We start from the raw sequence: 57,671 nt of genomic DNA on the forward strand, positions 1-57,671 counted from the left end.
AAAGCCCATTGACTGAATGTGTTTTGTATTTGAGAACAGCTTAACACAAAGCCCATAACAAAATCCATCGGAGAAATCTTCTTTGCACTGCGCTGAAGAAAACCACTGCTTCGAGCTATAGTATCAATGGTTGATCCATTAAAAAAAATATCAAATCTTTTCTTTATTTTAGAGTTGAAAAAGCGGCTTGTAGACATTGTCAAATGTGTTTAGAACTACAAGTTGCTTTTTCCCTTTTAAATAATAATCACAGACTTTTCAACCTTTGTCAATATCATTAACTTGACGCTAATGCGAACCTTCCGGGAGAGAAATCTTTGAGCTATGTTTATTGGGATAGTAAAGATTTCTCCTCCGAAGGAGTTCCTTTGGAACACTACGATCAAAATGATGATTTATCATCAGATGTTGTTTGGTAAACCTTTTTGCTCTTTAATGGAAACGGGCCTAACGCGAAAGACACTTTAACATTAATTTGAAACCAGCTTTTTAGCCTCACTTTCGCTGCTGATAAAGACTTTGTATACCTGAGTAATTTTCCATTCGCCTTCTTTATCTTTTTCCATGATGACAAAGTTTTGTTGTGCGCCATCAAATAATTCGTAATCAATATCTACACGTGTAATTACCAGGGCATCGGTTTCGGAAACAATACTAGAACTGATATTGCAATTGCGCTGAATTACGCCTTCATTTTTCTTCATTTGGCTTAATACATCACTTGCTTTATGTTTAATTACCCTTACATCTCTATTCGAAGTAAAAACAGCATCCTCACTTAAAACAGCTTTTAACTTTTTATAGTCAGAATTCATGTAGCTGTCCATATAATAATTGATAACCGATTTATGACTTGCAGTTGGTTTTTCAGCTGCAAAAACATTATTTGTGATTGTAATACCTAGTAATAAAATCACTAAAGCTTTTAGTCTCATAACTATCTGTGTTTTTTTATCAAATGTCGGCTGGAATAAAGAAAAATAATATGCAGATAACACCATAATGATGAGGTAACTAAAATGTGATAAAATGAAAAGGTTATGTTTTCGTTTGATTAATTAACTCAAGTTGTTAGTTATGGTATTATTTTATTTAGCGTAAAAGCGAAGATGAATAATGTGGTTTTCAGGAGCCATCCCTTGAAAGTCACAGCATGAAGCTTTCTGAGGAATAATCCTTTGATCTCACTAATGGTTGTTTCTACCCTTTTACACATATATTCTTTGATAAAGGCAGCGCTTGGGCTGTCTTTTCTTTTGCATTGGATTTCCGGTGTACCTTTAAAGCGATCTGTTCAGTTTCCATTAACTGATCCTCGATCTCATAGTTGGTATACGCTGAATCAGCAAATATTTCACTTTCAGCAGGCAGCTCCATGGGTAGTTTCTTTAAAGCTAAAGCACCATGCTCGCTACCTGGTACAAAACCAAACTCAACCGGAATCCCATCTTTAGTGACCAATAGCTGTACTTTTACACCATAAAAGTACCTTCGCATACTGGTTTGTTTGCCATTCCACTGTTTATCCTTTAATATTTTAGCATTTGCTATTCGGATATTGTCGCATACAACAACAGGAAACGAATCCAATACATAACCCATTTCACAGCTGATATACTTAAAATAATAACCAACTTGCATAAACAGGCTGTATATCAATTCAGAGACAGCATGTAATCTGCGGTTAAATCGGCTTTTATCCAGCATTCCTGGTATCATTCCTGTCATCTTCATAAACTGTCTTGCTTATCCTGATGGCCACCGAAATATAATGAGGATACAACCGGGGAAGTAATTAATTCGCTGTCGCTAACCTGTCTGCGACTGTCTTCATAATGGCTACTTGTTTTCAACAAATCATCTATAAAAAATATTCCTATAATTTTATCCTTTGTAAGCATCAGACTGAGTTTTTAGTTGTCGTAAACCAAAGTTCTCTTTTCTGATGCTTAATTCTTTATCTTTTTATCTCGCAACTTGAGTTAATTAATTAGTTCAGTAGGTTCTTACCAGATGTGCACGAAACCAAATCAATAAGCAATTTAGGCGGTATGAAAATCCAAAAATGTGCGAAAATCATCATTATGAATAGAAAGAGGCTTTAAACGTAAAAAAGCAAACCCCAATCCTGGCAGTTTGCTTTTTTAATCATTATTAACCTAAACAGGAAAAAACTTCTACAAATTTCGTCCTGCAAGAGCTTCAAAAATAGTTTCATCCTAACATTCAAAATATGCAGAAATCACTATTTATACTTTAGTTCAACCTACTCTTTCTGTATTTTAGAGGGGTAATATTGAACGTGTGTTTAAATAACCTGATGAATGAGCTTGGGCATTCAAACCCTACTAAACCTACTATCTCGTTTAACGAATAAGTGGTAGTTTGCAATAATTTCTTAGCTCTGTTTAATCTTAAATGCACTAAAAACTGGTATGGGCTAATTTCATATGCTTCCTTAAATGTTCTTAACAAGTGGTTAACCGATAAACATGCCTGTTCGGCAATATTTTCTAATGTTATATTTTCATTATAATTACTGCTAATGTATTCTTTAGCGAGTGTTAATCTTTTTAGAACCTCTTCTCTGGTTTTTGTTTTGATAAAGCTGAGCTTATCCAGTTTCTGAAGCACTTCCTTATCGTAAATTTTATAATAGTTTAAAAGGCAGTGGTACATATATTCATTAATCAGCATTTCATCTTTCAAACCTTTATCGAGCTGGTTTTTTAAATGCAGCACATTAAAACGCATATCGCCATTAAATGGATACAATGATTCGATAAATGCTGGTGTTCCTTTGGCCTCTTTTCCATCAAGTAAACTTTCATTGCTACTAGAGAAAGTATGATAAAAATCTTTAATGAAATTCTCTCCGAAAGAGACCGAAAACGTATTTACCGGGCTTATAGAATCTATTTTGCTACAAAAATTTGTTCCTGCATTTACTACGGCAAATGTATCCGGGTAAATGCTAAACTTGCGCTTATTAATTTCGCAGTTTTCGGTTCCGCTGAAAACAAATTTAATGGTGTAGGCATCATTCTGTTGCTCGTAAAGTGCCTCACAGGTACTTTCGCTTATAATTTTGTTTCGATTGCTCAATTCCTTTACGTATCTCATGGCATTAATCCTCGTTATAGTTACGTTGTTCCAAAATGATAAAATCGTTACCATAAGGATCAGAAAACTCGATACTTAAACCATCACTTAAGTAAGCTGGTCTATTTTTAAAAATAACCCCTCTCGATTTTAGCCTGCAATAATCTTTTAAACAATCATCGCTGGTTAATACAATTTTATTGGTCTGGTTTTGATGCTTTTGTTCTGACAGCAAAATATTAGTTTCGTGATCTACCTTAACCATGATTCCTTTTTCCTTTTCAGAAATCATTGTCGATTCTGTAGGCATCCCTAAACAGTTGGCATAAAATGCATCTGCATCATTTAGTTGCTTTACTTGCACATAAAAGAATTTTGCAGATTGGTTCATTGCCTTGTTTAATTGTATGATGTAAAATTAAACTGAAATTGAACCCAAAGCATCACCCAAAAAGGGTGATTTTCGCATTTATTTTTTAGCAGAATATAGGTATAGATTAAATAAAGCGCTTTTCTTTGGCTGTTTTAATCGCTTCTGATTTAGAATTTACATCAAGTTTGATGTAAATATTTTTTACATGGCTTCTTACGGTTTCCTGATCAATAAACAGATCGTTTGCGATTTGAGATTTTGTCTGTCCGTTTGCAATCCGATCTAATATTTCGGTTTCACGTTTAGTTAAGGGAGAATTCAGGTTTTTTTGAAAAGAATGCATCACAATGCGCGCTACATTTGTACTCATGGCCCCTCCCCCGGTACTCACTTCTCTTACGGCATCTATAATTTTTGAAGCACTCGAATTTTTGGTGAGGTAACCACCTGCGCCCATGGTTAGGGCTTCGAAAACCAGTTCGGGCGAATCGAAAACGGTGAGGATAATAATATTCGCGTTGGGTAAGGCTTTTTTGATAAAAGGTAAGGCTTGCAGCCCGTTGGTGCCGGGCATCTGGATATCGAGCAAAATCACATCCGGATGATCAGCCTCTAAGTGTTTCTTGGCCAAATCGTAAGATGCATAAGCGTTTACGACTACAAATTCTTCAACATCACTTAATAACGATTCATAACCCATTCTTAAAATATCGTCATCTTCGATTAGAACAATTCGTAAATTCTGGCTCATTGTTGTGGTTGGTTTTAATTAAGACGCTTTTAGTGCTATTTTGTAACAGGAATTCTGGTAGAAATTGTTGTAGTGGTGCCTTTCCCCTTAATAGAAGAAATCTGAAAGGTCGATTTTATACGCTTGCAGCGCGTTTGAATATTGTTTAGCCCTCTTCCTTTCTGTACCGTTTCAAGATCAAAACCTTCGCCATCGTCTGTTGTCAAGATGTTTACTGTATCATGATCGGTTTCAATAACCATAATCAACACTTGAGTAGCTTTGGCATGTTTTAACACATTATTTAACATCTCCTTAAAAATTAATGTTAGGTTTCGGTTAAACTCCATCGATAGGTGCAGTTTTTGGTATTTGCTTAACACGCCCTCCATTTTAAATGTAACGCCTGTATTTTGGAAAAGATCGATTCCAAAATTTTTAATGTGCATCAATATCTCAAAAAGATTATCGCTATGCGGGTCTAGCGCCCAAAGGATATCTTTAGTTCCGGTATACAACAGACTGGCATTCTCTCTGATTAACCTGATGAGTTCTTTTTGCTCTTTTTCTGTTCCAGCTACCTTTTTATCCAAAATTTCGGACAAAACATTAATCCGCGTTAGTTTATTGCCAATATCATCATGAAAATCTTCTGCAGTTTGCTCCCTTATTTTTTCCTGTTCTTTTAATTTTAACTTTTCGAGCTGATATTTTTTGCGTTCTCTGGTTTTAAAAATCAGGTAAAAAATAAGCCAGATCAGAAATATAAGCGCCAAAAACGCAATGATCTTAAATATAATGGTATCGTAATATGGTGGTACAATGGTAAAGCTGAATTGCTCTACATTCGATTGCTGACCATTTGCAATCGCATACACCTGGAAGGTATAACTACCTGGCCTTATGGCCGAGTATTCGATCTCCGTGTTGGGTACCGGCTTACTGAAATCGTTATCTACCCCAACCAGTTTGTAGCGGTAAAGAACGCTTTCTGGATTGGTGAGGTAAACGCCTTTAAAACTTATCGAAACGTGGTTTTGACTATAATTAAGTTTATAAAATTTATCGCCTTTTCCGTTCAGATCAATTGAAATATCTTTGGCCCGATCATTTTTATGAAAAACACTTACCTGTTGAATACGGATAAAAGGGTTCTTTTTATTCTCTGTAAGCACATTGGTTTTACACTGGATGAGTCCATTTATGGTACCCACCAATATGCTGTTTTTATAATTGATAATTGCGTTTTGGTTACACTCAACAATTAGCGGATGATCTCTAAAAACTTCATAATTTTGTTGCCGCTTATTAAAAGTTAATTTGTTAATCCCCCGCCCTGTTCCGGCCCATAAATTATTTTCATTATCGGTTGCAAGACTATAAATATCATTTGAGTTTAACCCGTTGGCAATAACATAACGTTTAATGGTTTTTGTTTTTAAATTCCATGTGATGATTCCGTCGCCAAGCGTAGCAAAAATTAAATTATCACCCTGTTTAATAATACTCAGTACGTAAACATTGGTGAGCGATTTGATGCGAAATGTTTTATCTATCTTTTTGTTTTTGATCAGCGTAACGCCATTTGAAGTACCAAGAAACACGCTATCCTTCCGCAAGGGATAAATACACGATAAATAACCATCAAATCCGCTTATTCTTTCGGTTTTCCCATCCTTTAAATAAGTAGATGACATGAGTCCGTTTATCCAGATCCCCCCTTCTTCATCTTCAGCTATCGAACTGTTATCAAACCTATCTGGTTTTAATACCTGGCTAAATTTCTGTCCGTCGTATTTCCAAATACCATTGCCATAGGTAGAAAACCAAATATTTTTTGATTTATCGGCATAAACGAAGTAGATTTTTTTATCCTTAAAAGCGGGGATGTCAACATTTTGTACATCTTTACCATCATACCTAAAAACACCTTTGTTAAAAGTGCCAAACCAGAGGTTATCATTTTTATCTGCCGCTATTCCGCTTATTGGATAAGCCAGATTCTTGCCCTTAAACCTATTGTAACGAATAAAAGCATCGCCTTCATATTTGTAAATACCATCACTAAAACAAGATATCCAGATATTATTTTCAGCATCGCTAAATATTTCGTTAACCTGGTTATCGCTTAATCCATTTTCTCCGTTAAAATTGATGATTGAGCCATTTTCATTGATAAAGTAAGCCCCTTTTTCCGAACCCACCCACATATTTCCACGATGATCCTGCGCTATGGAATAATAGGTATCGATACCCGTTTTTTTAAAAAACGGTTTAACTGTTCCATTCTCCATCACATAAATTCCACGGTGGGTTAAGAGATAGACCTTATTCTTTACGGTTTTATCAAATAATAGCTTCCGGATTGATAAAGTATTGATGGCCGGTGGTAACTCTTGATAGATTACCCAGTTGTTATTCTTTAGCTGATAAATGCCTTTTCCTGATGCAACAGCATATAGGTTTCCAGCGCTATCGCTGTTTATGGTATGGATACTTTTACCGGCGATGGAATAAAAAACAATTTTATCCTTTTCAATTTTGAAAAGCTTATATTCACTTATTCCCCAAATAATACCCAGCTTATCTTTAAGCAAATGGCTTACCCCTTTCCCAGAAAATAAGGTGTTTATTTTTCCGCGCTTAAGTATGCTAATGCCTGTTTCGGTGCCAAAAAGCACTTGTCTTTGGTTATCCTCTACAATGCAGTTTACCGAGTTCGATCCTAATCCATCAGCCTTGCTGTATGAGGTAAATTGCCTGCCATCGAAATTACTTACCCCGCCAAAAGTGCCAAGCCAAAGCGTCCTGTCTTTTGCCTGAAAAATTACCATTACCTGCGATTGAGGCAAACCATCCTTTAGACTGTAATTGGTAAAATTATAGCTTTGAGCTGATAGCTTAAGGCTAAAAAGCAAAATGAAAGAAACTATGAAATTTACTTTGATTATAGACAGTTTACTGCACATGTAATACAAAATAAGCATAATTTCTTTCAAAAGCCATCCCCCTTTTTGGGGGATATTTATGATGCGTTACCCATGTATGGGTCTGTTTGGGTAATTTCTCCGGTTTCTATTTTACCTGCATAACGGTGTTTAAACACGGTGTTGCCAGTCTGCACAATGCTGAAATCGTACCAATTCGCATTTTTAGCCAGATTAAAAGAGATATTTGCCGTCGATTTTGGCTTGATTGTTACTGTTTTGCTTCCCGATTTGTATTTGTTATCTACAATTTGGAGTGTGATTAAACTAGCGCCTTTGTTCTCAATAGCGAAAACCAGGGTACCAGTAAGCTTTTTGGCTACCAAACCACCTTGCTCTGGATATGCTTTTACCACAATTGAAGGATTTTTTTTGCTGCCTACGAAATGCCTGTAAAAACCATTCGGACCGCTAACTGTAAGATCATAAACTTCGTTATCAAAATCATCCAGTTTAATGCTGTCTTTTAACACATCGCCAGCTTTTACCGCATAGGCCCATGTTTTGCCAGCAACACCTTTAAATTTGGCAATGGTATTCATGTTGAAAGGCGCACCAACGGTTTCTATTTCACTACCGAACAATGTTTTTGCCGATTGAAAAGTTAGTTCGATCTCATTGTTTACCTGATTTGCATCAACCATTAAATGATAAGGAAGCGCACAGGCGTGTTTGGTGCCATTCTCCTGCTTTGGTGCATGGATTGATGTTTCACGTGAAAAGGCCTCGAACTTATTAATTTTGGCTACCTCGGTTTTATTCAAAGCGGTTGGACCTACCTGGGCAGGTTTATTTTTTGCATTACCGATATTGGTTACCACAACAGCGCGTTTTAATGGTTCCGGAGATTTGATTTCTTCTCCATTGTATGGCCTAAACACGGAGGTTAAATCGCCACAAATATTCCTTCTCCAATCGCTAATGTTATTACTTTTAATGGTTTTGCCGGTTTTTTTAGCCAACCATTTTTCCATAAACATTAATGATGAAGTATGGTCGAAAACCTGCGAGTTTACAAAACCACCCTTGCTCCAAGGTGAGGCAATAACCAATGGTACACGATACCCCAAGCCAATCGGGCTTCCTTTTCTTGCTTCGAAATCAGTGGCATAGTTTATTCCTTCAGACACCTTTCCGCTGGTCGAATCATCAGGGTTTGGTACCACAAAAGGTGGCTGATGATCGAAATACCCATCATTTTCATCGTAGGTTAAAACAAAAATTGTTTTTTTCCAAACCTCTGGGTTTTTGGTTAAAATATCTAAAGCTTCGCTTACATACCAGGTTCCATACAATGGCGAGCTGGTATGATCAGAAAAACGTTGAGGCGCAACCAACCACGAAACCGTAGGTAATTTCCCGCTGTCTACATCTTTTCTAAACTGATGAAAAATATCGCCTTTAGGCAAATTAATAGTTTCATCCTTCCCTTGGTCATTTTTGAAAGTAAATGGTTCAAGATCGAGATAATCTTTTTGAGAAATGTTTGTGGTAAACGCTTTATCCACTAAGTTTTTTTCCTTCTTAGATAATTTATCGTATTTCTCCTGAACCTCTTTTGCAGTTAAAGCTGGTTTAACGGTACTATCGCCATTTTTTCTAAAGTAAGCCGATAATTTAACGTTGTGCCTACTGATGTACTCTACAGGATTATCGCCGTAATTACCCAACCAATCATCTATTTCACCTTCCGGGAGTTTCGAGGTCCACAGTTCGTTTTGATAAATGCGCCAATCGATACCATTATCTTCTAATGTTTCCTGAAAAGTTGGCCAATCTACAAACACATTATTTTGTGATTCGGCCTGATCGTTATTTACCACCGCAACCCGGTTTGCACTTTTTTCTCCGCGAACGGTTCCTGTAAAAAAGAACAGTCTATTTGGTGTAGTTCCAGTTAGTGATGAGCAAAAATGCTGATCGCAAATGGTAAATGCATCGGCCATAGCATAATAAAAAGGGATATCATTCCGATCGTAGTAAGCCAATGTCATTGGTGTTTTAACAGGCAGCCATTTATCGTAGCGTCCTCCGTTTCGTGCAGCAACCTGATCATTCCACGAATGTGGCAACCCGCCTTGCCAGGTGATTTTCGTTTTGTTAATATCCACATGAAAAGGGGCATAGGTATAACCCTGGCCATCTTTTTGCAACCAAACTTTATTTCCATCGGGTTGAATGTGTGGGTGCGGATCATTAAATCCGCGAACACCTTTCATTTTACCAAACATATGGTCGAACGATCTGTTTTCCTGCATCAGGAAAACGATATGTTCGGCATCGTAAAATGTACTACCCGGTTCAGGGTTAATCGACATGGCTTTTAGCACCGAACTGGGCAAGGTATTGGCCATACCAGTGGCTCCGGCAAACAAAGCCGCTTTTTTTAAAAATTCTCTACGTGAGTCCATAAATTATACAATATAGCTTAGATATCGCAAGTTATAATTTCAGCTGTCAATTAACAATTTTCAGTCGACAGTTAATTTATAGCACTAGTCAGTCCTCAGTCTGGAGTTCAAAGCCGATTAAGCAATCAATCCCAACAATAGAACAATCCACAATGAAACATTCCTGTTTTCAATTGGCAACATGCGGTTTCCAGTTAACCAATTTCAACAATTAACCAGTTAACCTTTTCAACAAACAAAGTTACTTCTGAAACACCCTCACATAATCCACTTTCATACTTGCGGGGAAAATAGATTCGTCTACCCCTTTTTTTCCGCCCCAACCGCCGCCTACGGCTACATTTAAAATAAGGTGGAAGTTTTGATCGAATGGCCAATCGCCAGACCCTTTTTTGGTATTTTTAAACGTGAGGTATTTTTGGTTATCAATAAAGAAATCTATTCTATCTGCAAACCATTCTACTGCATAAATATGATATTCGGTATAGGGATTATCAACCTTTAAGGCCTTCCCAACCTGCGTTTTAATTACGTGGTTAAATTTTTCGGTATGTACCGTTCCATGAACGCTATCCGGATCATAACCGACATGTTCCATAATATCAATTTCGCCGCTCTTCGGCCAGCCACCGTATTTCCCATCGGTTGGTAAAGCCCATATTGCAGGCCATAAGCCCCTGCCCTTTGGCAACATGGCGCGAACTTCTACCCTTCCGTATTTAAAATCGAATTTATTTTTCGTTACCAATCTGGCCGAAGTATAATGGTTGTTTTCCTTGTCTGCTTTTACCGCAGTAATATTCAGACTCCCTTTTTTTACAATTGCATTTGTACTATCTGCATCGGTATAATATTGAAGTTCGTTATTGCCCCAACCCTTTCCACCTACATCGTAACTCCAATTTTTTGCTAAAGGTAATCCGGCATCGTTAAATTCATCAGCCCATTTCAGTTTCCAACCCGCTGCAACAGGTGTTTTTTTAAGCTCTTCGAAAGTTAATTCTGGTTCGTTAGTGGTGATATAATCAACCTGGTGTGCCAAAAGCCATTGAATTTCGGGAGCAGTATTTACGGTCCAGGCATTTACCGTTAATCCTAATTTGTGGGCATTTTCAATCCATCCATCCTTTTGGTAAACGCTAAAATGATAATCTACCCCGGTTAATTTTTCTGCTTTCATTTGCTCAGCACTGATTTCGCCTTTTAAGTAGGCCACTTTTGCTTTTGGTAAGAGCGCTAAAATCCTTTTACAGTAATCGTAATCAAAACTGATATACTCCGTCCACTCCACTACCCCAACTTTCTGAACCATTTCAACACATTTATTGGTCACCTCAATTCCACGTTCTTTACTAACTAATGAAGGTTTGATCTCTAAAATCAGTTTGGTTGTTCTTTGCTTTTTACCTTCCAATAAATAAGCCTCAAGCGTTGGAATTTTTTCGCCATTGCTCATCGTTTTGGTCAATAAATCAGCATAGTTTACTTTCTCGATAACCAAACCCTGAAATTCAGGATCGTGATTAATGACCAAAACATTGTCTGCAGTCATCCACACATCGAATTCCGATCCATAACAACCCAGCTTTACGGCTTCATTTAAAGAAGCGATAGAATTTTGAGGAAAATTATTTTTCTTCCATGCTCCGCGATGGGCAATTACCTGGTTTTTGTTCCAGTTAAATTTTTGAGCAAAAGAGGCAGTAAAAATGAATAACATTATTGCAGAAATAAATACTCGTTTCATATTTGGCATGATTATACAAAAAATCAAAAGTAGATTTTTATCAGAATACTAGTTTAAAATCTATGTAACCTTTGTATTAATAAAAACAAGATAAAGATTTTTTAAATTAATGTGCTGTCTTCTAATTGTTGGTGATGATGATTAACCAAAGCTCCGCTCCTTGTTAAATAATCCCAATTGAAGCGAAAATTATAAGCCATTTGAAATAAACACGTTACCTTATTGCTGGTTTCTTTTAATTGATTAGAACTATTTTTACATTTACGGTGATATGGTGAGCAATAACTACAGCGATTTATTACGGAAGATAGATGAGTTTATCCGCAAATTTTACCTGAATAAAATTTTGCGTGGAAGTATTTATGCCGCTGCCATACTTTTAGGCCTGTATCTCGTTGTTTTTTTGAGTCTTTATTACCTCAACCCAACCGCAGGTTTTAAAACCTTTGTATTTTTTGCTTATCTAATCATTGGTGTTCTACTTGTTGGCTTTTTAATCATCAAACCTTTGCTTTCGATGCTAAAACTGGGCAAACACCTCACTTTCGACGAAGCATCGGTTATCATTGGAAATCACTTTTCCGATATTAAGGATAAATTGCTTAACACCTTACAACTTCACCGCCTTTCTGAAAATCATCCAAATAACAATCATCTCATTATTGCCAGTATCGACCAAAAAATATTGGAGCTTAAACCTGTTCCCTTTTACACCGCCGTTAGCATTAACGATAACCGAAAATATTTAAAATATCTTTTTGTTCCCCTTTCTATTATTCTGTTAATTGCCATTATCGCTCCAGCTATTTTACGTGAAGGCACAAATAGTTTCTTTAAGTACAATGAATACATTGCACCAAAAGCCCCGTTCAGCTTTACTGTTTTAAATAAAAGTTTAACGGTTACACAAGGTGATGATGTAACCCTAAACCTAAAACTAGCTGGTGATGAACTTCCTGCCGAAATTTATGTAGAGGACGGAAAGAACACCTATAAACTCGAAAAAGAGAATATCAGTAAGTTTAATTACAGCATCAAAAATATACAGAGCGATAAAAAACTGGTTTTTAAAGGTGGTGGCTTTAGTTCGGCTGTGTTTACGGTTTCGGTTAAACCACGCCCTGAACTACTAAATGCAACCGCAACTTTAAATTACCCTGCTTACCTGGGCAAAAAACAAGAGTTAATTGCCAATGTTGGCGATATGCTCCTACCCGAAGGCACAAAAGTTACCTGGAACTTTAAAACCGGCCAGAGCAGTTCACTGCTGTTTATTTTAAATGGGGCCGAAAATGTTTTAAAAGTTGAAGATAACGAATCGGCTTTCAACGCCATCATCAGGAGCAATTCAAAATACAGCATCACTCCTAAAAATGAATACGTTACACTCAGAGATTCTTTATCGCATCAAATCACGGTTGTTAAAGATCAATCCCCTAGCATTTCTGTTGAAGAAAAACCAGACTCCGTAAGTAACAAAGCCTTGTATTTTAGCGGTCAGGTTAGTGATGATTATGGCTTTAGCCGCTTAAGTTTTAAATACAACATCAAAGAAAATAACCGCTTTGTGGGTACGGTTACCAAAAATATCGCAATTAAAAGCAACGCGACAGAAAATAGCTTTTTCTATTTCTGGGATTTAAAAACTGCTGCTGTCAAACCTGGTCAGGAAATTGAATATTATTTTGAAGTAGCTGATAACGACGGCGTAAATGGCGCAAAAGTTACCCGATCGGAAATCAAGACCTTTAAGCAGCCTACTAAAAAAGAAACTGCCGAACAGGTAAATGCAAGCAACCAGGCTTTAAAACAGAAAATGCAATCCGCCATACGCCTGGCCAATACCATCGAAAAAGAAAGTAAAAAGATGGCCGAAAGCCTCATCGATAAAAAACAGATTTCTTTTGAAGATAAAAAACAGATTGAAGCCCTTTTAGACAAACAAAAACAGCTTGATGAGGCCGTTAAAGAAATTAAAGAGCAGAACGATAAAAATATTCAGCAACAGGAAGACCAAAAGCAAACTGAAGAACTTCTGGAAAAACAGAAACAGATTAAAGACCTGTTTGATAATGTACTGGATGAGAAAACAAAAGAACTTTTGCAAAAGCTGCAAAACCTGATGAATGAGAAAAATAAAGACCAAACGCAGAATGAGCTCTCGAAAATGCAACTGGATAATAAAACCCTCAAAAACGAACTTGACAGGATATTAGAACTCTACAAACAATTAGAATTTGAACAAAACCTTCAAACCGATATCGATCGTTTAAATGAACTGGCTAAAGAACAAAAGGAACTCGCTGAGCAAACCAAAGATAAAAAACAGGACAATGAATCGTTAAAGCAAAAACAGGATGCACTTAACAAGGAGATGAAAGACCTGAAAGATGATCTAAAAAAGCTGGAAGAAAAAAATCAGTCGCTTGAAAGGCCCAATCCTTTCGAAAATCCTGAAAAAGATGTGCAGGATATACAAAAAGAACAGCAGGACAGTAAAGATGCTTTAGATAAAAAGGATTCGAAAAATGCAAGCCAGAAACAGCAAAAAGCTGGCGAGCAGATGGAAAAACTATCTAAAAAAATGAGCGATATGCAGCAACAGGGTGAAGAAATGGAAAACACCCTGAACGCCAAAGAGTTGCGCCAGCTACTAGAAAACTTATTGACCACCTCTTTTGATCAGGAAAAAGTAATGCTTGCTTTAAAGAAAATGACTGCAGCTGATCCTTCTTATACCAACAACGTTCAGAAACAGCGCAGCATTAAAGACAACCTTAAAACTATCGCCGATAGCTTATACAGCTTAAGCAAACGTGTTCCACAGATAGAATCGACAGTTAATGAGGAAATGAACAAGATTAATTTTAACCTGGATAAAAGTTTGGAAAGTTTGGGTGATAGAAGAACGCCTGAGGCTAACCGTTTTCAGCAGTTTACCATGACTTCTATCAATAATTTAACCTTGATGTTAAGCGAAGCGCTAAGTCAGCTGCAGAATATGCAGAAAAACGGTAAAGGCGGCAGTGGAAAGAAACAAAAGCAAGGGATGAAGCAGCTTTCGCAGATGCAGGAACAGCTGAACAAAAGCATGCAAAAGGCTCGCGAGCAAATGCAAAAGTCGGGAGATAATCAAGGTAAAGTTGGCAAAGGACAAATGAGCCAGGAGTTTGGTAAAATGGCCCAGCAGCAACAAATGATCCGTCAGGCTTTAGAAAAAATCAACCGCGAAGAAAATAAAGATGGTTCAGGTAAAATGGGTAACCTAAACGAAGCCATTAAAGAAATGAAACAGACCGAGAGCGATCTGGTTAACAAACGTTTGCAACAAGAAACCCTAAACAGGCAAAAAGACCTTTTAACAAAGTTATTAGAGGCAGAAAAAGCAGAACGCGATCAGGAAGAAGATGCTAAACGAGAAAGTAAAGCTGCTAAAGAGTTCCCTCCATCCTATCAAAAAATGGTCGATCAGTTTAAAAAACAACAACAAAACGGTAATGATATGCTGCAGAAACTGCCCCCAAGCTTAAATTATTACTATAAAAACAAGATCGCTGAATATTTGAAATCGTTGAATATGGAGCGATAATAGTACAGTTCGTCATGCTCCAACTAGATTCTTATCGAATTTTTGTCACGTTGTCCAAAGGACTCCCAAGGAGAGCTTGTCGAAAAGCTTTTAGGCATCTAACAGGTCCGTCGACAGGCTTAGGATGACAATTCTATATTTATGACACCGCCCCTCTTCACCACTTTAAATTTTTAATTAAATTTGCAGCCATAAACACCACAATATGCCTGCAATATCATTTTTCACAGAATCAGTTAGCTATAATCTTCCTCAGAAACTTAAAGTAAAGAAGTGGATTAAAGCTACGATTGAAAAAGAAGGTTTCAAATTGCAGGAACTTAATTTCATTTTCTGTAGCGACGAATACCTGTTGGGCATCAATCAACAATATTTAAACCACGATACCTACACCGATATCATCACTTTCGATAACTCAGAAGAAGAAAAACGGATTGTAAGCGATATTTTCATCAGCATTGAGCGTGTTAAAGAAAATGCCAAAACCTTCAAAACTCTGGAATTTGATGAGGTTTGCCGCATTATGATTCACGGCACCCTGCATTTATTAGGTTACAAAGACAAGGGAAAAGCGGCTAAAACCCTTATGACCGAGAAAGAAGATGAATACCTGGGTTATAGAGCGGAAGTTGGATTAATTTAGTCTACCCTTTTCTTGCCATGATGTCATTCTGAGCGCAGGGAAGAACCGGAGGCTCTGCGAAGCAAATCTCTTAATGATTATCACGGCACTTTCATTCTCTACCTTCTTGTTTGAGCTTACATTCCATCGTTCGCAGATTCTTCATTGCATTCAGAATGACAATAGAATCTCCGCAGTTTGCTAAGTGCAGGTAATAATACCCCTTCGCTATTATTTTAATGGCGTTCGTCTAACAGTTACGGGCGTTCGTCGACAATTAGTCTATACTGGTATAATACACCAATATTTCCTGCAACATTTCCAACCAGCGGTAGTCTTATATTCAAAAAACAACAATTACATAATGTGCTGGAATTTATACCCTGTGCATTATATCAAGATAAAGTTTAGTTTTAGTTAATGATTGAAGCAGCGGTGGAGCGAGTCCGACCGCTGTTTTCTTTTATAGAAACCATTTACTAATGACCGATATACTACTGAACAGATAGACCATGCATCAATATTCTGCCATTTTTAGCTGATACAGAAGCCCTTTACAATTTGATTATGCCGTTCCAAATATTTTATACTTACTTTTGCACTAATTTTCCTTTATAAATCCGAAATACAAAAAAATTGAGCACACTAATTGCGGCAGAAGGCTTAGGGCATGGTTATCATGACGAATGGCTATTTAAAAATTTAACCTTAGGTATTAACTCTGGTCAGCGCGTAGCGTTGGTTGGGATTAATGGTGCGGGTAAGAGTACACTTTTGAAATTATTGGCAGAAAGGTTCCCTCCGCTCGAAGGTAAAATTGTAAAGAATAAAGCTGTTAAAATCGGTTTTCTCGATCAGGAACCACAGTTTACGGAAGGTTTTTCTATTAGCGACCACATATTCTCCCTTGAGAATAAACAACAACAGTTAATTAAGGAATATGAAGAATTAATTGAAGACCCTAATCCAGACGAAAAAACACTTAACCGTTTATATGAAGAATTAAGTGAACACAATGCCTGGGAATATGAACATGAGATTAAAACCATTTTAAACAGAATGGGCATTACTCATCTTCAACAGAAAATTTCTACCCTATCTGGTGGACAAAAGAAGCGTTTAGCCCTCGCTAAGCTTTTAATTGAAGATCCGGAAATTTTGGTGCTTGATGAGCCAACCAACCATTTGGATATTGATACCATTGAATGGTTGGAAAAGTTATTAACCACCGGACAAAAAACAATTTTACTCGTTACCCACGACAGGTACTTTTTAGATAATGTTTGCAATACCATTGTAGAGCTAGATAGAGGAAAAATATTTAATTATAATGGAAATTATGCTTACTTCTTAGAAAAGAAAAGCGAAAGGGAGGCTTTAGACGCGACGGTTTTACATAAGAACCAACAGCTATTAAAGAAAGAATTAGAGTGGATGAGACGTATGCCACAAGCACGAGCGACGAAATCTAATGCAAGAATTAATGCCTTTTATGATTTAGAGGAAAAAACTAAGAAAAAGACTGATAATCAGAGTATTAACCTCCAAATGAAGATGTCTCGCCAAGGCGGGAAGATTATTGAGTTAGAACATGTTCAAAAAGCATTTGATGGCCGTCCGATCATCAATGATTTTAGTTACACCTTTAAAAAAGGAGACAGAATTGGCTTAGCAGGAAAAAATGGTACTGGTAAATCTACTTTGCTAAATATCATTACGAGTCAATTAAAGCCAGATGCTGGTAAAGTTGACACTGGAGAGACAACCGTTTTTGGTTATTACAAACAAGGTGGTTTAACTTTCGATCCAAAGGAAAGGGTAATTGATATTGTAAAATCGGATGCTGAATATATTAAGATGGCTGACGGTTCAGTAATTACTGCCTCTGCCCTATTGACCTTATTTCTCTTCCCACCAAAGAAGCAACATGGCATGGTTGAGAAATTAAGCGGAGGTGAAAAGAAGCGTTTGAACCTAATGAAAGTGCTGATGCAAAATCCGAACTTTTTAATTTTGGATGAGCCAACGAACGATCTTGACATTGACACATTGAACGTTCTTGAAGAATTTTTAGAAAACTTTCCTGGCATATTAATGTTAGTTTCCCACGATAGGTACCTGCTTGACAAAATGAGCGATCAACTATTTATCATGGAGGGCGAAGGTGTGGTTAAAATTTATAACGGTAATTATTCTGAATACCGTTTAAGTTTAGAACAACCAAAAGTAAAAACAGAAAGCAAGAAAATCCCTGCCACATCTGTAGAACAAACACCTGTTAAAGCTGTAAAAAAATTAAGCTTCAAGGAGCAAAAAGAATTAGAAGATAGTGAAAAAGGGATTACAGAAACAGAAAGCAAAATAGCTTCGCTTAACGAAAGCTTGGTTAAAATTGATGCGACCGACTACGTAAAAATTCAAGAGGTTTCCAATGAGATAGAATCACTTCAGGCCAAGCTTGACGGATTAACCATGCGTTGGCTCGAACTTTCAGAATAAACGAAATGCAATTCAAAGATATTTTCGCGTGATGTTTCACGTGGAACATCACATAATTGCTGCACTAAAATTATTTTTGCACGACGTAAATACTAAAAACAAAACCAGTTGTTTCACGTGGAACAATTAAAAAAATATAAAATAAAATGTTTTCAAAATACGATTTGATTGTTGTTGGTGCTGGTCACGCAGGCTGTGAAGCTGCTGCTGCTGCTGCCAATTTAGGATCATCTGTTTTATTAATAACAATGAACATGGGCACCATTGCCCAGATGAGTTGTAACCCTGCCATGGGTGGTGTAGCTAAAGGACAGATCGTTCGGGAGGTTGATGCTATGGGCGGTTATTCAGGTATTATTTCTGATAAATCGACTATCCAGTTTAGAATGCTCAATAAATCAAAAGGCCCTGCTATGTGGAGCCCAAGAGCTCAGATTGATAGAATGCGTTTTGCAGAAGAATGGCGTTTAGCATTGGAAAGAACGTCTAATCTTGATATATGGCAAGACAATGTGATTGGCCTGTTGGTAAAAGATAATACAGTATATGGTGTTAAAACTTCTTTAGGTATCGAGATAGAAAGTACAGCAGTAGTACTGACCAATGGAACCTTTCTAAATGGCATAATGCACATTGGAGAAAAGAAATTTGGAGGAGGTAGAACAGGAGAAAGAGCATCAACAGGAATTACAGAACAACTGGTAGATCTAGGCATGGAAGCAGGCCGAATGAAAACTGGTACCCCTCCACGCGTGGATGGTAGAACTTTGGATTACACCAAAATGGAAGAACAGTGGGGAGATGAAAACCCTGGTAAATTTTCATACACAGATACCGAAGTTTCAACCGATCAACGCTGCTGCTGGATCACCTATACCAACGGAGATGTTCATAAAACTTTAAAGGAAGGCTTTGAAAAATCGCCAATGTTTACTGGAAGAATTAAAGGCTTAGGCCCGAGATACTGCCCATCCATTGAAGATAAAATTAACCGTTTTGCAGAGCGGGATAGACATCAGATTTTTGTTGAACCTGAAGGATGGAATACTTGCGAAATTTATGTAAACGGGTTTTCAACTTCACTTCCAGAAGATGTACAATTTAAAGCTTTAAGATTAATACCAGGTTTTGAGCAGGCAAAAATGTTCAGACCGGGTTATGCAATCGAATATGATTTCTTCCCACCTACGCAATTATCTTTAACGTTAGAAACTAAACTGATCAGCAATTTATTTTTAGCCGGACAGATAAATGGAACTACAGGATATGAAGAAGCAGCTTGTCAGGGTTTCATGGCTGGTATAAATGCACATCAAAAAATCACAGATAAACATGAACTGATCATAAAAAGATCTGACAGTTATATAGGTGTTTTAATTGATGACCTGGTAACAAAAGGAACGGAAGAACCTTATCGCATGTTTACATCAAGAGCCGAACACCGTTTGTTATTGAGACAAGATAATGCCGATATCCGCCTATCTCCTATCGGGCATGAGCTGGGTTTAATTTCTGATGAGCGTTTAGAAAAGGTAAATCAGAAAATTGCAAACGCTGACGCTTTGGTTAAGTTCACCAGAAACCAGGGTATTGAAATGAGCGATGCAAATCCAATGCTCGAAAGTTTAGGATCGAGCGTTTTAAATCAAAATGTAAAAATACACAGTTTGGTTGGCAGACCTCATGTTGGTTTACCTGATCTGATTAAAGTTAGTAAAGCGCTTGCAGAAGCAACCAAAGATTTAGACAATGAAACTATTGAGCAAGCCGAAATCAAAATTAAATATGAAAGTTATTTTGAAAAGGAAAATGAAATTGTAGCGAAGATGTTGAAGATGGAAGACAAAGAAATTAAACCAGACTTCGATTACAATAAAATTGTTTCCATATCAAAAGAGGCCCGCGAAAAATTATTTAAGATTAAACCGCGTACTTTAGGTCAGGCATCACGGATTTCAGGCGTTTCACCATCAGATATATCAGTTTTAATGGTCTATATTAATAAGTAATTGATAATCAATACTTTAACTACTTTAAAACAGACTTAAAATAAAGCGATATAAGCTAAAAAAAAGATTTTTTAATGTTACGGTTCCAAAAAGTATAAAAATTCTTCAGAACGTTTAAAATATGCCAAATTTAAAAGCTCAGTATTTTAACCTTAAAAATTTAGCGGTTGTTATAACCTTGCTCCTATTTTTTGGTTGTGCAAGTATTCAAACGCCACAAGGTGGGCCAAAAGATACCAAGCCACCAAAAGTGCTAAGCATGACTCCAAAAAATCAAACGAGGAATTTTAATGCTAAAAAAATAGTGATTGAGTTTGATGAATATTTTAATCTTAAAGATGAGTTTAAAGAATTTTCTATTTCACCCGATCAGGAAAAAATTCCGGAGCTAAAAAAGCGTCAAAAAAGATTAGAAATTAATCTTAAGGATTCCTTAGAAAAAAATACGACCTACACCTTAAACTTTGGAAAATCTGTAGCCGATGTTAACGAAGGAAATGTAGTTAAAAATTTATCCTATGTTTTTTCTACCGGCCCAGAAATAGATTCGTTATCATTAAGCGGCAAAGTAATCAATTCGCTAACTGACGAACCTGAAAAGGAAGTTACCGTATTTATTCTACCTTTAGAAAGAGACACCATTTTTGGAAAAAAACGTCCATCAATATATACCACTACTGATAGTGCAGGAACCTACAAATTGAATAACCTTAGAAAAGGTACTTATAAAGTGTATGCGGTTAAAGAAAGTAGCGGAGGAGGCGATAAAATATACCAGCAAATTTCGGATGAAGTTGGATTTGTAAAAGACCCTATTGTAATAGATAAAAATATAGAGAACATAGATCTGCAGATATTTAAAGAATTGGCACCAGAATTCCGAGTATTAGACCGAAAACTAAATAATGACGGCAGTATATCAATCATCTTTAACCAACAGCTTAAAAGCCCTAAAATAACCATTACAGATCCACCAGCTGTTGACGTAGGTAAGTTTGTTCATTTTTCTAAAAATAACGATACTGCGAAAATATGGTTGAAGGATTTGAGTTTCGATTCGGTTAAAGTTGCCATACAAGATCAAGGTAAAGTTTTACAGACCTTAAACTTTACCAGGGGTAAAAAAGATACCTATACACGCGAGCTTGTTATTTCTGATAACTTATTGGGTGGTAAGTTAAACCCTTTCCAACAGCTAACACTAACCTTTCCTTTTCCAATGGCTGCTGCAGATCCATCTAAAATCACCCTTTTAGAAGACTCAGTAAAACGGACAACTTTTGAAGTAGTAAAAGACAGTGTAGATTTCCTTAAATATTATATAAAATACCCTTGGAAAAATAAAAGAACTTATGATTTGAAGCTAGCTGCAGGTGCTTTTACTGCCATATTTAACGCTAAAAACAAAGATGTAACCAAACGTTTTTCACTTGAAAGTTCGGACGCTTATACTACCCTGGTATTAAATGTAACTGTTCCAGATACTTCGAAAAGATATGTTGTTCAATTTCTAAGTGAAAAAAAGGATATCATAAAATCTTTTCCAGTCAGTAAAAACTCGAAAGTTACTTTTTCTAAATATCCGGCGGGCAAATATATGCTCAGGGTAATTTACGATGATAATAAAAATGGAATCTGGGATACAGGAAATGTTAAAGAAGGATATCAACCCGAAAAAGTTTGGTATTTAAAGGCTTTAATGGATTTAAAACCTAACTGGGAACGTGAAGATCCATTGGTGATACCGGCACCACCAAGTAAATAAAAAAGTCGTCATTCTGAACTTATTTCAGGGTCTTAATAGCAACAAAGATGCTGACCACGTAGTAGCTACGAGACGATTGAAAATACTACTTCTACTTGTAAAACAAGTTCAGCATGACGGATACTAAGTGGTAAACCAACCGGAATACATGATATAATTATCAGGCAACTTATTTAATAAAGCCCTTTGCTCATCAGTAATGGGCTTTATTTTTTTTGCAGGCGTGCCGGCATATAAATAACCCGTTTCACAAATGGTATTTTCCAATACTACAGATCCAGCTGCAATAATACAATACTCTTCTATAACAGCATGATCCATTACAATGGCACCCATACCGATTAAAACATTATCCTGAACAGTACAGCCATGCACTATGGCGTTGTGCCCTACAGATACCCGGTTACCTATGTGTGTAGAAGCTTTTAAGTAGGTTGCATGAATTATCGCGCCATCTTGTATGTTTGATTCATTTCCGATCGTAATGGCATTTACATCGCCTCTGATTACGGCATTAAACCATACTGAACATTTATCGCCTATCACCACATCGCCAACTATAGTGGCATTCTCTGCAATAAAATTGTCTTTTCCAATTTCAGGGTATTTATCTTTTACCGGTAGTATTAAAGGCATAACTCTATTTTGCGTCACCCTGAATTTATTTCAGGGTCTTTTTAAGTATTGTATATATGATATATAGATGCCGAACTAAATTCAGCATGACGATTCCACATTAAAACACAGTATCTACCAATTCCTTCGCATGCTCAGGATAATCAGTAGTATAATGTAATCCCCGGCTCTCTTTCCGTTGCATGGCAGATTTGATCACCAGATAAGCGGTTTGAATTACATTACGCAATTCGCAAAGTTTAACTGAAACCTTATTCTTTTTATAAAATTCTTCTGTTTCCTGATAAATTAAAAATAAACGGCGATGTGCTCTTTCCAAACGGAAATCAGAACGGACAATGCCCACATAATCACCCATAACCTTTTGTAGCTCCCTAAGGTTATGCGTTACCAATACATCCTCATTACTTTGTGTAACGCCCTTCGAATCCCATTCAGGAATGTGATCTGGAATAACATTATTCTTGAAGTTCTCGATAGCATCCTGGTAAATACGGTGTGCAAAAACCGTAGCTTCTAATAGCGAATTGGAAGCCAAACGGTTAGCCCCATGCAAACCTGTTGAAGAGCATTCGCCGCAGGCATATAAATTTTTAATTGAAGAGCGGCCATATTCATCAACCAGAATACCACCACACATATAATGAGAGGCAGGGGTAACAGGAATATAATCTTTGGTCATATCTATTCCAATTGACAAACACTTGGCATATATATTAGGAAAGTGCTTCAGAATGTCTGCCTTTTTGCGCATGGTAATATCAAGGTAAACAAAGTCGTCGCCTGATTTCTTCATTTCATTATCTACCGCACGGGCTACAATATCACGTGGTGCTAAAGATTTACGCTCATCATATTCATGCATAAATTCCTCACCATTCTTCCGTCTTAAAACACCACCAAAACCCCTAACAGCTTCTGATATTAGAAACGATGGATACTCTCCAGGATGATATAAAGCAGTTGGATGGAACTGAATAAACTCCATATTCCTTACTTTTCCTTTTGCACGGTAAACCATTGCCATACCATCGCCCGTTGCAATAACCGGATTTGTTGTGGCCGAATACACATGTCCAGCGCCACCCGAAGCCATCACAGTCACATTTGCCACAATCTTTTCCACATCGTTAAGCTCTGTGTTAAAGGCATATACACCATAACAGTTGATATCTTCGGTACGTTTATCCACAAACTCACCCAGGTGATGCTGGGTAATTAACTCCAGCGCAAAGTAATGTGTTAATATCTCTATGTTGTTATTCTCATGAATTTCATTCAGCAATACCCGCTCAATCTCGTATCCGGTGATGTCTTTGTAGTGCAAAACACGATGTTCAGAGTGTCCTCCCTCCTTGGCTAAATCATAGAAACCGGAGTTATCCTTATCGAAGTTTATACCATAATCAATGATCTCCTGAATACGCTGAGGCCCCTCTTTTACAACTATTTCCACAATTTTTTCATCACATAATCCATCGCCGGCAATCAAAGTATCATCGATATGTTTCTCAAAAGAATCACCTTTATCTACCACAACCGCAACACCGCCCTGAGCGTATTTTGTATTCGATTCGTCTTCGTTCGACTTAGTAACAATTAAAACCTTACCAAACTTTGCTGCCTTAAGTGCAAAACTCAAACCCGCTATACCTGAACCAATTACCAGAAAATCTACTTTCCTCATTAATAAAAACATTTACTTTATCCACGATGTTAACAACTAGTTGATAAATGTTAACTCTGTGTCTAAATTATCCTAACAAATAAATTTGAATGTTTAAAGCTACTCTAAAAAGACAATTTGCCACAATCTTTTAAGTAATTTTTGAGCACCTTTGTACAAGTAATTAACTTTTTACCCACTTATAAACAATTAACATTCGGGTATTGATAAAAATTGAGAGACTTTTCGATAGTGCTGAAAATCAAACTCATGATATTAGAGAAATGTAATCTAAATGTTAGTAAACGATTAACAACTTATATAAAAGAACTTTTTTTCGAAACTTGCCAACAATACTAACACACTAATAAACAAACAAGATTTATTTATTTAAAAATACTTATTAATTATTGAGACGTTGAAAGCTTTATCTTTGGCCAACGTCAAAATTCAAAAAAGGAAAATTTTAAAATGAACATAGATGTCTTAGAAGAAATCAATAAAAAAGGTTTCGCAGAAGAGGAAATTGATCCTACCCTCGATCTTTTTGCGGAGATTGAGAAATTAAAAAAGGAAAAGAATGCCATTATTCTTGCACACTACTATCAAGAACCTGACATTCAGGATATTGCAGATTATATTGGTGACAGTTTAGGCTTATCGCAGGAAGCTGCAAAAACAGATGCTGATGTGATTGTGTTTGCCGGCGTACATTTTATGGCCGAAACAGCAAAGATTTTATCGCCTAATAAAACTGTTTTATTACCAGATGTAAAAGCAGGTTGCTCATTAGCAGATAGTTGTCCGCCCCATCTGTTTAGAAAATTTAAAGAAAAATATCCGGATCACCTGGTCATCACTTATGTAAACTGCACAGCCGAATTAAAAGCTTTAAGTGACATTGTTTGTACAAGTACGAATGCCGTTCAAATTGTAGAGAGTTTACCTAAAGACCAAAAAATAATCTTTGGCCCAGATAGAAATTTAGGTGCTTATGTAGCAAAGAAAACCGGGCGCGATTTGGTATTGTGGAATGGTGCCTGTATGGTACATGAAATTTTTTCGCAGGAGAAAATTACAAAGCTGAAAGAACGCCATCCGAACGCTAAATTTATTGCGCATCCGGAATGTGAAGAAGTGGTTTTGAAAATGGCCGATTATATCGGTTCAACAACAGGACTTTTAAAATATACCATTACCAATCCGGCTACCGAATTTATTGTAGCTACTGAAAGTGGGATTATCCACCAGATGGAAAAGGCAAATCCAACAAAAACATTTATTCCGGCACCGCCAAACAATAGTTGTGCTTGTAACGATTGCCCATACATGAAAAGAAATACTTTAGAAAAACTATATTTATGTATTAAAAATGGTTTGCCTGAAGTAACTGTACCTGAGCATATTATTGAGCTTGCCCGTAAACCTATACAGCGCATGCTTGATATTTCAGCTGAATTGGGCTTGTAAAAATTTACAAACCTTACAGGTTTCAAAAACCTGTAAGGTTTATTGAAATAATTTATGGAAAAAAACAACATCCTTAAAAATTACTCAGGCTTATTATGGCTTTTGGCAGGAATAACTGTTGGAAGTATTGTGGGTTTAATTTTTGGGAAAAGTGTTGAAAGTATAAAACCATTAGGTGATGTATTTTTAAACCTGTTGTTTACCGCCGTTATTCCATTGGTATTTTTTGCGGTTTCATCGGCAATTGCAAATATAGATAGAACAAAAAAGTTAGGGAGATTATTAACCATTATGGTTTTGGTCTTTCTTTCTACCATACTCATTTCTGCGGTTTTAACTTTGGTTGCTACATGGATTTTTCCTATCCATCAACAATTAGGAAATACGCCTTTACCTACTGAACCTGAAAAAATACAGTCATTTGGCGAACAAATGACACAACTTTTAACAGTAGGAGAATTTTTCGAGATTGGTAGTCGTAAAAATATGCTGGCACTGATAATTTTTTCGGTATTAGTTGGTTTTTCTACATTATATTCTGGTAAAGAAGGCGATGGATTTAAGAACTTCTTGGTATCGGGTAATGAAGTGATGAAAAAACTCATCATTTTGATCATGAAACTTGGCCCAATCGGCTTGGGCGCTTATTTCGCTTATCAGGTTGGGGTTTTTGGTCCACAGCTTTTTGGAACCTATGCAAAAGCTTTAGGTTTGTATTACGGTGTAGGAGCATTTTATTTTATCGTCTTTTTCACCTTATATGCTTTTGTTGCAGGTGGATTTAAAGCAATAAAAGTATTTTGGAAAAATAATATAGTGCCGTCTTTAACTTCAATCGGAACCTGTAGCAGCATTGCCACTATTCCGGCAAATTTAGATGGTTCGCGAAAAATGGGCGTACCCGATTACATTACAAATGTGACGATTCCATTGGGTTCAACGCTGCATAAAGATGGTTCGAGTATTAGTTCTATTGTTAAAATTGCTGTTGTTTTTGCCATTTTTGGTAAAGATTTAGTACATGTTGATACCATTATTTTAGCTTTAGGCATTACTATTTTAGTGAGTATAGTAGAAGGAGGAATACCAAATGGAGGTTATATTGGCGAACTATTAATGATCTCTGCTTACCAATTACCACCAGAGGCGCTACCACCAGCTATGATTATTGGAACTTTGGTTGATCCAATGGCTACTTTGTTAAATGCTACCGGCGACAATGTTGCGGCAATGTTAATTGCCAGGTTTACAGAGGGTAAAAATTGGATGGAAAGTAAGGATTTGTCATCCTGACGCAGGAAGGATCTGCAAGCTATGAAATACCAGCTGGTGTAGTTAAAGATTCTTCGCTATGCTCAGAATGACAGTTGATTTTAAAAAATAAAATCGGGGGCTTCGCCCCTAACTATTGCATATGTTTGAAAATAAAGAGCGTACAGATATTAATGAATTAGGCGAATTTGGGTTGATTAAACACCTAACCACTAATTTTAAAATTAAAAACGATTATTCGGTAAAAGGTGTTGGTGATGATGCTGCTGTTTTAGATTCCAAAGGAAAACAGACCTTAATTTCGACGGATTTATTGTTGGAAGGAATCCATTTTGATTTGGCTTATGTGCCTTTAATGCACTTAGGTTACAAAGCTGTTCAGGTAAATTTGAGTGATATTTATGCCATGAATGGAAAAGCAAGTCAGATTACAGTTTCACTGGGTTTGTCGAGCAAATTTCCTTTAGAGGCTGTTGAAGAAATTTATAAGGGAGTTGAACTGGCTTGCAACAAATATAACATCGATTTAATTGGCGGAGATACTTCATCAAGCAAGCAAGGCCTGGTAATCAGTATTACCAGTATTGGTTATGCCGATGCCGATAAAGTGGTGTACAGAAGTGGTGCTCAAGAACATGATTTATTGTGTGTTTCTGGCGATTTGGGTGGTGCTTATTTAGGCCTGCAAATTTTAGAAAGAGAGAAATTAATCTACCTGGAAAACCCACAGATCCAACCAGATTTAGAAGGTAAAGATTATATCATCGAAAGACAATTGAAACCAGAAGCAAGGATGGATATTATTGCGCTTTTAGATGAAATGAATATCAAACCAACCTCGATGATTGATGTTTCTGATGGTTTAGCCTCCGAAATATTGCATTTGGCAGAACAATCAGATAAAGGAATGACCATTTACGAAGAGAAAATTCCTTTAGATCCAATGACTTATGAAACTGCCCGCGAATTAGGTTTAGACCCAACAGTTTGCGCTTTAAGTGGTGGCGAAGATTATGAGTTGTTGTTTACCATTAGTCAGGATGATTATAAAAAACTGAAACATGATGTAGATATTACTGTGATTGGACATGTTACCGATAAAAACTCGGGTTGTAAAATGGTTTCTAAATCAGAAAAAGTACATGAACTGAAGGCTCAAGGCTGGAATGCTTTTAATAAGTAAATGAAAATATTCACTTATGATTTGAAAAGACCAGCAATTTATTTAAGTGTTGGTCTTTTTATTTTTTCGTTGATTAGACTAGCTTTTGTTTTTGATGGTGGTAGAGGTCTGGAATCTGATCAATCATTTATCTATTTACTAATTGGTGGAATTGGATTATTTGGCGGTGGTACTTCGGAATTTTTAATTTGGCTAGCTAATCCATTTTGTTTCATAGTATTATTTTTATTTGCAAAAAATAAAAAAGTATCCATATTATTTATTCTGATTTCCAGTTTATTAGCTATTTCTTTTGCTCGTTGGAAAGAAATATTGATTTCTGAAAGTGGCTCTACAGCAAAAATTATATCATTTTCTTCAGGGTATTTCTTATGGGTTGCAGGCATCATTGTTTTGTTTCTTGCAATTATCTATCATTTAAGAAAAGATTCGTCCACTATAACGACTCAAATAGAGATTGCTTCGTCAGCTGAAAAAGCTTCGCTCGAAATGGCGATTTTTTGTTTAAGCAGTTATATTAGTCGCTAAGAGCCTTCAAATAACAGCTCTATTTACTGAATAAGCTTAAAATAAAAAATCTTTCTAGGTGCTTAAAAAAATCACTAAATTTGTAGGTTTTGGTTTCTAATTTCAGCTATTCTAAAATTATAGCATATTTGCTTTTTCTAATCTTCGTTAAGATCCAAATACTTAGTGTCAATCTGTTTGGTGGTTTTTGCTCCCAATTTTTTAATCTTTTCTGAAGTATTGGTTAAATTTCCCGAACCCACTGACAATTTATTAATGGCTTTATCGTAGGCATCCTGACCATTTTTGATGTGTTTGCCAATATTTTCCATATCCGAAATAAAGCCTACAAACTTATCGTACATACTGCCGCTTAAACGGGCAATTTCCATTACATTCCGATTTTGGCGCTCCTGTTTCCACATGCTGGCTATGGTACGCAAGGTGGCTAATAATGTTGATGGACTCACAATTACGACCCTTCTATCCCAGGCAAAATTGAAAAGTTCTGCATCTTTTTGAACCGCAATGCTAAAAGAAGATTCAATCGGTACAAACAACAACACAAAGTCGGGAGAGTTGATTTTATATAAATCCTGGTAATTTTTGGCAGATAGTTCCTGTATGTGGTTCTTAATTGAGGCTAAATGGGCTTTTATAAAGCCATCACGCTCTTCATCCGTCTCTGCAGATACCGAACGCTCATAAGCAACCAACGATACCTTAGCATCGACAACAAGATGTTTATTGTCTGGTAAGTCAATTACCACATCAGGCTGGTAGCGACCGCCCTCGGCGGATGTGTGCGAGGCTTGAATGCGGTATTCCTGATCGCGTTCTAAACCAGAGCGTTCTAAAACCTTTTCTAAAATCACTTCTCCCCAGTTTCCTTGCCTTTTACTGTCGCCTTTTAAAGCTTTGGTTAAATTATTGGCATCTTCCTGAATCTGCTTGCTTTGATCCATTAATAGTGAAATTACACCTTTCAGTGTATTCCTTTCATCCGATTCAGCTTTGTAAACTTTCTCTACTTTATCTTCAAATGCCTTAATGTTTTCTTTCAAAGGATTTAAAATAATATCCAGATTGGTGCGGTTCTGCTCAATAAATTTACTCGATTTTTCCTCCAGGATTTTATTGGCGATTAATTCAAAGTCTTTGTTTAATTTTTCTTGCGACTGCTCAAAACTTAGCTTCTGTTCGGCAAGTTTTTCTTTTTCTGCCAGATAAAAGGACCTGGTACTTTCCAGTTCGCGGTTGGCATCGGCAAGCCGGTCGCGCTCAGCCTGTAATTCATCAATCAAACGCTGCTGCTCTTGTTTAAGCAATACGGTAATATGTTCTTTTTCTATAGATAAATTAGAAGCACGTTCATCAGCCTTGGCTAAACTAATTTTTAACGATTCATTTTCACTTTTTATCCTTTCGAAATCTTCTACTGAAATAACAGAAAGCGCTGCCTGTGGTTTCTTTAATAATAAAAAGACCAGAACAATTAAAATAACGATTAGTAAAGCAATGCCAGTGATCTCCATAATGATAAAAATTTTAGCAAAAATGAAAATTTAAAATAGATATACCAAAAAATTTTAGTTATTTTGAACTAAAAATAACGGAAAAAAATTTCTATAATTGGGCATTAGTATTTTATAAATGAATGCATTAACAGTCCTCATATCCTGCCCCGATCAGGTTGGTTTAGTTACAAATATTACCCGCGTGCTGGCTGCACACCAATTGAATATTATCGCTATGCGGGAGTTTGTAGATGAAGCCAATAAATCGTTTTTTACCCGTATCGCCTGTACCGGAAGCCTTGAGGATGCTGAAAAATTAAAGGAAAAACTTTTAGAAAACCTGCCAAATGCTGCTGAAGTAAATTTAATTACACAACAGGAAAAACAGATTGCCGTTTTGGTAACAAAGGAATATCATTGTTTAGCTGAGATACTGATTAAAAACCAATTCAAAACCTTAGGGGCCAAGGTACAATGTGTAATAGGCAACTATGAAAGCCTGAGAGATTTTACAGAAAAACTGGGTATCCCATATTTTTATGTCGATCATGCTAACAAGGATAAAAGTGAATTTGAGACTGAAGTAAAAGAGATCATCAATCAGTTTGAGGTAGATTATTTAGTGCTGGCTAAATTTATGCGAATCCTTTCTGCCGATTTTGTAAAAGATTATGCAGGTAAAATCATTAATATCCATCATTCCTTTTTACCGGCTTTTATAGGTGCTAACCCCTATCGCCAGGCTTTTGAACGCGGTGTAAAAATTATTGGTGCTACTGCCCATTTTGTTACCGATAACCTGGATGAAGGCCCAATTATTACCCAGCATACAAATCATGTAGATCATAATTTTGGGGTAAAAGAAATGGTTCGTGCAGGCAAGGAAATAGAGAAAAAAGTACTGTTGGAGGCTTTAGAACTTATTTTTGAAGATCGGGTTTTTGTAAGTGGAAATAAGACGATTGTGTTTAAGTAGATAAGTGGTTAGCGTTTGGCGATTGATTGATATGGCTGTCATTTTGAGCAAAGCGCAACCCAACCGAGAAATCTATAGAAAAATGTCATCCTGATCCGATAGCTATTGGATGCATGAAGGATCTTTAACAATAGAAATATAAAAGTGAACTCAGCGCGCTTTGTCGTTTTTCTCTGTTCTTTGTGGTAAAAAAACTATAAGCTTTTCAGCAGCAGATTCGCGACATCTTCTCCTGTTTGCGCACCAATTGCAATGCCCATGCCATTACACCTGGTGGCGCAAAAAATATTTGGCTTAATCTCTTCTATAAGTGGTTCCAGAATTTTTCCAAAAGCCATAATACCGCTCCAGCGGTAATCGATTTCATAATTTACTTTAGGGAGGATTACATTTTTTAATAAATCTTCCAGTGCTAGCTTAACCGGCTCAGTTTGGCCAAATTCGGTGGTTTCTTCAGCTTTAAAATCGATATTTCTACCACCCCCTAATAAAACTCTATTATTTATATTTCTGAAATAATAATAACCTTTATCGTAGTGGAAGGTACCTTTTATTTTTAGTTCTTTAATGGGTTTGGTAATTAAAACCTGTCCACGGCCCGGGCTAACATCAATATCAGGCAATAAGTCTTTTACAAAAGCATTGGTAGTTACAATCAGCCGTTTACAGAAAAAGTTTCCGTTTTTGGTTAGCAATTGCGTGCCATCGTTTTCTTCCAGGACCTGATCTACAGTACAATTATTAAATATGCCAACGCCGAGTTTTTGTGCATATTGAATTAAAGCAAACATCATTTTACCACTATCAATCTGCGCTTCGTACTGGTTTTCGATTAAGGTGCTGATACCTTCAAGGTCAAATGTGCTAATTTTTTTATTGGCAAGGGCAAAAGCATTGGCACCAACAATATCGTTAATGACACGGTTATAATGTTCAATTTTGGATACACATGTGTCGGCCAGAAAAATGTCATCATTTTTAAATAATTCGTATCCGCCTAAACCTTGGTAATCAATGGTTTTATCGCTTAATAAATTGCGCAGTTTAAGCAGACCCTTCCAGCGCTTTTCTATTAGGAGTGCCAGGCCATCTAAGCCAGCACATTCTTCTTGCTCAATCAGTTCAGAAATGCTACCAAAGCATGCAAAACCCGCATTTTTGGTGCTGGCGCCTGTTGGTAAAAAGCCCCGTTCGAGTATGGCAATTTTTAAAGTTGGAGCAGCTTTTTTAAGTCGGATGGCAGCATTTAAACCCACAATTCCACTACCGATAATAATGATATCGTAAGTAAAAAACGACTCCTTCTCCCAATATGAAAACGCTGTTGGCATAGCATAAATGTACCATTTTTTAACAGTCAAATAATATGGGAACGCTTTTTGATATATGCTAAATGAAAAACATACAGAAGAAAATGGGAGTTTATTTAATATTAATCATCCCGGTATTATTGCTGAGCATGTTTGTACAATGGCGGTTTAGAAATAAGTTTTCTAAGTATGCCGAAATGCAACTTAGCTCAGGTTTATCGGGCAAAGAGGTAGCAGAAAGAATGCTACATGATAATGGGATATACGACGTGAAGGTGATGAGTACCGAAGGACAACTAACAGATCATTACAATCCATCAGATAAAACCGTTAATTTAAGTACAGATGTATATTATAGCCGAAGCGTAGCTGCCGCGGCTGTAGCGGCCCACGAATGTGGTCATGCGGTGCAACAGGCGAAATCATATAACTGGCTTAATTTAAGAAGCAGTATGGTTCCGGTGGTAAGTATTTCATCTAATCTTTTACAGTGGGTACTATTAATTGGTGTATTGTTAATAGGCTTTACCGGAAATCCAATTGTTTTGGCAATTGGTGTAGTAGGTTTAGCACTGGTAACCATATTTAGTATCATTACCCTACCAGTCGAATTTGATGCCAGTAACCGTGCATTGGCCTGGCTAAAAAATAATAATGGTGTAATGCAAACACAAGAAGAAAATGCGCAGGCTAAAGATGCACTTTGGTGGGCAGCCATGACTTATGTGGTAGCAGCTGTTGGTGCATTAGCCAACTTATTGTATTACGCATCGATGCTTTTTGGAAGAAGCAGGGATTAAAGAGATATCGAATTATGAAAAGCACAGAGCGGCCGGGTTAATCCTGGCCGTTTTTGGTTTGTGGGAGGTTTTGAAAATAGAGTAGGTATTTATTCTTTTTTTGGAAAGCAGGTTTTGTGATGCTTGGTTGAGCTCCGGTCCTGCTCCCGCTTCTGCCGATGAAGGATCGGCATCTCGCTCAGATCAGGTTTAGGCGGGTAGATTAGTTGTACTATGTGGGGTTGCTGGGTGCAGAAAAAGGGTTTTATTTGCACGATGCAGTAACCTTTAATAATTGCAGTATCTCTGTGGTTTTAAACCTGATTGACGAGGAAAGCCCATAGCGAGGACTTGGAACAAAAAGCAGGACCAACATTAAAATAAATACTGCCATTGCTTTTCTGAAGAATCTACAAAAGAGATTGGCTGCCGTTTACACCCTTGTTGAGAGACCTATAGACTTAATTTGATTGAGAGATTTCTCCATTTCGCTTCACTTCATCCGATGGTTATCGGATCGAAACGACGATTTTTCAAAGGATTAATTCAGTTTATAAGGAGCAACCAATTGAAATTCTGGAATATCAACCTCGAATTCAGACCCATCAATGTCGCGTTTCATTAAGTACGCGCCTTTCATGCTACCCATGTCGGTTTTTAGATTACAGCCTGAAACATATATATGTGTTTCGCCCGGCTGGATAATGGGCTGTAAACCCACAACGCCCTCTCCTTCTACCTCTCTTCGGCTACTGTTAGAATCGAAAATAAACCACTGACGGCGCATTAATTGAACAGCATAATCAGAAAGATTAGAAATTTCTACACGATAAGCGAACATATAATGCTCGTTGGCCGGATTTGAATATTCTGGCTGGTAAACCGTTTCAACTGAAACTTTAACCCCGTCTGTAATAGCTGTAACCATGATGATTTACGAATGTATAAAAAAACCTTTCAAAAATCAAGCCAGTACTTTAGTGGCATCGTAGTCGGCAAATTTTTCTGCCACTTCTTCTAAAATACTGTAAATGTTGTTGATATCTGGCTCGGCCACCAAACGCATACGGTAAGGTTTAAAATCTGGCAGGCCTTTAAAATAGTTTGCATAATGGCGGCGCATCTCGAAAATTCCGGTTCTAGGCCCTTTCCATTCAAGCGATTTATCTAAATGTGTACGGCAAACTTCAATACGTTCTTCAATAGTTGGTCCGGCGAGGTGTTCGCCTGTTTTAAAAAAGTGCTTTACCTCGCGAAAAATCCATGGGTAACCGATCGCAGCGCGACCGATCATAATGCCATCTATCTCATATTCCATGCTCCAGTTGGCCGCTTTTTCAGGACTGTCTACATCGCCATTGCCAAAAATCGGTATTTTGATGCGTGGATTGCGTTTAATCTCGCGGATAAGCGACCAGTCGGCCTCGCCTTTATATAACTGCGCTCTTGTTCTGCCGTGAATGGTAAGTGCCTGAATGCCTACATCCTGAAGCCGTTCGGCCACTTCGTAAACATTTTTAGTATTATCATCCCAACCAAGGCGGGTTTTAACGGTAACCGGTAAATGTGAAGCTTTAACTACGGCTTCGGTCATTTTTACCATTTTATCAATATCCTGTAACAGGCTGGAGCCTGCGCCTTTACACACTACGTTTTTAACCGGACAACCATAATTGATGTCAACAAGATCAGGTCCTGCTGCAGAAGCAATTTCTGAGGCTTCACGCATGTGATCGATATCGCCACCAAAAATCTGGATGCCAATTGGCCTTTCGTATTCGAAAATATCGAGCTTTTGTCTGCTTTTTGCAGCATCACGAATCAAACCCTCCGAAGAAATAAATTCGGTATACATCATATCAGCCCCGTTTTTTTTGCATACATAACGGAACGGCGGATCGCTTACATCCTCCATTGGAGCCAGTAATAAAGGGAACTCACCTAAATCTATATTTCCTATCTTAACAGACATTTTCTATCTTCAACGATTAATAAAACATACAAAGGTACAAATAATGAATTTTGTAACACCTAACAGGGAGGAAATCAATCCTTTCTTACAATTACTTTTACTTTTATTTTACGCAGTACTTGGTGCAATAGTATTTATTATATTGTCTTTAGTAATAATTGCTGTTTTTTATGGGGTAAATACTGCAGAAGAAGTCATGGGAGGGCAGATCACAGATGCAAACATAAGTGCCTTTAAGATTTTTCAAGCTCTTGGAACCTCTATAGGAATGATGGCTGTGCCGGCTATTGTCCTAGCATTAACAGAACATAAAAAGGTAAGCGATTTTTATGGTTTTAAAAATACTAGGTCTGTATTAATCATTCTTGTTATAATCATCATGCTTGTAAGTATGCCTTTCATGGAATGGGCAATGCTCTGGAACCAAAAAATGGTGTTACCTGATTTTCTGAAAGATATAGAGAAGTGGATGAAGGAAAAAGAAAATGCAAGAATGGCGATTACTCTTAAACTGGTTACGGTTCGTAGTAATCTTGATTTTATAGCAAATCTGATTATTATTGCAGTTTTACCTGCAGTTGGCGAAGAATTAATGTTCCGTGGCGGCGTGCAACGATCGTTAAACAGGGCTTTTGATAATCCACACCTGGCAATTTGGTTATCAGCCATAATTTTCAGCGCCATTCATGTGCAGTTCTATGGTTTTGTACCACGCATGTTGTTGGGTGCAGGTTTTGGTTACCTGTATTATTACAGCGGAAGCATCTGGTATGCCATGCTGGCGCACTTTATAAACAATGCTTATTCGGTTTGCGCCGCTTTTTATATGCAAAAACACCATATGCCACTTGATAAAGCTGACGAACCGATCGGTTTTCCATGGTATGGCTATTTAATTAGTGCAATAATTACCATAGCTTTGTTCAAAATTTTTAAAGATAGCGCAACACGTGAGCGAAAATTGGGTTAAAGTATATACTACCAGCGATGCCTTTGCGGCCGAGGTATTAAAACAGGGACTAACAGAAGCTGGGATTCCGGCGGTAACGATAAATAAACAGCTCTCGGCATATAATATTGGCGAAATAAATGTTTTGGTGAATAAGGTAGATTTCGATAAAGCCATAGAATACATCGTTGAAAACGAAATTGAATAACATGTTAAACCTTATCCATTTTACATCTCCCATCTTACATTTTTAACATGAAAACCAGGGCAATAACCGCTTTCTTTTTTACCATCGTAATGCTTGGCTCTATCCTACTAGGGAGCTACACTTTTACCATATTTTATCTTGTTTTAAGTGTTTTGGCTTTGTTCGAATTTTACAAGCTGATTAAAAACTCGGGAATAAGACCACACCGTAATATCGGTTTGGCAGCTGGCTCATTAGTGTTTTTAATGGCCGCTGGCTTGCACTACCTTAAATACGATGTGAAGTATTTGCTGCTTTGTATCCCGTTAATTTTTTCGGTTTTTATTACGGAGTTATACAAAAAGAATAAAATTCCATTCGCCAATATCTCATACACTTTTGTTGGCTTTGTTTATGTAACCATTCCTTTCTGTTTTTTTCATGCCCTGGGCTTTCTGAAAAACTGGAATGAGTATAACTTTCATCTTCCGTTGGCTTTTTTACTGATGCTTTGGGCAAACGATACTGGTGCCTACCTTTTTGGTGTAAAATATGGTAAACGTAAATTATTTGAGCGCCACTCGCCAAAGAAAAGCTGGGAAGGTTTTTTCGGAGGTATGTTTACCAGTGTTTTGATCGCTTTTGGCTTATCATTTCTGTTTACCGAAAGTCCAGCGTGGGTTTGGATCGGTATGGCTGTATTGATTGCTAGTTTTGGTACACTAGGCGATTTAGTAGAATCGATGCTTAAACGTAGTTTGGATACAAAAGATAGTGGTGGTTTATTACCAGGCCATGGGGGCTTGTTAGATCGTTTTGATGGCTTGTTGCTTTCTGCTCCTGTGGTTTACGCCTATCTGTATTTGATTTTGTATTAATCGTTTAACCACTAAGACACGAAGGCACAAAAAGGTTTCGTTCTTGTCTGCGTTTGCAAACGAGGATTATGATGTTGTTTCTTAAGCAGTAGCCGTCACAACGTAATATTCTCTTTCTATCTGTTCGCCGGTTTTACTTTGTACCTGCTCTAATTTTTTGAGTGTATTTTTAATGGCAAACCCCGCTTTTTCTAATAGTTCTTTTACGGTTTCTACATTGTAAAGTGTAAAACCATAAGGAGTAAAAGGGAGATTTTTCATAAAGTTTTCATCAGCAAAACATATAACCAAAGTGCCGTCAGGTTTTAGTGTTCGCTTAATTTCGTTGAGGTATTTGCTTGGATTGGACCAAAAGTATATCGTATTAACTGTAAAAATTTTATCAAACCGATCATCATCAAAGGGCAATGTAATGCCGTCTGTTAGCTGAAAGTGAACCTTTCCTTTTGTTATGAAATCCTGATTGATCTTTTCGGCCTCGGCAATAATGGTTGCAGAAATATCAGCACCGAAATAATGGAGGTTTTTGGCTTTTGACAAGAGTTGAGCAATATGTGCGCCGTTTCCATGGCCGATTTCTAAGACAGTTTCATCGCTTTGAAGATCTAATGCCTCAATAGCAGAAGTCGTCATTCCGATATTATTGGCATGCATTATTTCGCCTGTTTTAATGCCATGTTCCCCTTCAGGACAACCTAGTTGCCGGGCAATATTTTTTAAGTCTTCCTCAGAAAGTTGCTGTTCCATAATCAAATTTAAAAATTTAGGCATTATGATTTTTACATCTTTTTGGCTAAGGCTTATAAGATTATTTAATCACCTGAACCGGCTTTTTATTTTCATCGATCGCCACAAAAGTAAAATCGCCATGTACGGCTAATTCTCTTCCTTCGGCATACATTTGCTCGATATAAATTTCAACATTAACTTTTAAACTGGTATTACCCACATGGTTTACCTTGCCGATGAGCTCTACGATAGTGCCCGCGGGTATTGGTTTTTTAAAATCTATCCTGTCGCTGCTAACGGTAACCATAATCTGACGGCTAAATCGGGTTGCAGTAATAAAAGCAACCTCGTCCATTAAGTGCATGGCTGTTCCTCCGAAAAGGGTATCGTAATGGTTTGTTGTATTTGGGAAAACGGCTTTAAAAATGCTGGTTTTAGAATTTTCTATTCTTTCTTCTAAGGTCATGGGTTAAATATAGGTGCTGTAAAAAACTTTGACAACTTTCTAGTTATTTTTAGTAGAAAATTGCCAAAGTAAAAGGTTTGCGTATGAGAAACGGATACTGAAAACGCAAAAATAAATGTGCTTTCAGTATTTCTGGCAATGCAATTAAGTGGTGAAATAACTAAAAAGATGTCATCCTGAGTTTGTTGAAGGACAGTCTTTTTAATTATTTCACGATAAGGGTCTTCGACAAGCTCAGACTGACAACAATCGAATTCTTAACTTAATAGTATTGGTTTCTCCATGGCAAACATAGAATTAATTCACCTGAAGATCTGCCGTTAGTACCTCGTCTGCTTTACGCATTTCTTTCGCAGCCTCAACCATTTCTATTAAGGCCTTTTTGGTTTCGTCCCATCCACGGGTTTTTAAACCACAATCAGGGTTTACCCAGAGTTGTTCGGAGGGAATAACAGCCTTTGCTTTTTTGAGCAACTGAACCATTTCTTCCCTCTTTGGAACCCTTGGAGAGTGAATATCGTATACACCTGGACCAATTTCGTTTGGATATTTAAAATCGGCAAACGCGTCTAATAACTCCATCTGCGAGCGTGATGTTTCAATAGTAATCACATCAGCATCCATATCGGCAATGTTTTGGATGATATCGTTAAATTCTGAGTAACACATGTGCGTGTGGATCTGCGTATTATCTTTCACCCCGCTTGCCGAAATTCTAAAGGCTTTAACCGCCCAGTTCAGGTAAGTTTGCCAATCAGCTTTGCGTAATGGTAAACCTTCTCTAATGGCTGGCTCATCAATCTGAATGATTTTTATCCCTGCATTTTCCAGATCGCAAACCTCATCTCGGATGGCCAGTGCAATTTGAGTGCAGGTTTCGGATCTTGGTTGATCGTTACGTACAAACGACCACTGCAATATAGTTACCGGACCAGTTAGCATACCTTTCATATATTTTGAGGTAAGCGACTGGGCATAGGCGGTCCACTTTACGGTCATGGGTTTCGGGCGCGAAACATCGCCAAAAATAATAGGTGGTTTTACGCAGCGTGAGCCATAACTCTGTACCCAACCATTTTTAGAGAAAGCAAAACCATCAAGCTGCTCGCCGAAGTATTCAACCATATCGTTACGTTCAAATTCTCCATGAACCAACACGTCAAGATCAATTTCTTCCTGCCAGTTTACGGCTTTTGCGGTTTCTCTTGCAATGAGATCATCATATGCTTCAACTGTAAAAGTTCCGTTTTTAAGCTTTGCTCTCCAGCTTCTTACCTCTGCCGTTTGTGGAAACGATCCGATGGTTGTAGTGGCGTAACTTGGCAGATTGAGTTCCTGTTGTTTAATTTTTCTGCTCGAAAATGGACTTAAACGTTCCGCATCCTGCTCTTTTAATCCTAAAACACGTTGTTTAACTTCAGGATTGTGGATGATTTTAGAAACTTTTCGGTTAGCAATCGCGATCTTATTTTCCTCAAGTTTTTGCATGGTAGATGCAGGGCTTTCGTTGGTGATCAGTTTTTTTAAGGTAGCTACCTCTGCAATTTTTTGTTTCGCATAGGCCAGCCACTGTTTAATTTCTGCTGAAAGGTTTTGCTCGTTGGTTTCATTGTCTAAATCAACCGGTGAGTGGATTAAAGAACAAGACGGTGCAATCCACACTTTATCCTGGCCTCTTTTTTCTACCACTTGATTAATGATTGAAACAGATTTCTCGAAATCATTTTTCCAGATGTTTCTTCCGTCCACCAAACCTAATGAAAGGATTGTTTCCTCTTTCAGCGAAGCCAAAACATCAGTTAATTGACCTTCAGCGCGTACCAGGTCGATATGTAAAACATTTACCGGGAGTGAAGTAGTTAGTGCTAGATTATTTCCCAACCCCTCAAAATAAGTAGCCAAAACAATTTTTAATCTAGGAAAAGCTTTTCTGATCTCTTTATAGGCGTATTCGTAAGCTTTCTTGTCTTTTTCGGTAAGATCTAAAGTCAAAAAAGGTTCATCAAACTGAACGTATTCTACATCCAAAGCATCTAAGCGAGATAATATCTCGATATAAACCGGAAGGAGATTTTTGATCAAATCGATTTTTTCAAAGCCAGTTTCCTTTTCTTTTCCCAATAATAGGTAAGAAACAGGACCGATTAAAACGGGTTTGGTGGTAATACCCAATTGTTTTGCCTCGTAAAACTCATCTATAATTTTGGTAGAGAAAAGTTTAAAAGGCTGGTCTTTGTAAAACTCAGGAACAATGTAATGGTAATTGGTATCGAACCATTTGGTCATTTCCATTGCTACTACATCCAATCCCTCTTTCTGATAACCTCTTGCCATAGCAAAATAGAGATCAAGCTCAGAGTTTCCTTTTTTCAGGATCACTTCATTGTACCTTTTCGGGATGGCCCCAAAAGTTAAAGAATGATCGAGCACATGATCATAAAAAGAAAAGTCGTTCGAAGGAATGATATCAATTCCAGCTTCTTTTTGAAGGTTCCAGTTTTCGTGGCGAATGTTTTTTCCCACCTGAAGTACATTTTTGTACCCCGTTTTATCTGCCCAGTAATTTTCGCAGATTTTCTTTAATTCCCTTTGGCTACCTATTCGCGGATAGCCCAGATTTTGCGTTAGCATCTCTTTTAAAGATTAAGTAAATAAATCGTTTAAAAGCCCTTAAAGCAATATTTTATAATGTTTTTTGTTAGAAATAAAAGGGAAAGGTAGCGCACAAACAGCCTACTCTTCAGCAAAAAGCTTAAAGCAAGCATATAAAATGGTTAATTTTATAGTGTACAATCAGACCTGACCAATTACTTTATAACGCGAAAGCACCGTCAATTCAATATAGGCAGGTCTCCTGACTTATTCCCGATCTTATCGCCTTCCCATCCCGGTAAACGGCACAGTGGCATGAATGATAAGACCGTTGTCTTTTAAATAAAGACAGAATTTACAGTTGCGCGACAGCTCGTGATTTGCACACGATTCCCTATTAATCCCGGATGTAATTCCGGGAACCTGTATCGGTTGATGAAAAATAAAGTTAAGAACTTACATCGGGACAAATGTATGGATTAGGATTTAAAACTTGTAACAAATTTACAGCAAGCCGTTTTTGGAACTTAATCTCTATTATATTTGATTACCTAACTAAACTTTATTATGATAAAAATCTACTTGAAAAGGCTTTGCTTTGCTTTTTTACTGGTAAATAGCTGTGTGGTGCTGGCGCAGGAAGTGCCAACGCCTAAATCGCATTTTGGTTTTGATATCGGCGATGATTATCAACTGGCCAATTATACCCAAACAGAAGCTTACTTTAAAAAACTTGCGGCAAGTTCTAACCGCATTAAACTGGTTGATATTGGTAAAACTGAAGAAGGCAGAAGTCAATACATGCTGATCGTTTCTTCACCAGAAAACCTCAAGAAATTAGACCGTTACAAGGAAATTTCGCAACAACTGGCACATGCAGAAATTACACCTGAGCAGGCAAAAGCATTAGCTCAGGAAGGTAAAGCAGTAGTTTGGATAGATGGTGGGCTACACGCCAACGAGGTGGTGGGGGCACATCAGCTGATCGAAACTGCTTATGAGTTTGCCTCCAGAAAAGACCCTGAAACCATGCGTATTTTGGATAATGTAATCATTTTGTTTACTCATGCCAACCCTGATGGGCAAGAACTGGTGGGCAATTGGTATATGAGAGAGAAAGATCCTAAGAAAAGAACAACCTTAGGTTTGCCTGTTTTGTACGAAAAGTATGCAGGTCATGATAACAACCGCGATTTCTTTATGTTAAACCTTAAAGAAACACAGAATATCGGTCGCCAGCTTTTTGTGGAATGGATTCCGCAGATTATGTATAACCACCATCAGGCTGGCCCGGCAGGAACCGTTGTTGCGGGCCCGCCCTACCGCGATCCGTTCAATTATGTTTTTGACCCAACCTTGTTAACCAGTTTAGATGCCGTTGGCGCAGCCATGCATACCCGCATGAATGTAGAAAACAAACCAGGATATACCCAACGTGGAGGATCGGTTTTTTCTACCTGGTACAATGGAGGTTTACGAACAACCACGTATTTTCATAACATGATCGGGCTATTAACCGAAATTATCGGGAACCCTACGCCCTCTGAAATTCCGCTGGTTCCTTCGAGATTATTACCGAATAGCGATTCACCAAACCCGGTTACCCCTAGGAAATGGTACTTTAAAAACTCGATAGACTATTCGGTATCGTTAAACTATGCCGTTTTAAACTATGCACAGCGTTACCGTGACGAATTGTTGTACAACATTTACCAGATGGGCAGAAATTCTATTGAACGTGGTAAAAAAGATACCTGGTCTTTTTCTCCTAAAAAAATTGAAGCCATTAATAATGCTGCAAAAATTGAAAAAAGTACAGCTGTGGGAGGTGGAGATGGCGATTTTGGACCAAGACGCCAGATCAGTATAAAAGCCTTTGATACGGTGATGAAGGCTCTGGCAAACAGAGATCCTCGTGGATACATCTTAAGCGCCGATCAGCCGGATTTTAATTCTGCGGTTAAATTTTTAAACGCTTTGATCAGAACGGGTATTGTTGTTCAAAAAGCAACTGCTTCATTTGCCGTTGCAGGGAAAAATTATCCTGCCGGAAGTTATGTCGTAAAAACCGATCAGGCTTTCCGTCCGCATGTTTTAGATATGTTCGAGCCGCAAGATCATCCAAATGATTTTAAATATGAAGGAGGTGCGCCAATTCCACCATACGATGCAGCTGGATGGACATTAGCCTATTTAATGAATGTTAAATTTGATCGGATTCTCGACGATTTTTCAGGTCCGTTTGAGAAAAATCCTTACGGAGAACTATTAAAGCCAGATAATAAATTGCCTAACGGATCAAATTATGTGTTAAGTGCAGCACAAAATGATTCTTATACTGCAGTGAACGACCTTTTGAAAAATAAAATTGAAGTTTACCGTTCGGTTGAAAATGGCGATTTTTATGTTTCGTCAGCAGGGAAATCAATTTTGGAAAAAGCAAACATCAAAATGAAAAGTGCTGCTGCACCAAAAGATAAAATTAAAATCTCTGCCAGAAGAATTGCCCTCTGGGATATCTATGGAGGTTCTATGGCCTCAGGGTGGGTTCGTTTTTTAATGGAGCAATACCATTATAACGCAACAGTAATTTATCCGCAGGATATAGATGCCGGGAACTTAAAATCTAAATACGATGTTATTATTTTTGTAGGCGGAGCTATACCGTCGGTGCAGGGCGGTGGATTTGGAAATAGATCTTTTGGGCCAAAGGCTGAAGAAATTCCTCAGGAATTTAGAAAACGTTTGGGTAGGATTACCGCAGATAAATCAATCCCTGAATTAAAGAAATTTTTGGAGGCAGGCGGCAATATTGTAACCATAGGCAGTAGTACCAATTTAGCTTATCATTTAAATCTTCCAGTTCGGAATGCAATGGTTGAAATTGTAAACGGAGAAGAAAAACGATTGCCTTCTGAAAAATATTATGTTCCGGGAAGTGTTTTAAATGTTGGTGTAGATACAGCTTTGCCAACAACCTGGGGCATGGAAAAGGACGCTGATGTATATTTTGACAATAGCCCCGTTTTTAAGCTCACTGGCGATGCCATTGTGGCTGGAAAGATTAAACCTTTAATGTGGTTCGAAAACGCCACCCCGCTGCGCAGCGGCTGGGCCTGGGGGCAGGCTTATCTGCAAGATGGTGTAACGGCTTTTGAAGCAAAGATCGGAAAGGGTAAATTGCTCGCCTTCGGACCAGAAATAGTTTTTAGAGCGCAAACGCACGGTACTTTTAAACTGATGTTTAACCAGTTGTACAAGTAAGCCGATCTATAATTACTCGAATTTGTCACGTTGAGCTTGTCGAAACGCTTAAAAACCCATTTATTTGTGTCCTTCGACAGGCTCTCCGTAGGAGTCCTTTGGACAGGATGACAAATCTAATTAATATAGGAAGCCGCTATCCTAAAGGAAAGTGGCTTTTTACTTTGGCCTTACCATAGGCAAGTATAATCACCTTAATTTTGTGCTATGAAAGTAGAAATCTGGTCGGACGTAATGTGTCCGTTTTGCTATATCGGAAAAAGACATTTTGAACAGGCGATAGAAAAATTACCTTTCAAAAATGAAATTGAGGTGGATTGGAAGAGCTATCAGCTCAACCCTGAGTATCACAATACCAATAACGAATCGGTGTACGATTACCTTTCGCGGAGTAAAGGGATGCCAATTGAGCAGGCTAAACAAATGACCAAGCAGGTTGTGGATATGGCTGCAAATGCTGGTTTGAAGATAGATTTTGATACGAATATTCCTGCCAATACCTTTAACGCGCATCGTCTGATACATTTGGCGGCAAAACATAATCTTCAGGATTTAGCCGAAGAAAAACTGTTTGAAGCTCATTTTGTAAACAGCAAAAATATTGGTGAAACGAGTGTTTTGGTTGATCTCGCCCTAGAAATTGGTTTGGATAAAGATGAGGCCGAAGCGGTTTTACAAAGTGATCAATTTGCTGAAGCTGTCCGTTACGATATTTATGAAAGTCAGAATTTAGGAATCCGTGGTGTACCTTATTTTGTAATGAACCGCAAGTATGGTGTTTCGGGTGCTCAGCCTGTTCAGGCATTTACCGATGCGCTTACCCAAAGTTTTACCGAGTGGAAAGAGACCCAACCAAAAACAACGCTGACTTCATTAAATAAAAATGATGGTGCAGTTTGTGATGAAAATGGTTGTGAGATATAGATTTGTTTCCCGCATATTACGCTGATCAATGCAGATTGATCTGCTGGATAATCATGACATTAATCTTCCTGAACTTGTTTCGGGATCCATTTAGAGAACCTATTTCGGTTAGATCCAAAACAAGTTCAGGAAGACGATCGCAGTTATTAGATGACCGATTTACCTCTCAAACTTAATTAGCGGTGTTGATTCTTCAATGGCGTTAACAGATATTCTAAACCATTTACCCGGATCTCGAACATGGTAGCCATTAAATCGCCCAATTTCCCTTTCGGGAAGCCTTTATCCTTATACCAAAGCAAATAACTTTCGGGGATATTGCAGATCAGATAACCTTTATATTTTCCGTAAGGCATTTGCATTTTCACTAAATCGAGTAATAAGGTTGGATCTAACATTTATAATATAAAGTCTAAATAATTCTCTTTGTTAATTACAGAAAATGAGGCTTCCGGGTAATTTTTGGCAAAAAAAACGGGTATTTTCTTTTTATGATTTCCCCATTTAAAATCAGCAGCTAAAATCTCTCCGTTTTTTACTTCTATGAGGTCAATTTCCTGTTGATCGTACGTTCTCCAAAAGTAGTAGGTGGCATTTTGCTGTTCATATTGCATTTTTTTGATGCGCTCACTAAAACAATAATTTTCCCATAAAAGTCCCTGATCATTCCGCAAGGCTAAAAGTCTAAAATCATTAATGATCGCATTTCGGATCCCATTATCGTAAAAATACCATTTCGATGACTTTGTAATCTCTTTGCGTAGATTATTACTGTATCCACCAATTTTATAAATGATAAAAACCTTTGAAAGTAAATCGAGATAACGATCTACAGTATTTTTACTAATACCCAAAGTACGCGAAATTTCATCCATAGAAACTTCTGAACCTACTTGGTAGGCGATAAGTTTTAGTAATTCAAGTAATTTTGTGCTGTTCTGAATGTTTTCGTACATCAGAATATCTTTTAACAGGTATGATTTTACCAGCTCTGTTAAATATTGTGCCTTTTCAGTCAAAGAACTTAAATGGAATAACTCTGGGTATGAACCAAAAATTAACCGTTCTTCGAGGTTCTGAGCGGTTTGTAAAGCATTTTCCTGCTTATCCAATTCAACCTGTGCTATAGGATAAAGATAATAGGTTAAACTTCTTCCCGTTAATGGTTCTCCTGTTTGATTCGAAAGATCAAAAGTAGACGATCCGCTTGCTATTATTGTCAGTTCTTCGAAGGTATCGATCAGTAACTTCAGTATTTTTCCAATTTCAGGTATAACCTGAGCCTCATCAATAATGAGTAATTTGGCATTTCCCAATACTCTTTTGTAATTGGCTGCAGTTCGTGTAGATAGCAGTATTTGTACATCCTGATCTTCTCCATTTAAAGAAAGATAATCGAATTTGGCATCTTTGATGATGTTTTCTACCAACCATGTTTTCCCTACTCTCCTAGTACCAAAAATTAAGATTACTTTATTTTTCCTAATCTTGTCAAGGATAATCGGTTGTAAAGATCTAATAATTTGACTTTCCATTTAACCAAATATAGTAAAAACGTTAATTCAGTCAATGGGCTGACTCAATTAACGTTAATTCAGTCAACGAACAGACTGAATTAACGTTTTTAATCAATAAGCTCTAAAGTTTGAATGGCTTCTTCAACAGTACTTATGTTGTCGAAAGCGATCCTTAAAGTGTTTTTTACTTCTTTTAGATTACACATACGCGGATGGTTCTGTGCAAAAGTTAAAATCTTGGTAAAGGTATTCGAATCGAAATAAGCAGATTGTTTATCGCTTAAGAAATACCCGCGCAAACTATTTTTCTTAAAGCTAATTTTCTCGAAACCCAATTTCTTGCCCAGCCACTGCAAGCGCACCACACTTAACATCGTTTTTACCTGTGGCGGAACTGGTCCGAAACGATCTGCCAAATGTTTTTCAAAAATAGCAAGCTCGGCTTCGTTATCGAGTTTCGAAAGTTCTGTATATAAATTGTATCGCTCGGTAATATTGGTAATGTATGCATCAGGAATGTATAATTCAAGATCGGTATCTACCTGTGTAAAGCCAACAAACGGACGGGCAGGTTCATTTTCGAATAAGCCTTTAAACTCTGCTTCTTTTAGTTCTTGAATGGCTTCATCTAATATTTTATGATACATCTCAAAGCCGATTTCGGCAATGAAACCGCTCTGCTCTGCACCTAGTAAATTTCCGCTTCCTCGGATATCCAAATCGCGCATCGCTACGTTAAAGCCACTGCCCAAGTCAGAAAATTCTTCAATAGCACTTAAACGCTTCCTGGCTTCAGAAGTTAAAGTAGATAATGGAGGCGAAAGCAAATAACAGAAAGCTTTTTTGTTACTCCTACCTACCCGACCACGCATCTGGTGCAGATCGCTCAAACCAAACATATGCGCATGGTTAATGATAATGGTATTGGCATTCGGAATATCTAAACCTGCTTCGATAATTGTTGTGGCCACCAAAACATCTTTTTCACCATTGATAAAATCGAGCATTACATCTTCCAATTGGTCGCCGTCTAACTGCCCGTGCGCAATACCAATTCTTGCTTTTGGAACCAGTTTCTGAATTAGTCCACCCAGTTGCATCAGGTCGTTTACCCGGTTATGGATAAAGAAAACCTGGCCGCCACGGTCTAATTCGAACTGAACAGCTTCCTGAATCAACTTATCGTTAAAAACATGTAATTCGGTGCTAACCGGTTGGCGATTTGGCGGCGGGGTGCTGATAATGGATAAATCCCTTGCGCCCATTAAAGAGAAATGCAAGGTTCTTGGAATCGGAGTTGCCGTAAGTGTTAAAGTATCAACATTTACTCTAACTGCTTTCAGCCTTTCTTTTGCGGTAACACCAAACTTCTGCTCTTCATCAATAATCATGATGCCGAGATCCTTAAATTTCACATCCTTGCTCAGCAAACGGTGCGTACCGATTAAGATGTCAACTTTACCTGCAGCTGCTTCGGCTAATGTGTCCTTAATCTGTTTACTGGTTTTAAAGCGATTAATATAATCTACCGTAACCGGAAAATCTTTTAAACGCGAAGAAAAAGTTTTGAAATGCTGTAAGGCCAAAATGGTTGTAGGCACTAATATGGCTGCCTGTTTGCCTTCTGCTACCGCTTTAAATGCTGCACGTACTGCAATCTCTGTTTTGCCGAAGCCCACATCACCACACACCAAGCGGTCCATTGGATGTGGTGATTCCATATCCTTTTTCACGTCTTGGGTCGCCTTTAACTGATCGGGCGTGTCTTCGTAAATAAAAGAAGCCTCCAATTCCGTTTGTAAATAGCTATCTGGTGAAAATGCCGTTCCGGCCTGGGTTTTGCGCAAAGCATAAAGCTTGATCAAGTCCCGGGCGATATCTTTAACTTTTTTTTTAGTAGTTTTTTTTAGCTTGTCCCAGGCATCTGTACCCAGCTTGTTCATCTTGGGTACTCCGCTTTCTTTGCCACTGTATTTGGCGATGCGGTTTAACGAGTTGATGTTTACATAAAGCAGGTCGTTATCTGCATAAATTAAACGGATCATCTCCTGGGTTTTGCCATTTACTTCAACCTTTTCGAGTCCGGCATATTTGCCGATGCCATGATCGATGTGTGTAACATAATCGCCGGATTTTAGTTCTCGAAGATCTTTTAAGGTAATGGCCTGGCTTTTCTGATAACCTTTTTTAAGCTTGTATTTATAGTATCGGTCGAAAATCTGGTGATCGGTATAAAATGCCGTCTGGATCTGCAGATCTATAAAACCCTCGCGCAGCATGCTATTAATTGGCGTAAACTTGGCCGTTTTATCAATATCCTCTAAAATGGCATATAAACGCTCGATCTGTTTCGGCGAATCGGTAAAAATAAAATTAACAATGCCCGCTTTTTCATTTTCCTTAAGGTTGTGAATGAGTAGGTTGAAATCTTTATTGAATGAAGGTTGTGGCTTGGTTTCAAACTCAAAACGGTTATCTGTTTTATAAAAGAACTGTTTTCCGAATTCTATCAAGGGAAAATCTTGAAGATGATCGCCCAATAACTTTTCATCGGTAAAGGCGAATTTTGGATCAATCCATTCGGGATTTTGGTTTTTATCTGCCACTGGTAGTGCTTTCCACAACTCAACAGCTTTTTTAAACCCAGCTTTAATAATGTCGAGCGTGAATTCTACATCCTTAAACCAAAGTTGTGTATCCTGATCAATATAATCAAGGATACTGATATTGCTTTCGGTTAAGAACTTCGCCTGAACATTCGGTACAATGGTTAACGATTTAACGTCTTCTACCGACAATTGGCTTTCAATTTCAAAACTTCTGATGCTTTCTACCTCATCGCCAAAGAATTCGATGCGGTAAGGCAAATCAGATGAGAAAGAAAATATATCTACAATACCACCGCGGATGGAAAACTGCCCAGGTTCGTAAACAAAATCCCTTCTGTCGAAATCGTAGTCAATTAAAAATTCGTTGATAAAATCGATGCCCAATTTGGCGCCTAAACTAATTTCTAAAGTGTTTTTTTCTAAAGCAGAGCGGTCAATAACCTTTTCGGCTATGGCTTCGGGATAAGAAACCACAATTTTGCCATATTCCGAATCGTGGTTCAATTCGTTCAAAACCTCTGCACGGGCCAAAACATTTGCTGTATCTACCTGTGTAAAATCGAATGATTTTCGGTAAGAAGAAGGGAACAATAAAACCTGTTTATCCAGCACGCTTTCAAGGTCAGACTGAAAATAAGCAGCCTCTTCCCGGTCTGGCAAAACGAACAGTATGGGTTTATGTAATATAAAGTAAGAAGACAGGGCAACAATAGCATCGGCCGAACCCACCAATCCCTTTAATTGTATTTTTGGGTTTTTGATGCCGTTCAACGCTTTGGTAAATTGGCTTACCCGGTCGTCGGTTTTGTATCTGTTTATTAAATCGCGAATGTTCAAGGCACAAAAATAAGCTTATCTTTTAATATTAACCTGCAATTTGTGTAAAGGTTTTTTTAACTATTTTTGGCTGGTTGCGATGTGAAAATTAAATTGAGGAAAGAAACGAGATCTTATTCTTAGATTCCATTACTCGTTTTGTCGAAATATATCCCCCTTTCGTCGATTAGGGGCAAATTGATGTAACAAAGGTGGTGCTATGACCTCTAAATTATATAAAAAGTGAAACAATGAAGTACATTAAAAGCTTTCCACTGGAACTTTTTTTCTGGGTAGCAGCTTTAGTATTACTGGCAACAACAACGAATGGCCACGAGCATCACTTCACACTTTGTCCACTAGCCAATTTAGGTTTTGAGGATTGGTGTCCGGGATGTGGTATAGGCAGGTCAATCAGTCATATTTTACATGGCGAATTTACCGAAAGCTTTTCCGAACATTGGTTTGGGTTTCCAGCACTTTTGATTATAGTTTATAGAATTTACACATTGATAAAAAACAAAAATAAGTTTAAAATTTCAACTACAAATACATAGAAACCATGGATATATTTCAATCACCTCTAATGTCGTTACCAGGCATAACGCCAGAAGAATTCTCATACTTACAACAAGCCACAACCGGATTAACCGAGCAGCAGTTGCGTAACTTCTTAATGGTTTACAGCAGCAAAAGGAAAAATCCATCAGATATGCTAATTTTCTGTTTAATCGGTTTATTCGCTGTTCCAGGCTTGCAAAGGTTTATCATCGGGCAGATCGGAATGGGTATTTTATACCTTTTAACTGCAGGTTTATGTTTTATCGGATCGATTATCGATGTGGTAAACCACAAAACCCTTGCTTTTGAACATAATCAGAAAATGGTTTTCGAAAGCTTGCAAATGGTAAGAATGGGCGGTTTTCAGTAAATAGCCTTTTAAATTATAATTTTAACATTCTTTGAGTCAAATAGATAGTCCGTCTCGGTTTTACATCGAGACGGACTTATTGTTTCTTGCAAGTAAGTTGTCATGCTGAGGCACGAAGCATCTCTTTCATAGCTTGAAGATGCTTCGTGCCTCGGCATGACAAAAATTGAAAACAAAACCCCAAATTTTCTATATTTATCAAATGAAATTAGCTGAAATTACCAATTATTTAGAAAGCATAGCGCCACTTAATTATCAGGAAGATTATGATAATTCTGGTTTAATTGTGGGTGATCCGAATATGGAAATCCACGGTGCTTTGGTAGCTTTAGATTGTGTAGAAAAGATTGTGGATGAGGCGATTTCGACAGGTTGCAACCTGATTATTACTCATCACCCAATTGTTTTTAAGGGATTAAAAAAACTCAACGGTAATAACTATGTAGAGCGTGTGGTGCTTAAGGCAATTAGGAATAATATTGCACTCTATGCCATCCATACCAATCTTGATAGTGTCCATACTGGTGTAAATGCCAGGATCTGCGAGCGGTTGGGTTTAACAGGAACTAAAGTACTTTCGCCAAAAACTGGTTTGCTGAAAAAATTGGTTACCTATTGCCCCCAGGCCCAGGCAGAGCAATTGCGGTCGGCATTATTTTATGCCGGAGCGGGGAACATTGGCAATTATAGCGAGTGCAGTTTCAATGCCGATGGTTTTGGTACATTTAAGGGGAATGAAGATTCAGACCCTTTTGTGGGCAAAAAAGGTATCCGTCATCGCGAAAACGAAGTAAGGATCGAAATGGTTTACCCTACGCAAGCCGAACGAAAAATTCTGGTTGCTTTGTTTGAGAACCATCCTTATGAAGAAGTAGCTTACGATATTTACAAACTCGAAAACAAACACCAATTGGTGGGTTCGGGTATGGTAGGCTGGCTAGAATACGATATGGATGCCTACGATTTTCTGCATTTGGTAAAAGATAGAATGCAGGCTAAAGTGGTTAGGCATACAGAGGTAATTGGCAAAAGGATCAAAAAAGTGGCGGTTTGTGGCGGCTCAGGAAGCTTCCTGCTAAAAGAGGCTATTGCCGCCGGAGCAGATGCTTTTATTACCGCAGATTTTAAATATCACGAGTTTTTTGATGCAGAGGAAAAATTGATCATTGCCGACATCGGACACTTTGAAACTGAACAATTTACCTCAAATTTATTGCTTGAAATTATTCAGAAAAAATTTACTAACTTTGCAATCCGTTTAACGGAGCAAAATACAAACCCCATAAATTACTTGTTTTAATGGAACAAACCGTAGAACAAAAGCTAAAGGCTTTATACGAATTACAAAATATCCACACAAAAATTGATAAGATCCGCCAGGTACGTGGTGAATTACCAATGGAAGTTGCCGATCTTGAGGATGACGTTTTAGGATTAGAAACTAGAATTGCAAAAATCAAAGGCGAACTTGATGATCTTGAGGATTCAATCGTAACCCGTAAAAATACAATTAAAGATGCGCAAGCTGCCATCAAAAGATACGATACTCAATTAAAAGAAGTTAAAAACAACCGTGAATACGATGCTTTAACGAAGGAAATTGAGATTCAAGGTTTAGATATTCAGGTTTCTGAAAAGAAAATTAAAGAACATGGTTTCGAAATCACTTCTAAAACTGAAATCTACGAAGCTGCTAAAGCGGAGTTAGATGGCAGAAAGAAAGATTTAGATGTTAAAAAGGGCGAGCTTGATGTAATTACTGCTGAAACTGAAAAAGAAGAGCAAGATTTACAAAAGAAAGCTGATAAAGCCGAGCCTCAGATTGAAGAGCGTTTATTGGTTGCCTACAAACGTTTACGCAAAAATGCTGTAAATGGTTTAGCTGTAGTAACAATCGATCGCGATTCTTGCTCAGGGTGTTTTAACCAGATTCCTCCTCAACGTCAGTTAGATATCCGCCAGCGTAAAAAAATTATCGTTTGCGAACACTGCGGGCGTATTTTGGTTGATGAAGCTTTAACACACGAAGTGGCAGAAGCTTAATCTACATCATAAAATTATTAGAACGTCCCGATTTAATCGGGACGTTTTTGTTTAGACCTATTTTCTAGCGGTTAAACAAAACAAGAATATGATTTTAGCGTTTAATGTAGATATTTGTTTAAATGTGAACCACTGTTGCTTTGGCGCAGAATCAAACTGAAATATATTCCTGAATGACTAAAATCATCCCTGTTTTTGCTTTTTCTGCTCTTCTACTGTTTCCGGCATCTTTATTTGCAAATTTCGACTTTAACAGCAATTGTTTAAATGCCTATAAAAGCATATTCGAACTTAAACTGGGCAATGCGAGAGCTTATATCTCCACCGAAAAAAAGCAGCACCCCAATAATTCCATTATTCCGCTTTTAGAAAACTATGTAGATTATTTTACAGTTTTAACTTCCGAGAGCAAAGCTGATTTTGATCGCTTAAAAGGCAATAAATCTATACGGTTAGATCAAATAAGTGATGACGATAAAAAGTCACCCTACTATCTGTATGCGCAGGCAGAAATTAATTTGCAATGGGCACTCATCCGCGGGCGGTTTGGTGAATATTTTAATGCTGCAATGGAGGTTAAAAAGGCCAACAGTCTTTTGCAGGAGAACAATAAGAAGTTCCCGAACTTTCACCTTAACTTAAAAGGTTTGGGGTTGATTAATGCAGTTTTGGGCAATCTTCCGGATGGAGCTTTAAAAACGGCGTTATCTACTTTTGGAATCAAAGGCAACCTTCAGAACGGATTAAATATGTTCGAAAAACTGGCCGATAATCTACCAAAATCTTCCTACGAGCCTTTTTACGAAGAAGTGGTGTTTTATTATGCTTATGTGTTAACCGATGTTGCACATAGCTCACAGGCTTATGCAAAAACCATAAAATATACAGAAAGGATTGCGGATACCAGTTTATTAAAAAGTTATTTGCAGAGTTATGTATGCATTAAAAACGGGCATAGTGAAGAAGCTATTGCTATTTTGGCCAAGCGGCCAGCAGGACGGGTTTATCAGCCTTTTCCTTATTTAGATTATCTGGAGGGTATTGCACACCTCAATAAATTGAATCTTAATTCGGGAATCTATTTTAACCGCTTTTTGCAGGCAACCAAGGGGGTAAACTTTGTGAAGGATGCTTACCTTCATTTAGGCTGGATCTCTCTTCTGAAGGGAGATAAAGCAGCCTACGCGGCGTTTGCAGCCAAGGCAGTTAAAAACGGATACACCTACATGGAAAAAGACAAGCAGGCGAAAGCCGAGGCTGCTTCAGGAACGCCAACAATTGATCTGTTGAAAGCCCGGTTACTGTTTGATGGTGGTTATTTGAGCAGGGCCCTGCAGATTCTTGATGATAAGAAAGTAACGGATTACGCCAACGATAAAGACAAAACAGAACTGAATTACCGTTTGGGTAGGATTTACGATGATTTGGGGAAAGATGATCAAGCATTAACAGCTTATCAGGAGACAATTAATGAAGGCAAAAACCTAAAATATTATTTTGCCGCCAACGCTGCAGTACAGATGGGTAAGGTTTACGAAAGAAGGAAAAATAATGCGAAAGCGAAAGAGGCTTTCAATACAGCCATTGCCATGAAAAATCATGAATTTGAAAGCAGTATTGAAAGCCAGGCCAGGGCCGGTTTAAAACGGTTGGCAAATTAGAAGCGGTGTACAAATGCATTAATATGCATCCCTGCTCCTACTGAAGCAAAAACAGCTACATCGCCAGCCTTAACTTTGTAGCCTTTAACTTCGCCTTTTAATACCAGGTCCAATAAGGTTGGTACAGTGGCAACTGAACTGTTTCCTAGCCATGAAATCGTCATTGGGACTAAGTTTTCGGGTACTGTATCTTTGCCATAAAGTTTAAATAAACGTTTCATGATAGCGGTATCCATTTTGCCATTGGCCTGGTGAACGAAAACGATATTCACATCTTCTACGCTTAAGCCAGCTTTATCAATGGCCTTTTTTATCACCTGAGGTACCTGTACTACTGCAAACTCATAAAGTTTGCGTCCATTCATTTTCAGGTAAAGGTTTCCATTGGTTTCATCAGGATGTGAGCTCTTGCCCATGGTTAATAAATTGCCATGGTTTACGGCATGCGTTTCTGTTTTATGCGCTAGTATTCCTCTTTTTTCTTCTGATTCTTCTGCCTCGAAAATTACGACTCCAGCACCGTCCGAAAAGATCATGCTATCACGGTCATGTGGATCGATAATACGGCTTAAGGTTTCTGCACCAATAACCATAACACGTTTTGCATCCCCGCTTTTAATATAGTAATCTGCCTGTATTGCGCCTTGAACCCATCCCGGGCAGCCAAAAATGATGTCGTAGGCAACGCAGTCAGGATTTTGAATGCCTAGCTGTTGTTTTACCTTTGAAGCTAAAGAAGGCAAAATGTCAATGCGGTTGCTACCCAAAGGGATATCACCAAAATTATGACAAAATATAATATAGTCTAAGGTTTCTTTATCTATCCCCGCATTTTCAATGGCTTTTTCTGCTGCCTTTGCGCCAATATGATTGCTTAACTGCTCAGGGCAGGCGTAACGCCTTTCCACGATCTCCGTAATTTCAGAGAATTTATCAATGATCTCCGAATTCTCTTTCTCCAATAGATTTCCATTCTCAAAAAATGTCGAATTTAAGAATTCGTTACCAGAAATAATATTTTTTGGAATATAACTCCCGGTACCGGTTATTACTGTATTTATTGCTCTGCTCATAATTATAATACCGCATACTAAAACGGTATGTAGTATAAAAATATCAATTATATTCGATAAACGAAAATAAATTAAATATTAACGGAGCTTATTTTCAAGTGCGAATTTTAATAATCCTGCTTTTCCTGTTACGTTGAGCTTTTGTGCCATATTTTTACGGTGCGTATCAACAGTGTTTAAAGCTATAAATAATTTTTGAGCAATTTGCTGTGAAGTATAGTCGTTACTGATCAATTTCAATATTTCCATTTCCCGGGCGGTTAAGTTATGGCTTTTTTGGAAATGATCACTGTCATTAAAGACAGAGGACGGTTGAACATCCGATTTTATTTTTTGGAAATATTTTTCTCCGTTCTGCAAGCCGGAAATAATTTTGAATAGTGTTTCTGCATCGGTATCTTTTTGAATAAAAGCCATTACCCCTATGCCCTCAAGTTTTGCTGCTAAGGTTGCAGTATAATACATTGATAAGACCATTATTTTAACAGCAGGAAATAATTGCCTGATTTTTTCGGCGGCAATTTCACCGTCTAAAACCGGCATGTTCAGATCAAGGATTAAAATGTCAGGTATCTGGGTGTTCAAGAGGTGCAAAATCTCCTTTCCATTAGATGCCATACCGATTATTTTAAAATTAAGCTGCTCAGAGAGAATAGCCGATAATCCTTCGGCAAACAATTTATGATCATCAGCGATCATTAACGTGGTGGGCTTCTGTTGAATTGTGTCCATTATTTCAAGGGGATATCAATTACTGTTGTTGTACCGTTTTGATTACTGTCTACCTGGATTTTACCATTAAGATAATTTACCCTCGATAGAATATTTTGTGTACCTAAACCCTTTTTATCCATATCGGGATTAAAACCAATGCCGTTATCTTCGGCCACAATGCTAATTCTTTCATCGAAAGATAAAATCTGTATGGTTGCCTTCGATGCAAAAGAATGCCTGATGATGTTGTTTACCAGTTCGTTAACAATCCGGTATATGGTAATTTCCATTCCACTTTCAATAGGGTGTTCTACCTGGAAAACAAATTCGAATGCAATTTTACCTGAATGGTTCAGGGTTCTAAAATGCTCGTTTAATGTTTCAATTAAACCAAGCTGCTCAAAGTTTTTTGGCATTAAATTGTGCGATATTTCCCTTAAATCGGCACATGCCTTTTCGATCATACTGATGGTTTGGTCGTAAAATAAGCGGTCATTTTCAGTAAGTTTTAAAACTTTGTGCTGAAAAGCGGTGATGTTTAGTTTTATAATTGAAAGTGTGCCGCCGAGGTCATCATGAAGATCGCGGGCCAAACGCGTCCGTTCATCTTCCTGTGCATTAAAAATGCCATCAGCAAGGTCTACCTGATGTTTGCTCTTTTCTTCGAGCAGAATTTCCTTTTCTTTTTTTAGAAAATTATAACGCTGTGTTAATGCAAATGAAAGGAAAATGATTTCGGCTGTTAAACCCACTACTAAACCATTTGGCTTTAATAAATTAAAGTTGGTAAGCCCTAGTGTGTTAAAAACATAGTTAAAAACCCCAAATAACAACATCACGGTTGCAATAAAATAATACCAGCCTAACTTGTAGCCTGCTCTAATTCTTTCCACTACACAGATAATAATAATGATTACAGTAAGGAGTGCAAGAAAATTGTTGATGTAAAAAACAGTTTTTTCTAAGAGGATAAACGATTTGAAAAGCATAAATACCGGAATGATGGACATGGCCCAGCAGAACCTTTTATAATAATTGGTAAAGCGATATAATCGACTGTTTGTGCTATTTTGGTTAACAAACAGCTGCATTACCTGAATTAACAGGCCACAGCTCAGCGATGCCATAATCAGCCGCATATAATCCTGTAGACCAGGTAAATTTGGGTAGAACCATTGAAAAGCCAACCCCTCTTC

44 protein-coding genes, 1 pseudogene and 1 riboswitch (1 of these 46 running past the window's edge) are annotated in these 57,671 nt (G+C 37.6%); of the genes and pseudogenes, 21 read left to right on the top strand and 24 right to left on the bottom strand.

Translation table 11 applies throughout. The annotated features are described in order from the left end of the window. The 9 genes and pseudogenes from EYS08_RS26135 to EYS08_RS20405 form a co-directional block, all read right to left on the bottom strand. The coding region (locus EYS08_RS26135; protein WP_208745889.1) for a hypothetical protein at positions 1–197 on the bottom strand (197 nt) is incomplete at its 3' end. Positions 198–470: 273 nt separating this feature from the next. Next, positions 471–935 (bottom strand): Cif family virulence factor, encoded by a 465-nt coding sequence (locus EYS08_RS20370; protein ID WP_131031845.1) that lies wholly within the window; start codon positions 933–935, stop codon positions 471–473. 140 nt (positions 936–1,075) lie between these two features. Next, positions 1,076–1,901 (bottom strand): annotated as a pseudogene (locus tag EYS08_RS20375) (IS982 family transposase). Between the two features lie 355 nt (positions 1,902–2,256). Continuing rightward, positions 2,257–3,123 carry a helix-turn-helix domain-containing protein gene (locus EYS08_RS20380; RefSeq protein ID WP_165456529.1) on the bottom strand — a complete coding sequence of 289 codons (867 nt, stop codon included), beginning with the start codon at positions 3,121–3,123 and terminating at the stop codon, positions 2,257–2,259. Between the two features lie 4 nt (positions 3,124–3,127). Continuing rightward, on the bottom strand, positions 3,128–3,493 hold the full coding sequence (locus EYS08_RS20385; protein ID WP_131031847.1) for a VOC family protein: 366 nt from the start codon (positions 3,491–3,493) through the stop codon (positions 3,128–3,130). A 106-nt stretch (positions 3,494–3,599) separates the two neighbouring features. Beyond that, positions 3,600–4,226, bottom strand: coding sequence for a response regulator (locus EYS08_RS20390; protein ID WP_131031848.1), 627 nt, complete (start codon positions 4,224–4,226; stop codon positions 3,600–3,602). A gap of 35 nt (positions 4,227–4,261) precedes the next feature. Next, entirely contained in the window at positions 4,262–7,174 is a 2,913-nt protein-coding gene (locus EYS08_RS20395) for a ligand-binding sensor domain-containing protein (protein ID WP_165456530.1), read from the bottom strand. 56 nt (positions 7,175–7,230) lie between these two features. Continuing rightward, a complete protein-coding gene (locus EYS08_RS20400) occupies positions 7,231–9,603 on the bottom strand; it encodes a phosphocholine-specific phospholipase C (protein WP_131031850.1) in 2,373 nt (790 codons plus the stop codon). Positions 9,604–9,844: 241 nt separating this feature from the next. Further along, on the bottom strand, positions 9,845–11,350 hold the full coding sequence (locus EYS08_RS20405) for a glycerophosphodiester phosphodiesterase family protein (RefSeq protein ID WP_131031851.1): 1,506 nt from the start codon (positions 11,348–11,350) through the stop codon (positions 9,845–9,847). Between the two features lie 271 nt (positions 11,351–11,621). On the opposite strand from EYS08_RS20405, the gene EYS08_RS20410 reads away from it, so the two are divergent. The 5 genes from EYS08_RS20410 (at position 11,622) to EYS08_RS20430 (ending at position 21,834) form a co-directional block, all read left to right on the top strand. Then, entirely contained in the window at positions 11,622–14,939 is a 3,318-nt protein-coding gene (locus EYS08_RS20410; RefSeq protein ID WP_131031852.1) for a DUF4175 family protein, read from the top strand. A 205-nt stretch (positions 14,940–15,144) separates the two neighbouring features. Next, positions 15,145–15,582, top strand: coding sequence for an rRNA maturation RNase YbeY (ybeY, locus tag EYS08_RS20415; RefSeq protein WP_131031853.1), 438 nt, complete (start codon positions 15,145–15,147; stop codon positions 15,580–15,582). A gap of 615 nt (positions 15,583–16,197) precedes the next feature. Further along, positions 16,198–18,060 (top strand): ABC-F family ATP-binding cassette domain-containing protein, encoded by a 1,863-nt coding sequence (locus tag EYS08_RS20420; protein WP_131031854.1) that lies wholly within the window; start codon positions 16,198–16,200, stop codon positions 18,058–18,060. 146 nt (positions 18,061–18,206) lie between these two features. Then, the gene (gene mnmG / locus EYS08_RS20425) at positions 18,207–20,069 is read left to right on the top strand and encodes a tRNA uridine-5-carboxymethylaminomethyl(34) synthesis enzyme MnmG (RefSeq protein ID WP_131031855.1); all 1,863 of its coding nucleotides are present in this window, start codon (positions 18,207–18,209) and stop codon (positions 20,067–20,069) included. Positions 20,070–20,190: 121 nt separating this feature from the next. Continuing rightward, complete coding sequence (locus tag EYS08_RS20430) at positions 20,191–21,834, top strand: Ig-like domain-containing protein (protein ID WP_131031856.1); 1,644 nt, start codon at positions 20,191–20,193, stop codon at positions 21,832–21,834. A gap of 123 nt (positions 21,835–21,957) precedes the next feature. On the opposite strand, the gene EYS08_RS20435 is transcribed toward EYS08_RS20430, so the two are convergent. Together EYS08_RS20435 and nadB are read right to left on the bottom strand one after the other, a co-directional pair. Continuing rightward, positions 21,958–22,470 (bottom strand): gamma carbonic anhydrase family protein, encoded by a 513-nt coding sequence (locus EYS08_RS20435; protein WP_131031857.1) that lies wholly within the window; start codon positions 22,468–22,470, stop codon positions 21,958–21,960. Between the two features lie 100 nt (positions 22,471–22,570). Continuing rightward, positions 22,571–24,157, bottom strand: a complete 1,587-nt coding sequence (gene nadB, locus EYS08_RS20440) for an L-aspartate oxidase (protein WP_131031858.1) — start codon at positions 24,155–24,157, stop codon at positions 22,571–22,573. 450 nt (positions 24,158–24,607) lie between these two features. On the opposite strand from nadB, the gene nadA reads away from it, so the two are divergent. The 4 genes from nadA (at position 24,608) to EYS08_RS20460 (ending at position 28,589) form a co-directional block, all read left to right on the top strand. After that, the gene (gene nadA, locus EYS08_RS20445) at positions 24,608–25,606 is read left to right on the top strand and encodes a quinolinate synthase NadA (protein ID WP_025141668.1); all 999 of its coding nucleotides are present in this window, start codon (positions 24,608–24,610) and stop codon (positions 25,604–25,606) included. A gap of 54 nt (positions 25,607–25,660) precedes the next feature. Continuing rightward, positions 25,661–26,899 (top strand): dicarboxylate/amino acid:cation symporter, encoded by a 1,239-nt coding sequence (locus EYS08_RS20450; protein ID WP_131031859.1) that lies wholly within the window; start codon positions 25,661–25,663, stop codon positions 26,897–26,899. A gap of 121 nt (positions 26,900–27,020) precedes the next feature. Then, on the top strand, positions 27,021–28,061 hold the full coding sequence (thiL, locus tag EYS08_RS20455; protein WP_131031860.1) for a thiamine-phosphate kinase: 1,041 nt from the start codon (positions 27,021–27,023) through the stop codon (positions 28,059–28,061). After that, a complete protein-coding gene (locus tag EYS08_RS20460) occupies positions 28,062–28,589 on the top strand; it encodes a hypothetical protein (protein ID WP_131031861.1) in 528 nt (175 codons plus the stop codon). A gap of 137 nt (positions 28,590–28,726) precedes the next feature. Here the strand turns inward: EYS08_RS20460 and EYS08_RS20465 are convergent, their stop codons facing one another. After that, the gene (locus tag EYS08_RS20465; protein WP_131031862.1) at positions 28,727–30,103 is read right to left on the bottom strand and encodes a DNA recombination protein RmuC; all 1,377 of its coding nucleotides are present in this window, start codon (positions 30,101–30,103) and stop codon (positions 28,727–28,729) included. Positions 30,104–30,221: 118 nt separating this feature from the next. Here EYS08_RS20465 and purU point away from each other — a divergent pair, with 118 nt between their 5' ends. Continuing rightward, complete coding sequence (gene purU, locus EYS08_RS20470; RefSeq protein WP_131031863.1) at positions 30,222–31,061, top strand: formyltetrahydrofolate deformylase; 840 nt, start codon at positions 30,222–30,224, stop codon at positions 31,059–31,061. 194 nt (positions 31,062–31,255) lie between these two features. Here purU and EYS08_RS20475 read toward each other — a convergent pair whose 3' ends face one another. Then, on the bottom strand, positions 31,256–32,392 hold the full coding sequence (locus tag EYS08_RS20475; RefSeq protein WP_131031864.1) for an NAD(P)/FAD-dependent oxidoreductase: 1,137 nt from the start codon (positions 32,390–32,392) through the stop codon (positions 31,256–31,258). Positions 32,393–32,475: 83 nt separating this feature from the next. Here EYS08_RS20475 and EYS08_RS20480 point away from each other — a divergent pair, with 83 nt between their 5' ends. Further along, positions 32,476–33,171: a zinc metallopeptidase gene (locus tag EYS08_RS20480; RefSeq protein WP_029274930.1), complete on the top strand. Its 696-nt coding sequence runs from the start codon at positions 32,476–32,478 to the stop codon at positions 33,169–33,171. 520 nt (positions 33,172–33,691) lie between these two features. Here the strand turns inward: EYS08_RS20480 and apaG are convergent. Together apaG and dusB are read right to left on the bottom strand one after the other, a co-directional pair. Continuing rightward, positions 33,692–34,078 carry a Co2+/Mg2+ efflux protein ApaG gene (gene apaG / locus EYS08_RS20485; protein ID WP_131031865.1) on the bottom strand — a complete coding sequence of 129 codons (387 nt, stop codon included), beginning with the start codon at positions 34,076–34,078 and terminating at the stop codon, positions 33,692–33,694. Positions 34,079–34,114: 36 nt separating this feature from the next. Then, positions 34,115–35,122 (bottom strand): tRNA dihydrouridine synthase DusB, encoded by a 1,008-nt coding sequence (gene dusB / locus EYS08_RS20490; RefSeq protein WP_131031866.1) that lies wholly within the window; start codon positions 35,120–35,122, stop codon positions 34,115–34,117. A 43-nt stretch (positions 35,123–35,165) separates the two neighbouring features. On the opposite strand from dusB, the gene EYS08_RS20495 reads away from it, so the two are divergent. The 3 genes from EYS08_RS20495 to EYS08_RS20505 are packed head-to-tail and all read left to right on the top strand — an operon-like array spanning position 35,166 to position 37,136. Next, positions 35,166–36,092 (top strand): CPBP family intramembrane glutamic endopeptidase, encoded by a 927-nt coding sequence (locus tag EYS08_RS20495; protein WP_131031867.1) that lies wholly within the window; start codon positions 35,166–35,168, stop codon positions 36,090–36,092. After that, positions 36,073–36,279 (top strand): putative signal transducing protein, encoded by a 207-nt coding sequence (locus EYS08_RS20500; RefSeq protein WP_029274925.1) that lies wholly within the window; start codon positions 36,073–36,075, stop codon positions 36,277–36,279. The genes EYS08_RS20495 and EYS08_RS20500 overlap by 20 nt, the downstream gene beginning before the upstream one ends. Positions 36,280–36,326: 47 nt before the next feature. Continuing rightward, positions 36,327–37,136 carry a phosphatidate cytidylyltransferase gene (locus tag EYS08_RS20505; protein WP_131031868.1) on the top strand — a complete coding sequence of 270 codons (810 nt, stop codon included), beginning with the start codon at positions 36,327–36,329 and terminating at the stop codon, positions 37,134–37,136. Positions 37,137–37,217: 81 nt separating this feature from the next. Here EYS08_RS20505 and EYS08_RS20510 read toward each other — a convergent pair whose 3' ends face one another. The 3 genes from EYS08_RS20510 to metE form a co-directional block, all read right to left on the bottom strand. Then, positions 37,218–37,883 carry a class I SAM-dependent methyltransferase gene (locus EYS08_RS20510; protein ID WP_165456531.1) on the bottom strand — a complete coding sequence of 222 codons (666 nt, stop codon included), beginning with the start codon at positions 37,881–37,883 and terminating at the stop codon, positions 37,218–37,220. A gap of 61 nt (positions 37,884–37,944) precedes the next feature. After that, positions 37,945–38,331, bottom strand: a complete 387-nt coding sequence (locus tag EYS08_RS20515) for an acyl-CoA thioesterase (RefSeq protein WP_025141655.1) — start codon at positions 38,329–38,331, stop codon at positions 37,945–37,947. A 297-nt stretch (positions 38,332–38,628) separates the two neighbouring features. Next, complete coding sequence (gene metE / locus EYS08_RS20520; RefSeq protein ID WP_131031870.1) at positions 38,629–40,962, bottom strand: 5-methyltetrahydropteroyltriglutamate--homocysteine S-methyltransferase; 2,334 nt, start codon at positions 40,960–40,962, stop codon at positions 38,629–38,631. 196 nt (positions 40,963–41,158) lie between these two features. Continuing rightward, positions 41,159–41,365, bottom strand: a riboswitch (cobalamin riboswitch). 125 nt (positions 41,366–41,490) lie between these two features. On the opposite strand from metE, the gene EYS08_RS20525 reads away from it, so the two are divergent. Beyond that, positions 41,491–44,187 carry a M14 family metallopeptidase gene (locus EYS08_RS20525; RefSeq protein WP_131031871.1) on the top strand — a complete coding sequence of 899 codons (2,697 nt, stop codon included), beginning with the start codon at positions 41,491–41,493 and terminating at the stop codon, positions 44,185–44,187. A 207-nt stretch (positions 44,188–44,394) separates the two neighbouring features. Beyond that, positions 44,395–45,111, top strand: a complete 717-nt coding sequence (locus tag EYS08_RS20530) for a DsbA family oxidoreductase (RefSeq protein WP_131031872.1) — start codon at positions 44,395–44,397, stop codon at positions 45,109–45,111. Between the two features lie 176 nt (positions 45,112–45,287). On the opposite strand, the gene EYS08_RS20535 is transcribed toward EYS08_RS20530, so the two are convergent. The 3 genes from EYS08_RS20535 to mfd all read right to left on the bottom strand — a co-directional run bounded on the left by EYS08_RS20535 (position 45,288) and on the right by mfd (position 50,074). Next, on the bottom strand, positions 45,288–45,509 hold the full coding sequence (locus EYS08_RS20535; protein ID WP_131031873.1) for a DUF3820 family protein: 222 nt from the start codon (positions 45,507–45,509) through the stop codon (positions 45,288–45,290). After that, positions 45,510–46,646, bottom strand: a complete 1,137-nt coding sequence (locus tag EYS08_RS20540) for an ATP-binding protein (RefSeq protein ID WP_131031874.1) — start codon at positions 46,644–46,646, stop codon at positions 45,510–45,512. A gap of 89 nt (positions 46,647–46,735) precedes the next feature. Beyond that, the gene (gene mfd / locus EYS08_RS20545) at positions 46,736–50,074 is read right to left on the bottom strand and encodes a transcription-repair coupling factor (protein ID WP_131031875.1); all 3,339 of its coding nucleotides are present in this window, start codon (positions 50,072–50,074) and stop codon (positions 46,736–46,738) included. A gap of 230 nt (positions 50,075–50,304) precedes the next feature. On the opposite strand from mfd, the gene EYS08_RS20550 reads away from it, so the two are divergent. The 5 genes from EYS08_RS20550 to EYS08_RS20570 all read left to right on the top strand — a co-directional run bounded on the left by EYS08_RS20550 (position 50,305) and on the right by EYS08_RS20570 (position 54,688). After that, a complete protein-coding gene (locus EYS08_RS20550) occupies positions 50,305–50,610 on the top strand; it encodes a DUF2752 domain-containing protein (RefSeq protein WP_131031876.1) in 306 nt (101 codons plus the stop codon). Between the two features lie 5 nt (positions 50,611–50,615). Then, entirely contained in the window at positions 50,616–50,984 is a 369-nt protein-coding gene (locus EYS08_RS20555; protein ID WP_029274914.1) for a TM2 domain-containing protein, read from the top strand. Between the two features lie 202 nt (positions 50,985–51,186). After that, positions 51,187–52,284 carry a Nif3-like dinuclear metal center hexameric protein gene (locus EYS08_RS20560; RefSeq protein WP_131031877.1) on the top strand — a complete coding sequence of 366 codons (1,098 nt, stop codon included), beginning with the start codon at positions 51,187–51,189 and terminating at the stop codon, positions 52,282–52,284. Beyond that, positions 52,284–53,027 (top strand): zinc ribbon domain-containing protein, encoded by a 744-nt coding sequence (locus EYS08_RS20565; protein ID WP_108197030.1) that lies wholly within the window; start codon positions 52,284–52,286, stop codon positions 53,025–53,027. Before EYS08_RS20560 ends, EYS08_RS20565 begins: the two co-directional genes overlap by 1 nt. 173 nt (positions 53,028–53,200) lie before the next feature. Beyond that, positions 53,201–54,688: a YfgM family protein gene (locus EYS08_RS20570; RefSeq protein WP_131031878.1), complete on the top strand. Its 1,488-nt coding sequence runs from the start codon at positions 53,201–53,203 to the stop codon at positions 54,686–54,688. Here the strand turns inward: EYS08_RS20570 and EYS08_RS20575 are convergent. The 3 genes from EYS08_RS20575 to EYS08_RS20585 form a co-directional block, all read right to left on the bottom strand. Further along, on the bottom strand, positions 54,685–55,761 hold the full coding sequence (locus tag EYS08_RS20575; protein ID WP_131031879.1) for a 3-oxoacyl-ACP synthase III family protein: 1,077 nt from the start codon (positions 55,759–55,761) through the stop codon (positions 54,685–54,687). The genes EYS08_RS20570 and EYS08_RS20575 overlap by 4 nt on opposite strands. Before the next feature lie 78 nt (positions 55,762–55,839). After that, the gene (locus tag EYS08_RS20580; RefSeq protein WP_131031880.1) at positions 55,840–56,493 is read right to left on the bottom strand and encodes a response regulator transcription factor; all 654 of its coding nucleotides are present in this window, start codon (positions 56,491–56,493) and stop codon (positions 55,840–55,842) included. Continuing rightward, positions 56,493–57,671: the 3' portion of a sensor histidine kinase gene (locus tag EYS08_RS20585; protein ID WP_131031881.1), read on the bottom strand. 699 nt of this gene lie beyond the right edge of the window; only the last 1,179 of its 1,878 coding nucleotides appear in the window; its start codon lies off the right edge, out of view; it ends in the stop codon at positions 56,493–56,495. The genes EYS08_RS20580 and EYS08_RS20585 overlap by 1 nt, the downstream gene beginning before the upstream one ends.

The organism is Pedobacter kyonggii, from assembly GCF_004310665.1.
Lineage (GTDB): Bacteria > Bacteroidota > Bacteroidia > Sphingobacteriales > Sphingobacteriaceae > Pedobacter > Pedobacter kyonggii.

Coding starts and splice junctions, on each gene's coding strand:
- EYS08_RS20475 (WP_131031864.1), bottom strand. CDS start 32,392: ATGCCAACAGCGTTTTCATATTGGGAGAAGGAGTCGTTTTTTACTTAC.
- EYS08_RS20405 (WP_131031851.1), bottom strand. CDS start 11,350: ATGAAACGAGTATTTATTTCTGCAATAATGTTATTCATTTTTACTGCC.
- EYS08_RS20410 (WP_131031852.1), top strand. CDS start 11,622: ATGGTGAGCAATAACTACAGCGATTTATTACGGAAGATAGATGAGTTT.
- EYS08_RS20575 (WP_131031879.1), bottom strand. CDS start 55,761: ATGAGCAGAGCAATAAATACAGTAATAACCGGTACCGGGAGTTATATT.
- apaG (WP_131031865.1), bottom strand. CDS start 34,078: ATGGTTACAGCTATTACAGACGGGGTTAAAGTTTCAGTTGAAACGGTT.
- nadB (WP_131031858.1), bottom strand. CDS start 24,157: ATGAGGAAAGTAGATTTTCTGGTAATTGGTTCAGGTATAGCGGGTTTG.
- EYS08_RS20540 (WP_131031874.1), bottom strand. CDS start 46,646: ATGGAAAGTCAAATTATTAGATCTTTACAACCGATTATCCTTGACAAG.
- EYS08_RS20480 (WP_029274930.1), top strand. CDS start 32,476: ATGGGAGTTTATTTAATATTAATCATCCCGGTATTATTGCTGAGCATG.
- EYS08_RS20505 (WP_131031868.1), top strand. CDS start 36,327: ATGAAAACCAGGGCAATAACCGCTTTCTTTTTTACCATCGTAATGCTT.
- EYS08_RS20510 (WP_165456531.1), bottom strand. CDS start 37,883: ATGGAACAGCAACTTTCTGAGGAAGACTTAAAAAATATTGCCCGGCAA.
- thiL (WP_131031860.1), top strand. CDS start 27,021: ATGTTTGAAAATAAAGAGCGTACAGATATTAATGAATTAGGCGAATTT.
- EYS08_RS20565 (WP_108197030.1), top strand. CDS start 52,284: ATGGAACAAACCGTAGAACAAAAGCTAAAGGCTTTATACGAATTACAA.
- EYS08_RS20560 (WP_131031877.1), top strand. CDS start 51,187: ATGAAATTAGCTGAAATTACCAATTATTTAGAAAGCATAGCGCCACTT.
- EYS08_RS20430 (WP_131031856.1), top strand. CDS start 20,191: ATGCCAAATTTAAAAGCTCAGTATTTTAACCTTAAAAATTTAGCGGTT.
- EYS08_RS20555 (WP_029274914.1), top strand. CDS start 50,616: ATGGATATATTTCAATCACCTCTAATGTCGTTACCAGGCATAACGCCA.
- mnmG (WP_131031855.1), top strand. CDS start 18,207: ATGTTTTCAAAATACGATTTGATTGTTGTTGGTGCTGGTCACGCAGGC.
- EYS08_RS20400 (WP_131031850.1), bottom strand. CDS start 9,603: ATGGACTCACGTAGAGAATTTTTAAAAAAAGCGGCTTTGTTTGCCGGA.
- EYS08_RS20460 (WP_131031861.1), top strand. CDS start 28,062: ATGAAAATATTCACTTATGATTTGAAAAGACCAGCAATTTATTTAAGT.
- EYS08_RS20535 (WP_131031873.1), bottom strand. CDS start 45,509: ATGTTAGATCCAACCTTATTACTCGATTTAGTGAAAATGCAAATGCCT.
- EYS08_RS20395 (WP_165456530.1), bottom strand. CDS start 7,174: ATGTGCAGTAAACTGTCTATAATCAAAGTAAATTTCATAGTTTCTTTC.
- EYS08_RS20570 (WP_131031878.1), top strand. CDS start 53,201: ATGACTAAAATCATCCCTGTTTTTGCTTTTTCTGCTCTTCTACTGTTT.
- ybeY (WP_131031853.1), top strand. CDS start 15,145: ATGCCTGCAATATCATTTTTCACAGAATCAGTTAGCTATAATCTTCCT.
- EYS08_RS20450 (WP_131031859.1), top strand. CDS start 25,661: ATGGAAAAAAACAACATCCTTAAAAATTACTCAGGCTTATTATGGCTT.
- EYS08_RS20380 (WP_165456529.1), bottom strand. CDS start 3,123: ATGAGATACGTAAAGGAATTGAGCAATCGAAACAAAATTATAAGCGAA.
- EYS08_RS20525 (WP_131031871.1), top strand. CDS start 41,491: ATGATAAAAATCTACTTGAAAAGGCTTTGCTTTGCTTTTTTACTGGTA.
- EYS08_RS20390 (WP_131031848.1), bottom strand. CDS start 4,226: ATGAGCCAGAATTTACGAATTGTTCTAATCGAAGATGACGATATTTTA.
- EYS08_RS20495 (WP_131031867.1), top strand. CDS start 35,166: ATGAATTTTGTAACACCTAACAGGGAGGAAATCAATCCTTTCTTACAA.
- EYS08_RS20530 (WP_131031872.1), top strand. CDS start 44,395: ATGAAAGTAGAAATCTGGTCGGACGTAATGTGTCCGTTTTGCTATATC.
- EYS08_RS20515 (WP_025141655.1), bottom strand. CDS start 38,331: ATGACCTTAGAAGAAAGAATAGAAAATTCTAAAACCAGCATTTTTAAA.
- nadA (WP_025141668.1), top strand. CDS start 24,608: ATGAACATAGATGTCTTAGAAGAAATCAATAAAAAAGGTTTCGCAGAA.
- EYS08_RS20550 (WP_131031876.1), top strand. CDS start 50,305: ATGAAGTACATTAAAAGCTTTCCACTGGAACTTTTTTTCTGGGTAGCA.
- EYS08_RS20435 (WP_131031857.1), bottom strand. CDS start 22,470: ATGCCTTTAATACTACCGGTAAAAGATAAATACCCTGAAATTGGAAAA.
- EYS08_RS20385 (WP_131031847.1), bottom strand. CDS start 3,493: ATGAACCAATCTGCAAAATTCTTTTATGTGCAAGTAAAGCAACTAAAT.
- metE (WP_131031870.1), bottom strand. CDS start 40,962: ATGCTAACGCAAAATCTGGGCTATCCGCGAATAGGTAGCCAAAGGGAA.
- EYS08_RS20370 (WP_131031845.1), bottom strand. CDS start 935: ATGAGACTAAAAGCTTTAGTGATTTTATTACTAGGTATTACAATCACA.
- EYS08_RS20580 (WP_131031880.1), bottom strand. CDS start 56,493: ATGGACACAATTCAACAGAAGCCCACCACGTTAATGATCGCTGATGAT.
- EYS08_RS20465 (WP_131031862.1), bottom strand. CDS start 30,103: ATGGAGATCACTGGCATTGCTTTACTAATCGTTATTTTAATTGTTCTG.
- dusB (WP_131031866.1), bottom strand. CDS start 35,122: ATGTCTGTTAAGATAGGAAATATAGATTTAGGTGAGTTCCCTTTATTA.
- purU (WP_131031863.1), top strand. CDS start 30,222: ATGAATGCATTAACAGTCCTCATATCCTGCCCCGATCAGGTTGGTTTA.